This is a genomic window from Rhizobium sp. SL42 (assembly GCF_021729845.1).
GTDB lineage: Bacteria > Pseudomonadota > Alphaproteobacteria > Rhizobiales > Rhizobiaceae > Allorhizobium.
Genome location: NZ_CP063397.1, coordinates 3,956,436 through 4,013,089, shown reverse-complemented (window position 1 = coordinate 4,013,089; position 56,654 = coordinate 3,956,436). Strand labels below are relative to the sequence as shown.

53 protein-coding genes and 1 riboswitch (2 of these 54 cut by a window edge) are annotated in these 56,654 nt (G+C 61.1%); of the genes, 38 read left to right on the top strand and 15 right to left on the bottom strand.

What is annotated here, in order from left to right:
* The 4 genes in view from IM739_RS18950 to IM739_RS18935 are tightly spaced (at most 1 nt apart) and all read left to right on the top strand, a layout consistent with a single transcriptional unit that may run on beyond the window.
* On the top strand, positions 1–503 hold the 3' portion of the coding sequence (locus IM739_RS18950) for an ABC transporter permease (protein WP_009109987.1). The gene continues 277 nt to the left of window position 1, outside the view; 503 of the gene's 780 nt are visible here — the last part of the coding sequence; its start codon lies off the left edge, out of view; it ends in the stop codon at positions 501–503.
* Complete coding sequence (locus tag IM739_RS18945; RefSeq protein WP_237369209.1) at positions 496–1,521, top strand: ABC transporter ATP-binding protein; 1,026 nt, start codon at positions 496–498, stop codon at positions 1,519–1,521. Before IM739_RS18950 ends, IM739_RS18945 begins: the two co-directional genes overlap by 8 nt.
* A gap of 1 nt (position 1,522) precedes the next feature.
* On the top strand, positions 1,523–2,446 hold the full coding sequence (locus IM739_RS18940; protein ID WP_237369208.1) for a nucleoside hydrolase: 924 nt from the start codon (positions 1,523–1,525) through the stop codon (positions 2,444–2,446).
* On the top strand, positions 2,443–4,227 hold the full coding sequence (locus tag IM739_RS18935; protein WP_237369207.1) for an adenine deaminase: 1,785 nt from the start codon (positions 2,443–2,445) through the stop codon (positions 4,225–4,227). Before IM739_RS18940 ends, IM739_RS18935 begins: the two co-directional genes overlap by 4 nt.
* Here IM739_RS18935 and IM739_RS18930 read toward each other — a convergent pair.
* Positions 4,224–5,396 (bottom strand): M20 aminoacylase family protein, encoded by a 1,173-nt coding sequence (locus IM739_RS18930; protein ID WP_237369206.1) that lies wholly within the window; start codon positions 5,394–5,396, stop codon positions 4,224–4,226. The two genes, IM739_RS18935 and IM739_RS18930, sit on opposite strands and share 4 nt — an antisense overlap.
* A 170-nt stretch (positions 5,397–5,566) precedes the next feature.
* Between IM739_RS18930 and IM739_RS18925 the strand changes: the two genes are divergently transcribed.
* From IM739_RS18925 to IM739_RS18900, 6 genes are all read left to right on the top strand, one after another.
* Positions 5,567–6,250 carry a phosphoribosyltransferase gene (locus IM739_RS18925; protein ID WP_237369205.1) on the top strand — a complete coding sequence of 228 codons (684 nt, stop codon included), beginning with the start codon at positions 5,567–5,569 and terminating at the stop codon, positions 6,248–6,250.
* Positions 6,251–6,491: 241 nt separating this feature from the next.
* Entirely contained in the window at positions 6,492–7,448 is a 957-nt protein-coding gene (gene ytfQ / locus IM739_RS18920) for a galactofuranose ABC transporter, galactofuranose-binding protein YtfQ (protein WP_442981152.1), read from the top strand.
* A 108-nt stretch (positions 7,449–7,556) separates the two neighbouring features.
* A complete protein-coding gene (locus IM739_RS18915; RefSeq protein ID WP_237369203.1) occupies positions 7,557–9,077 on the top strand; it encodes a sugar ABC transporter ATP-binding protein in 1,521 nt (506 codons plus the stop codon).
* Positions 9,074–10,081, top strand: a complete 1,008-nt coding sequence (locus tag IM739_RS18910; RefSeq protein WP_237369202.1) for an ABC transporter permease — start codon at positions 9,074–9,076, stop codon at positions 10,079–10,081. The genes IM739_RS18915 and IM739_RS18910 overlap by 4 nt, the downstream gene beginning before the upstream one ends.
* A complete protein-coding gene (gene yjfF / locus IM739_RS18905) occupies positions 10,078–11,058 on the top strand; it encodes a galactofuranose ABC transporter, permease protein YjfF (protein ID WP_237369201.1) in 981 nt (326 codons plus the stop codon). The genes IM739_RS18910 and yjfF overlap by 4 nt, the downstream gene beginning before the upstream one ends.
* Entirely contained in the window at positions 11,055–11,789 is a 735-nt protein-coding gene (locus IM739_RS18900; protein ID WP_237369200.1) for a FadR/GntR family transcriptional regulator, read from the top strand. The genes yjfF and IM739_RS18900 overlap by 4 nt, the downstream gene beginning before the upstream one ends.
* A 23-nt stretch (positions 11,790–11,812) precedes the next feature.
* Here IM739_RS18900 and IM739_RS18895 read toward each other — a convergent pair whose 3' ends face one another.
* A complete protein-coding gene (locus IM739_RS18895) occupies positions 11,813–12,961 on the bottom strand; it encodes a MalY/PatB family protein (RefSeq protein WP_237369199.1) in 1,149 nt (382 codons plus the stop codon).
* A gap of 290 nt (positions 12,962–13,251) precedes the next feature.
* Positions 13,252–13,359: riboswitch (guanidine-I (ykkC/yxkD leader) on the top strand.
* A gap of 72 nt (positions 13,360–13,431) precedes the next feature.
* Between IM739_RS18895 and IM739_RS18890 the strand changes: the two genes are divergently transcribed.
* The 8 genes from IM739_RS18890 (at position 13,432) to IM739_RS18855 (ending at position 24,085) form a co-directional block, all read left to right on the top strand.
* Positions 13,432–14,505: a putative urea ABC transporter substrate-binding protein gene (locus tag IM739_RS18890; RefSeq protein WP_237369198.1), complete on the top strand. Its 1,074-nt coding sequence runs from the start codon at positions 13,432–13,434 to the stop codon at positions 14,503–14,505.
* Positions 14,506–14,568: 63 nt separating this feature from the next.
* Positions 14,569–15,387 carry an ABC transporter permease gene (locus IM739_RS18885; protein WP_237369197.1) on the top strand — a complete coding sequence of 273 codons (819 nt, stop codon included), beginning with the start codon at positions 14,569–14,571 and terminating at the stop codon, positions 15,385–15,387.
* Complete coding sequence (locus IM739_RS18880; RefSeq protein WP_237369196.1) at positions 15,384–16,172, top strand: ABC transporter ATP-binding protein; 789 nt, start codon at positions 15,384–15,386, stop codon at positions 16,170–16,172. The genes IM739_RS18885 and IM739_RS18880 overlap by 4 nt, the downstream gene beginning before the upstream one ends.
* A 38-nt stretch (positions 16,173–16,210) precedes the next feature.
* Entirely contained in the window at positions 16,211–17,038 is an 828-nt protein-coding gene (locus IM739_RS18875) for an urea amidolyase associated protein UAAP1 (protein ID WP_237369195.1), read from the top strand.
* A 14-nt stretch (positions 17,039–17,052) separates the two neighbouring features.
* A complete protein-coding gene (locus tag IM739_RS18870; RefSeq protein WP_237369194.1) occupies positions 17,053–17,706 on the top strand; it encodes an urea amidolyase associated protein UAAP2 in 654 nt (217 codons plus the stop codon).
* Positions 17,706–21,266 (top strand): urea carboxylase, encoded by a 3,561-nt coding sequence (uca, locus tag IM739_RS18865; protein WP_237369193.1) that lies wholly within the window; start codon positions 17,706–17,708, stop codon positions 21,264–21,266. Before IM739_RS18870 ends, uca begins: the two co-directional genes overlap by 1 nt.
* Entirely contained in the window at positions 21,263–23,071 is a 1,809-nt protein-coding gene (gene atzF, locus IM739_RS18860) for an allophanate hydrolase (RefSeq protein ID WP_237369192.1), read from the top strand. The genes uca and atzF overlap by 4 nt, the downstream gene beginning before the upstream one ends.
* 168 nt (positions 23,072–23,239) lie before the next feature.
* Positions 23,240–24,085: an asparaginase gene (locus IM739_RS18855; RefSeq protein ID WP_237369191.1), complete on the top strand. Its 846-nt coding sequence runs from the start codon at positions 23,240–23,242 to the stop codon at positions 24,083–24,085.
* Between the two features lie 14 nt (positions 24,086–24,099).
* Here IM739_RS18855 and IM739_RS18850 read toward each other — a convergent pair whose 3' ends face one another.
* A complete protein-coding gene (locus tag IM739_RS18850; RefSeq protein WP_237369190.1) occupies positions 24,100–24,813 on the bottom strand; it encodes a GntR family transcriptional regulator in 714 nt (237 codons plus the stop codon).
* A gap of 259 nt (positions 24,814–25,072) precedes the next feature.
* Between IM739_RS18850 and IM739_RS18845 the strand changes: the two genes are divergently transcribed.
* The 6 genes from IM739_RS18845 to IM739_RS18820 all read left to right on the top strand — a co-directional run bounded on the left by IM739_RS18845 (position 25,073) and on the right by IM739_RS18820 (position 31,011).
* The gene (locus IM739_RS18845; RefSeq protein ID WP_237369189.1) at positions 25,073–26,161 is read left to right on the top strand and encodes an ABC transporter ATP-binding protein; all 1,089 of its coding nucleotides are present in this window, start codon (positions 25,073–25,075) and stop codon (positions 26,159–26,161) included.
* 30 nt (positions 26,162–26,191) lie between these two features.
* Entirely contained in the window at positions 26,192–27,481 is a 1,290-nt protein-coding gene (locus tag IM739_RS18840) for an ABC transporter substrate-binding protein (protein ID WP_237369188.1), read from the top strand.
* Positions 27,482–27,688: 207 nt separating this feature from the next.
* Positions 27,689–28,594 carry an ABC transporter permease gene (locus IM739_RS18835; protein ID WP_237369187.1) on the top strand — a complete coding sequence of 302 codons (906 nt, stop codon included), beginning with the start codon at positions 27,689–27,691 and terminating at the stop codon, positions 28,592–28,594.
* 2 nt (positions 28,595–28,596) lie between these two features.
* Complete coding sequence (locus IM739_RS18830; RefSeq protein ID WP_237369186.1) at positions 28,597–29,415, top strand: ABC transporter permease; 819 nt, start codon at positions 28,597–28,599, stop codon at positions 29,413–29,415.
* Between the two features lie 4 nt (positions 29,416–29,419).
* A complete protein-coding gene (locus tag IM739_RS18825) occupies positions 29,420–30,163 on the top strand; it encodes an aspartate/glutamate racemase family protein (protein ID WP_237369185.1) in 744 nt (247 codons plus the stop codon).
* An 8-nt stretch (positions 30,164–30,171) separates the two neighbouring features.
* A complete protein-coding gene (locus IM739_RS18820; protein ID WP_237369184.1) occupies positions 30,172–31,011 on the top strand; it encodes a GNAT family N-acetyltransferase in 840 nt (279 codons plus the stop codon).
* Positions 31,012–31,014: 3 nt separating this feature from the next.
* Here IM739_RS18820 and IM739_RS18815 read toward each other — a convergent pair whose 3' ends face one another.
* From IM739_RS18815 to IM739_RS18795, 5 genes are read right to left on the bottom strand one after another with little or no spacing between them, the layout of a single operon-like run.
* Entirely contained in the window at positions 31,015–31,509 is a 495-nt protein-coding gene (locus IM739_RS18815; RefSeq protein ID WP_237369183.1) for a GNAT family N-acetyltransferase, read from the bottom strand.
* A complete protein-coding gene (locus tag IM739_RS18810; protein ID WP_237369182.1) occupies positions 31,509–32,444 on the bottom strand; it encodes an ROK family protein in 936 nt (311 codons plus the stop codon). The genes IM739_RS18815 and IM739_RS18810 overlap by 1 nt, the downstream gene beginning before the upstream one ends.
* The gene (nagA, locus tag IM739_RS18805; RefSeq protein WP_237369181.1) at positions 32,441–33,625 is read right to left on the bottom strand and encodes an N-acetylglucosamine-6-phosphate deacetylase; all 1,185 of its coding nucleotides are present in this window, start codon (positions 33,623–33,625) and stop codon (positions 32,441–32,443) included. Before nagA ends, IM739_RS18810 begins: the two co-directional genes overlap by 4 nt.
* Positions 33,622–34,644 carry an SIS domain-containing protein gene (locus IM739_RS18800; protein ID WP_237369180.1) on the bottom strand — a complete coding sequence of 341 codons (1,023 nt, stop codon included), beginning with the start codon at positions 34,642–34,644 and terminating at the stop codon, positions 33,622–33,624. The genes nagA and IM739_RS18800 overlap by 4 nt, the downstream gene beginning before the upstream one ends.
* A 23-nt stretch (positions 34,645–34,667) precedes the next feature.
* Positions 34,668–35,420, bottom strand: coding sequence for a GntR family transcriptional regulator (locus IM739_RS18795; RefSeq protein WP_237369179.1), 753 nt, complete (start codon positions 35,418–35,420; stop codon positions 34,668–34,670).
* Between the two features lie 506 nt (positions 35,421–35,926).
* Between IM739_RS18795 and IM739_RS18790 the strand changes: the two genes are divergently transcribed.
* The 5 genes from IM739_RS18790 (at position 35,927) to IM739_RS18770 (ending at position 41,378) form a co-directional block, all read left to right on the top strand.
* A complete protein-coding gene (locus tag IM739_RS18790) occupies positions 35,927–37,108 on the top strand; it encodes a Gfo/Idh/MocA family protein (RefSeq protein WP_237369178.1) in 1,182 nt (393 codons plus the stop codon).
* A gap of 12 nt (positions 37,109–37,120) precedes the next feature.
* Positions 37,121–38,005: a carbohydrate ABC transporter permease gene (locus IM739_RS18785; protein WP_237369177.1), complete on the top strand. Its 885-nt coding sequence runs from the start codon at positions 37,121–37,123 to the stop codon at positions 38,003–38,005.
* Positions 38,002–38,862, top strand: coding sequence for a carbohydrate ABC transporter permease (locus IM739_RS18780; protein ID WP_237369176.1), 861 nt, complete (start codon positions 38,002–38,004; stop codon positions 38,860–38,862). Before IM739_RS18785 ends, IM739_RS18780 begins: the two co-directional genes overlap by 4 nt.
* A gap of 61 nt (positions 38,863–38,923) precedes the next feature.
* A complete protein-coding gene (locus IM739_RS18775) occupies positions 38,924–40,144 on the top strand; it encodes an extracellular solute-binding protein (protein WP_237369175.1) in 1,221 nt (406 codons plus the stop codon).
* A 103-nt stretch (positions 40,145–40,247) separates the two neighbouring features.
* Entirely contained in the window at positions 40,248–41,378 is a 1,131-nt protein-coding gene (locus tag IM739_RS18770) for an ABC transporter ATP-binding protein (protein ID WP_237369174.1), read from the top strand.
* 77 nt (positions 41,379–41,455) lie between these two features.
* Here the strand turns inward: IM739_RS18770 and IM739_RS18765 are convergent, their stop codons facing one another.
* From IM739_RS18765 to IM739_RS18750, 4 genes are read right to left on the bottom strand one after another with little or no spacing between them, the layout of a single operon-like run.
* A complete protein-coding gene (locus IM739_RS18765) occupies positions 41,456–41,884 on the bottom strand; it encodes a GFA family protein (protein WP_237369173.1) in 429 nt (142 codons plus the stop codon).
* Between the two features lie 60 nt (positions 41,885–41,944).
* Positions 41,945–43,033 carry a D-TA family PLP-dependent enzyme gene (locus IM739_RS18760; RefSeq protein WP_237369172.1) on the bottom strand — a complete coding sequence of 363 codons (1,089 nt, stop codon included), beginning with the start codon at positions 43,031–43,033 and terminating at the stop codon, positions 41,945–41,947.
* Positions 43,033–44,514, bottom strand: a complete 1,482-nt coding sequence (locus IM739_RS18755) for a M81 family metallopeptidase (protein WP_237369171.1) — start codon at positions 44,512–44,514, stop codon at positions 43,033–43,035. The genes IM739_RS18760 and IM739_RS18755 overlap by 1 nt, the downstream gene beginning before the upstream one ends.
* A gap of 42 nt (positions 44,515–44,556) precedes the next feature.
* On the bottom strand, positions 44,557–45,045 hold the full coding sequence (locus IM739_RS18750) for a hypothetical protein (protein ID WP_237369170.1): 489 nt from the start codon (positions 45,043–45,045) through the stop codon (positions 44,557–44,559).
* A 112-nt stretch (positions 45,046–45,157) separates the two neighbouring features.
* On the opposite strand from IM739_RS18750, the gene IM739_RS18745 reads away from it, so the two are divergent.
* The 8 genes from IM739_RS18745 to IM739_RS18710 all read left to right on the top strand — a co-directional run bounded on the left by IM739_RS18745 (position 45,158) and on the right by IM739_RS18710 (position 53,335).
* A complete protein-coding gene (locus IM739_RS18745) occupies positions 45,158–45,544 on the top strand; it encodes a RidA family protein (RefSeq protein ID WP_237369169.1) in 387 nt (128 codons plus the stop codon).
* Between the two features lie 16 nt (positions 45,545–45,560).
* The gene (locus tag IM739_RS18740) at positions 45,561–46,424 is read left to right on the top strand and encodes a MurR/RpiR family transcriptional regulator (protein ID WP_007602683.1); all 864 of its coding nucleotides are present in this window, start codon (positions 45,561–45,563) and stop codon (positions 46,422–46,424) included.
* Between the two features lie 47 nt (positions 46,425–46,471).
* Positions 46,472–47,245, top strand: a complete 774-nt coding sequence (locus IM739_RS18735; protein ID WP_237369168.1) for an SDR family oxidoreductase — start codon at positions 46,472–46,474, stop codon at positions 47,243–47,245.
* A 26-nt stretch (positions 47,246–47,271) separates the two neighbouring features.
* Positions 47,272–49,194, top strand: a complete 1,923-nt coding sequence (locus IM739_RS18730) for a beta-N-acetylhexosaminidase (RefSeq protein WP_237369167.1) — start codon at positions 47,272–47,274, stop codon at positions 49,192–49,194.
* 18 nt (positions 49,195–49,212) lie between these two features.
* Entirely contained in the window at positions 49,213–50,652 is a 1,440-nt protein-coding gene (locus IM739_RS18725) for a M81 family metallopeptidase (RefSeq protein WP_237371118.1), read from the top strand.
* A 62-nt stretch (positions 50,653–50,714) separates the two neighbouring features.
* A complete protein-coding gene (locus IM739_RS18720) occupies positions 50,715–51,926 on the top strand; it encodes an MFS transporter (protein ID WP_237369166.1) in 1,212 nt (403 codons plus the stop codon).
* A gap of 9 nt (positions 51,927–51,935) precedes the next feature.
* Positions 51,936–52,661: a copper homeostasis protein CutC gene (locus tag IM739_RS18715; protein ID WP_237369165.1), complete on the top strand. Its 726-nt coding sequence runs from the start codon at positions 51,936–51,938 to the stop codon at positions 52,659–52,661.
* Between the two features lie 77 nt (positions 52,662–52,738).
* On the top strand, positions 52,739–53,335 hold the full coding sequence (locus IM739_RS18710; protein WP_237369164.1) for a DUF922 domain-containing Zn-dependent protease: 597 nt from the start codon (positions 52,739–52,741) through the stop codon (positions 53,333–53,335).
* A 47-nt stretch (positions 53,336–53,382) separates the two neighbouring features.
* On the opposite strand, the gene pcaF is transcribed toward IM739_RS18710, so the two are convergent.
* From pcaF to IM739_RS18695, 3 genes are read right to left on the bottom strand one after another with little or no spacing between them, the layout of a single operon-like run.
* Positions 53,383–54,588, bottom strand: coding sequence for a 3-oxoadipyl-CoA thiolase (gene pcaF / locus IM739_RS18705; protein WP_237369163.1), 1,206 nt, complete (start codon positions 54,586–54,588; stop codon positions 53,383–53,385).
* A gap of 12 nt (positions 54,589–54,600) precedes the next feature.
* On the bottom strand, positions 54,601–55,305 hold the full coding sequence (locus IM739_RS18700) for a CoA transferase subunit B (protein WP_237369162.1): 705 nt from the start codon (positions 55,303–55,305) through the stop codon (positions 54,601–54,603).
* A complete protein-coding gene (locus IM739_RS18695) occupies positions 55,302–56,009 on the bottom strand; it encodes a 3-oxoacid CoA-transferase subunit A (RefSeq protein ID WP_237369161.1) in 708 nt (235 codons plus the stop codon). Before IM739_RS18695 ends, IM739_RS18700 begins: the two co-directional genes overlap by 4 nt.
* A 151-nt stretch (positions 56,010–56,160) precedes the next feature.
* On the opposite strand from IM739_RS18695, the gene IM739_RS18690 reads away from it, so the two are divergent.
* A protein-coding gene (locus tag IM739_RS18690) for an IclR family transcriptional regulator domain-containing protein (protein ID WP_237369160.1) crosses the window boundary here: on the top strand, positions 56,161–56,654 show its 5' portion. It continues 268 nt past the right edge of the window; the window shows 494 of its 762 coding nt (coding positions 1–494); it begins with the start codon at positions 56,161–56,163; its stop codon lies off the right edge, out of view.

The window sequence follows — 56,654 nt, the reverse complement described above, 5'->3', positions numbered from 1 at the left end:
TTTCCGAAACGGTGAAAACCGTGGTGTCCGCGCCGATCATCGTACCCGGCATCATCGTCGGGCTTGCACTGCTGCGCTACTTCGTCGTGCCGTTCCAGATCAACATCACACTGGCACTGTTTCTCGCGCACACGGCGCTGGTTCTCCCCTATGCCGTGCGTGTGGTCTCGGCCAGCCTGAACAATCTGCGCTCCGATATCGAGGAGGCGGCCGTCCTGCTTGGCTCGACACGGCTCGGCGCTTTCTTCCGCGTCGTCATGCCCAATATTCGTGGCGGCATTCTTTCGGCCTTCATCCTCGGTTTCGTCACCAGCTTCAATCAGGTGCCGGTCTCGCTGTTCCTGTCTGGACCCGGCGTGCGCACCCTGCCGATCGACATGCTCGGCTACATGGAAATCGTCTTCGACCCATCCATCGCAGCGCTCTCGTCGCTGCTTGCCTTCCTCTCCATCGGCATCGTTTTCCTCGCCGAGCGTTTTCTGGGGTTCTCCCGCTATGTCTGACCAAGATTTTCTGACACTCGACAAGCTGACACTGCGTTACGGCAAGACGCCTGCGGTCAAGGATCTCGACCTCACTATCCGCAAGGGTGAGCTGCTGGCGCTGCTGGGGCCATCCGGGTGCGGCAAGACGACGACGATGCGGTCCATCGCCGGGCTGCTCAACCCGAGTGGCGGGCGTATCGTGCTGGATGGCGTCGACATAACGCGGGTTGCGGCGAACAAGCGTGCCGTCGGGCTGGTGTTCCAATCCTATGCGCTGTTCCCTCATTTGACCGTGTTCGAGAATGTCGCCTTCGGTCTCAAATTGAAAGGCATGCGCGGTGTCGAGTTGGAAGACAAGGTGCGCGGCGGCCTGAAATCAGTGGGGCTGGCCGAATTCGCTGGCCGTAAACCGCCGGAACTCTCCGGTGGCCAGCAACAGCGCGTGGCATTGGCGCGTTCGATGGTCATGGAGCCGAAAGTTCTGCTGCTCGACGAACCGCTCTCCAACCTTGATGCGCGGCTTCGGCTCGAAATGCGTACCGAATTGCAGCGCGTGCAGCGCGAGACCGGTGTGACGATGATCTTCGTCACTCATGACCAGGTCGAGGCGCTGGCTCTGGCTGACCGGATCGTGGTTATGAAGAACGGCGCGATCGAGCAGATCGGCACGCCGGAGGAGATCTACAATGCGCCGGTTTCGCGGTTCGTCGCGGACTTTGTCGGCTTCGAGAATATTTTCGAACTTCGCGACGGCAAGCTGATGGTGGGCGACAAGGAAATTTCCCTTGGCGCCGGGGTTCCGGATGCTGCCGGTCTCGCCTGGCGACCGGGGGCGGTCCCGCTTGGCGGAGGACCGTTCACGGGGACAATCCGGGGAACCTCCTTTGCCGGCAGCAGCCGGGAATATGTGCTCGAAACGGCGATCGGATGGATCAAGGCGGAGACCGATGCCGAACGCCAGGCTATCCTGCCGGGACAGGACATCGCCTTCGATCTGCCGGTCGACAAGGCTGCCCGGCTCGAGCGGTTTGCCTGACATGGGAATCTGGATCGATACCGATATGGGCTTCGACGACATCGCCGCCATCTTGACGGTGGCGCGGTCGGGGCTGGAAATCGACGGGACTTCGCTGGTATTCGGCAACACGCCGATGGATCAGGTTCGTCGAAATGCAGCGGCTGCACGTGCGGTGTTCGGCTGGCAGTATCCGGTTTCGATCGGTCGCGACCGCCCGGTAATCGGCCCCATCGAGACCGCGCAGGCGATCCTTGGCGATACCGGCATCCCGACTCTTGGGCTGGCGCTGCCGGTGATGGAGCCGGTGCAGGGAGAACGGGCATTCGATGCTCTGGTGCGCTGGCTTGAGGCGAGAGACGAACCGCGCCGGATCCTGGCGCTTGGACCGCTGAGCAACATCGCGGCGCTCGTTCTTGCCCGGCCCGATCTTGTCGAGAAGATTGGCGACCTGACCTGGATGGGCGGCGGTGCCACCCGTGGCAACCACACGGCGTCCGCTGAATTCAATGCCCTTGCCGATCCCGAGGCGGTGGCCATCGTTCTTGCACACGGTGTGTCGCTGAACGTGATTGATCTCGATTTTTGTCGTCAGATCCTGAGCTTGCCCGAAGAGGCTGATCATCTTCGTGGGTTCGGGGGTCGCAATGCGCCGCTGCTGGCGGACCTGTTCGGTGGCTTTGTCGCCATCGCAACAAGCAGAGGCCGAAAGGCCATGGCGCTTTACGACCCTGCGGCAGCGGCCGCGTTTGTCCACCCGGATCTTGTGACATGGCAGCCTGTCGGCTTGCAGATGGAGCTTGCCGGGACGGTGACGCGCGGCCGCACAGTCGTCGAACACCGGGCCAGCCACGCGACCTTCAATGCACGGCTGGCGATTGACAGCGACCGTGACCGGTTGAAGTCTGTCATTCTCGACGCCCTTGCCTTCGAGGCTTCCCGATGACCGCTTCCCGGCTTGAACCGGCTGATCTCGCCAGTTCCGCGTTGCGCAGCCGTGGTGTTGCTGCTGCGCGGGGCGATACTGCATTCGATCGCCTGATCACCGGCGGCACCGTCGTTGATATGGTCACCGGCGAACGGCGCTTGGCCGATGTCGGACTGGTCGGTCCCCTGATCGCCAGCGTGCACGCGCCGGGCACGCGCACCGATGCCGCCGAGGTTATCGATGCATCCGGGCTCTATCTTTCGCCCGGCCTGATCGACATGCACATGCATATCGAAAGTTCGATGGTGACGCCTGCTGTCTATGCGGATGCCGTGGTGCCGCGGGGCGTCACGACCATCGTCTGGGATCCGCATGAGTTCGGCAACGTCCTGGGGATGAAAGGCGTCGAATGGGCACTCGACGCCGCGGTGGATTTGCCACTTCGGGTCGTCATGCTGGCGCCGTCCTGCGTGCCATCGGCGCCTGGACTGGAACTGGGTGGTGCGGACTTCGACGACAAAATCATCGCCGATCTCCTTGCAAATCCGGCTGTCGGTGGCATTGCGGAAATGATGAACATGCGCGGCGTGATCGAAGGCGATGCCCGCATGCATGCCATCGTCCAGGCAGGTCTTGCATCAGGGAAGCCGGTCTTTGGCCATGCCCGCGGTCTGGTCGGGCGCGACCTCAATGCGTTCATGACGGCTGGTGTCAGCTCGGACCATGAACTGACATCGGCCGAGGATCTGCTGGCGAAGCTGCGGGCCGGGCTGGCGATCGAGATGCGGGGGTCGCATGACCATCTGCTGCCGGAATTCGTCCAGGCGTTGAATGCGCTTGGCCATTTGCCACAAACGGTAACGCTTTGCACGGACGACGTCTTTCCTGACGATCTGTCAGCGGGCGGTGGTCTCGATGATGTGGTGCGCCGGTTGGTACGCTACGGTTTGCCGGCGGAATGGGCATTAAGGGCAGCTACGCTCAATGCGGCGCAAAGGCTCGGACGCAGCGATCTTGGTTTGATCGCCGCCGGGCGCCGGGCCGATATCGTGATGTTCGAAGACCTGAAGCAGTTTCAAGCACGACACGTCATCGTCAACGGCGAGCCGGTGGCCCTTGAAGGGCGCTTGATCAAGCAGGCAACAGCGCTGCCGGTTGCGGCGCTGACCAGCACCATGAAGATTGCGCCGCTGGCAGCCGACGACTTCCGGATTGCGTCCACTGCCGGGAAGGTCAAGGTCGCAACCATCGACAGACCCCGGTTTACGCAATGGGGCGAACGCGAAACGGAGGTGCGCGATGGTTTCGTCGTGCCGCCAGACGATGCGACGCTGATTGCCGTTGCCCATCGGCATGGGCTCGCCGACAGCCGGCCGCGCGTCGGTTTTCTCACCGGCTGGGGGCAGTGGCGCGGTGCCTTTGCCACGACCGTTTCGCATGACAGCCACAATCTGACTGTCTTCGGATCCAATCCCGAGGATATGGCAATCGCCGCCAATGCCCTGATCGAGGCTGGCGGCGGCATGGTCGTGGTGTCGCAAAGCGCGATCGATGCGTTGCTGCCGTTACCCTTGGCCGGGCTCGTCTCAGATGCGCCGCTCTCGGACGTGGCACATGAATTCCAGGCCGTGCGGGCCGCCATGGACCGCATTGTCACATGGCAGCCGCCCTATCTCGTCTTCAAGGCCTGTTTTGGGGCGACGCTTGCCTGCAATGTCGGTCCGCACCAGACAGATCGCGGCATTGCCGACGTGCTGACTGGAAGGCTGCTGGAAAGCCCGGTTGTCGAAGAACTCTAGGCGGTGCTCAGCTCCTGCTCGACCAGTGTCGACCAATAGGCGATGCCATAGGGAATGGCATCGTCGTTGAAGTCATAAGCCGTATTGTGGTGCAGGGCGCCATCGACGGCCGGGCCGTTGCCGAGCCAGACATAGCAACCCGGAACTGCCGCACCGAAGAAGGCAAAATCGTCACCCGCGGTCGATGGCGGGAAGGCCGTGCAGGTCTTCTTGCCGAAGACGGATTTTGCAGCATTGAGCGCCCTGACGGTCGCGCCGGCATTGTTGACGACCGGTGGTATGCGGCGCTCGAACTGGTAGTCGGCGGCAATTCCGTACATTTCCGCCGTGCCGCGGGCGAGCCGGCCGATTTCTGTCTCGAGCTGGTCGCGCACCTCGGGCGTGTAGGCGCGGGCGGTGCCGCCAATATCGACCATATCAGGGATGACATTCAATGCTTTCGGATCGCCTGCGCGGATCGAGCAGGCGCTGACAACCGATGGCTGCAGTGGGTCCACCACGCGGCCGGGAATGGTCTGCAGGGCGCTCAGGAACGTGCCCATGGCCGTGATCGGATCACGCCCCAGATGCGGTTTGGCGCCGTGGGTTCCGGTACCGCGAAAGGTGACGCGCCAGCTGTCGGAGGATGCAAGCTGCGGACCTTCAACCACGGCCATCTCGTCGACCGCGAGGCCGGGCATGTTGTGCAGGCCATAGACGGCATCGCAGGGGAAAAGATCGAAAAGACCGTCTTCGACCATGCGTTTCGCGCCGCCGCGGCCCTCTTCGGCCGGCTGGAAGATGAAATGGACGGTACCCGAAAATGTGCGGCTGCGGGCCAGGTAAAGCGCCGCTCCGAGCAACATGGCCGTGTGTCCGTCATGGCCGCATGCATGCATCTTGCCGGGCACTGTCGATTTGTAGGACCGCTCCGCCGTTTCCGGCATGGCGAGCGCATCCATGTCGGCGCGCAGGCCGATACGTCTTGTGCCGTTGCCGATCTGCAGCGAGCCGACCACGCCGGTTTTGCCGAGGCCGCGATGGACGCTGATGCCTGCGCCTTCCAGAGTGCGCGCGACGATGTCGCTGGTGCGATCTTCTTCAAAGCCCAGTTCCGGATGGGCATGCAGATCACGCCTCAGTTCGGTCAGTTGGGCGAGGTCGGCGGTAAATTTCTGATCGAACGACATGAAGCTGGGCATATCCCTTTGAAATGGCGTGGGACGGATGGTTGTGCATCGCTCCAACCTGCATAAAGGAAATGTCCGGAAAGTTGAACGAAAACCGCTCGGCTGACAGGCCAGGTTCACCGTCTTCGACTGATTTTTCGACCGGTGCCAAAAAAAAACGGAGACGATAGATGCAGCCTCATGACTTCTGGCAGGAGATCCTGCCGGCGGGTAGTTTTCCGAGCCACGGTCCCTTCACCGATTTCTTCCCGGCATCGCTCGACGACGGCCGGCAGCTTCGTCTTCCGATCCGAGCGCTGGCCGATGGACGGAATGGGCTTGCGTCACTGATCGTCAATCAGGCGGGGTTTGTCGTTCAGGATATCCTGGCTGCGGCACTGGCGGAGAAGCTGAAGCATCTCAATCCGGACGTGATCGTCGGACTTCCAACCCTGGGTCTGACGCTTGCGGCCGCGGTGGCGCGCGCGCTCGGCCATTCCCGCTATGTGCCGCTCGGTACCTCGCGCAAGTTCTGGTATGTCGATGACCTGTCGGTTTCGCTCACGTCGATCACCACACCCGATCAGGTCAAGCGCCTCTATGTGGACCCTCGCATGCTGCCGCTGATCGACGGCAAACGTGTCGTGCTCGTTGATGACGTCGTCTCAAGCGGCAGCTCGATGCGTGCCGGCATTGAACTCCTGACCGCGTGCGGAGTGCAGCCGGTTGCACTTGGCGTCGCGATGGCCCAGACCTCGCGCTGGCGTGACCAGCTAGCCCTTGCCGGGCGGGATTGGTCGGATGCGGTGGTCAGCGTGTTTCAGACGCCGCGGCTGGTGAGGGGCGATCAGGGCACATGGTTGCTTGATGGCTGACGCTACGTCTTATACGAGAAAATATTGCGCATCGGATGGTCTCGTGTAGACTAACGGCTTGTTGCAGCACAATATTATGCTGCGATGCGGTCTTTGGTTCATCATGTTGCGCTGCAGCGTATTATGCTGCAATGCATATCATATAATAGTACTTTTTCACTTTACAGATGCTTTTGTCTTGCCTAAGCATAATGACAGACACCGTGGAGGCGGTGTCTTTCTCAGGGAGGACATCATGAACATTCTTCGTAAGCTTGCGCTCAGCGCAAGCGTGATTGCACTCGGCTGCACATCAGCCATGGCTGCCGATCTGACCGTCGGTTTTTCCCAGATCGGTTCGGAATCCGGCTGGCGTGCGGCGGAAACGTCGGTAACCAAGCAGGAAGCCGAAAAGCGCGGCATCACGCTGAAATTCGCTGACGCACAGCAGAAGCAGGAAAACCAGATCAAGGCGCTGCGCGGCTTCATTGCCCAGGGTGTTGACGCGATCCTCGTTGCTCCGGTTGTTGCCACCGGCTGGGAAGACGTGCTGACCGAAGCCAAGGAAGCCGAAATTCCGGTCATCCTGCTCGACCGTGGCGTCGATGCGCCGCAGGATCTCTACCTGACATCGGTCGCGTCCGATCAGGTCAAGGAAGGCCGCGTTGCCGGCGAATGGCTGGTCAAGACCGTCGGCGACAAGCCGTGCAAGGTTGTCGAACTTCAGGGCACCGTCGGCTCGACACCGGCGATCAACCGCAAGAAGGGCTTCGAAGAAGCGCTTGCCGGTCATGCCAACATCACCATCGCTCGCAGCCAGACCGGCGACTTTACCCGCGCAAAGGGCAAGGAAGTCATGGAGGGCTTCATCAAGGCTGAAAATGGCGGCAAGGACATCTGCGCCATGTATGCCCACAACGATGACATGGCCGTCGGTGGCATCCAGGCGATCAAGGATGCAGGTCTGAAGCCGGGCACCGATATCCTCGTTGTCTCGATCGATGCCGTTCCGGATATCTTCGCTGCCATGGTTGCCGGCGAAGCCAATGCGACGGTTGAACTGACCCCGAACATGGCCGGTCCCGCCTTCGACGCGCTGGATGCCTTCCTCAAGGATGGCAAGCAGCCTGAGAAGTTCATCATCACGGAATCGAAGCTCTACACGCCTGCAGACAATCCGCAGGGCGAGTACGACAGCCGCAAGGGTCTGGGCTACTAAGCTCCTCCTGGAACGGCCCTGTCTGCCCGAACGGCAGCAGGGCCGTCTCCGCTTTCGCCCGAGTGCAATCGGGGTTAGCCTGCATGCATTCGGGGGTGACGGAATCACATGACAGCAATATCGGGGGTCGTGCTCGAAGCCCAGGGCATCACCAAGACGTTCGGCAATCACACAGCCTTGAGCGGCGTGGATATAGCATTCCACAAAGGCGAAGTTCACGCATTGCTCGGCGAAAACGGCGCAGGCAAGTCCACGCTGATCAAGATTTTGACAGGGGCCTATATCCCGGATTCCGGCATCATCAGCGTGGATGACGAAACCGTGAGTTTTTCGACGCCGCAGCAGGCGCAGGTGCTGGGCATCGGCACGGTTTACCAGGAGGTCAACCTGCTGCCGAACATGACGGTGGTCGACAATCTCTTCATCGGTCGCCAGCCGCGGCGGTTCGGCATGGTGGATCGACGCCGGATGGAGCGTGATGCGCGCGAGATTCTGGCGACCTATGGCCTCGATATCGACGTGCGGGCAGAACTTTCGACCTTCTCGGTCGCCATCCAGCAGATCATCGCGATTGCCCGTGCCGTTGAACTTTCCGGCAAGGTGCTGATCCTCGATGAGCCCACGGCGAGCCTTGACCGGTCCGAGGTGGAAAAGCTCTTCAGCATCATCCGGCAACTGCGCGATCGCGGGCTCGCCATCGTTTTCATCACTCACTTTCTCGATCAGGTCTTCGAGCTTTCCGACCGCGTGACTGTCTTGCGCAACGGTCGCCTGATTGGCACGGAATCGATCAAGTCGCTCGACCGCGCCAGCCTGGTGCGGATGATGCTGGGCAAGGATCTCGCCTTCCATCATGCCGAGCTTCTCGGCGAAGAGGCGGCAGCCGGCGAAACGCTGATGACCTTCGAAAACTTCGGTCTCGCCGGCAAGGTGCAGCCATTCGATCTCAAGATCCACCGGGGCGAAGTCGTCGGTGTCGCGGGGCTGCTCGGTTCCGGTCGAACCGAAATGGCGCGGCTCATGTTCGGTATCGACCATGCCGATAGCGGCGTGCTGCATATCGACGGCAAGTCGCGGCAGGTGAGAAATCCGCGTGAAGCAGTCGAACTCGGCTTTGGCTTCTGCCCGGAGGATCGCAAGATCGACGGTATCTTCGGTGAACTGTCGGTGCGCGAAAACATCGTCATCGCCATGCAGGCCCGTCTCGGCTGGTTCCGCGCACTGAACCATGACGAGCAGATCGAGATCGCCGGAAACTTCATCGAAGCGCTCGATATCCGGACAGCCTCTGCCGAACTGCCGGTCAAACTCCTGTCGGGCGGCAACCAGCAGAAGGTGATCCTTGCCCGCTGGCTGGCGACCGATCCGCGTTTCCTGATCCTCGACGAGCCGACGCGTGGCATCGATGTCGGTGCCCATGCCGAAATCGTCCGCATGATCACCCGCCTGCGAGAGGACGGTCTGGCGCTCGTCGTCATCTCGTCCGAGCTCGACGAAATCGTCAGCTATTCCTCGCGCGTGGTTGTGATGCGCGACCGCAAGATGGTCGCCGAGCTGCATGGCGCCGACATTACTCCTGGCGTGATCGTCCAGACAATTGCCGCCCAGCCGGCGGAGGCCGAGGCATGAAAAGACTGCAATTTTCCCGTATCATTTCGCCACAGCTGCTGGCGCTTGCCGGTGTGCTGCTGTTCAACTGGATCGTCTTTCCGGGTTTCTTCGACATCACCTGGAAGGATGGCCGCCTGTTCGGCAGCATGATCGACGTGATCAATCGCGGGGCTCCGGTCGCGATCCTTGCGATCGGCATGACGGCGATCATCGCAACGAAGGGTGTCGATCTTTCCGTCGGCGCGGTCATGGCCGTGGCCGGTGCGGTGGCCGCGACCTTTGCTGTTGCCGGGCAACCGCTTATCGTCATCCTCGCGGCGGCACTTGCCTGCGGCATTGTCTGCGGCTTGTGGAACGGCGCGCTCGTCGCCTATCTCGGTATCCAGCCCTTTGTCGCGACGCTGGTGCTGATGGTCGCCGGTCGCGGGGTCGCCCAGCTGATCACCGAGGGTTCGATCGTCACCTTCTCCGATCCGGCTCTGATCTTTGTCGGCACGGGATCGGTGCTCGGGCTGCCGATGCCGGCGGTCATTGCGATCCTCCTTATGATCACCGCGCATATTGTCATGCGCCGCACGGCGATCGGACTCTTCATCGAGGCGATCGGCACCAATCTGTCTGCCGCCAACTATACCGGCCTGCGCAGCCAGATGCTGATTCTTTCTATCTACGCCTTCGGCGGCTTCTGCGCGGCGATCGCCGGCGTGATCGCGGCTGCCGACATCCGCGGCGCCGATGCCAACAATGCCGGGCTCTGGCTTGAGCTCGACGCGATCCTCGCTGTGGTCATCGGCGGCACCTCGCTGCTCGGCGGACGCTTCTCGATCCCCATGTCGGTGCTCGGGGCAGTGATCATCCAGGCCATGAATACCGGGGTTCTCGTCTCCGGCTTCCCGCCCGAGTTCAACCTCATCGTCAAGGCCGGCATGATCATCATCATTCTCGTCCTGCAGTCGGCGCGCATCGCCCAGGCCCTCGGTCGCAAGTTCGGCCCCAGACAGACTTCGGAACAGACACGATGAACCCGCGCTATCGCCCGCTCGCCGCCACCACCCTGATCTTCATCATCGCCTATGCGCTGTGCATCTTCCAGTATCCGGGCATGTGGTCGACCCGGGTATTCGGCAATTTCCTCACCGACAATGCCTTTCTCGGCATTGCTGCCGTCGGCGCCACTTTCGTCATCCTTTCGGGTGGTATCGACCTGTCGGTCGGCGCGATCATTGGCTTGACCGGTGTGGTTACGGCCATCCTGATTTCCTGGCTCGGCCTGCATCCGCTGCTGGTCTTTGCGATCGTACTCGGCCTGGCAGCGTCGTTCGGTGCGGGTATGGGAGCCGTCATCCATTTTCTGCAGGTGCCGCCGTTTATCGTGACGCTCGCCGGCATGTTCCTGGCGCGTGGCCTTGCCTCGGTGTTGACCCAGGACTCGATCCCGATCGACCATGAGTTCTACCGGACAATCTCGACGCTCTACCTCAAGCTTCCGGGCGGCGGACGGCTGAGTTTCATCGGCATGTTGATGCTGGCGACATTCGTGATCTGCGGCCTGATCGCGCACAAGACACGCTTCGGCTCCTATGTCTATGCGATCGGGGGCAATGCAACGTCTGCATCGCTGATGGGTGTTCCGACCGGGCGCGTGACTATCGGTATCTATGCACTGTCGTCATTCCTCGGTGGCCTTGCGGGCATCGTCTATTCACTCTACACCTCGGCAGGCTATCCCCTGGCTGCTGTCGGTATCGAACTTGACTCGATCGCGGCCGTGGTGATAGGCGGAACCCTGTTGACGGGCGGTTACGGGTTCATTTTCGGAACCCTGATCGGGGTCATGCTGCAGGGCCTTGTCCAGACCTATATCGTCTTTGACGGCACGCTCTCCAGTTGGTGGACCAAAATTGCCATCGGGTTCCTGCTGTTCATGTTCATCCTGCTTCAAAAGCTTGTCTTCAACGCGCAATCTGGACGTTCGCGATTGAAGAAAGGCCCCGCATGAGTGAGCCGGGGAGCCTTCTTCGCTCCCTGTCCGGGCGGTCGACGGCACGAAATTTCCATTCACATGTGATCAATGAAATCGGCGCCGGCGTCATCTCCGGTCGCTATCCGATCGGCTCCGTGCTGCCCAATGATGCCGAACTGATGGCTGATTTCGAGGTTTCCCGCACCGTCCTGCGCGAGGCCTTGAAAACGCTCGAGGCCAAGGGGCTCCTGGAGGCGCGCCCCAAGGTCGGGACCAAGGTTTCCCAGAGGAACCGGTGGAACCTGTACGATCCCCAGGTACTGGCCTGGCATCTCGATGCACCGGCGGACGAGGAATTTCTGACCGGCATGCAGGAGGTTCGCCGGGCGCTGGAGCCCCTGGCCGCGGGGCAGGCCGCAAAGCGCCGTTCAGCCGACCAGATCCGCCTGATGCTCTACTGGATTCGGCAGATGGAGACCTCGCTTTCCTCCGCGCAGAATTTTGTCCTGGCCGATTTCGAGCTCCACCGGATCATCGCGGACGCCGCCCATAATCCTTTTTTGCGAGCGCTCTACGGCGTGATCGAACTGTCGCACGCCTTCGCTTATCAGCGGCTGGTGCTGCAGCCGGATGAAGAGGCGCTTCTGCCGTTTCTCGACAAGCACCGCGCACTGGTCACGCGCATCGAGTATGGCGACGAGGCGGGTGCCCGTGAGGCCATGCTCGATACGATCGCGCATGATTGCGCCAAGGCGCTGCTCCGGTAAAGACGCGGCAGAAAGGCTGCGGTTCAGCCCTTCAGTGCCGTTTCCATTCGGTCAAGTCCCTCGGTGATCAGCGAACGCGGGCAGCCGAAATTGATGCGCAGATGGTGGGCGTAGTCCGCTCCGAAATCCGAGCCGGCGCTGAACGCCACCTTGCCCCTGTCGAGGAAGAAGCGCTGCGGTGCGTCCGGCAGATTGAGGGCTGAGCAGTCGAGCCAGGCGAGATAGGTGCTTTCGGCAGCAATCATGCGGATCTTGGGAAAACGGCGAGCGATCTCGACCTGCAGATAGTCGCGGTTGCCTTCGAGATAGGTGAGCAGTTGCCGGCGCCATTCGCCAGCGCTCTCGTAAGCTGACAATGTTGCTTGCAGACCGAAAACGTTGACGCTGTCGACTAGGCCGCTGCGGGCAGCGTTGACCCGCTGACGAAGAGCGGGGTTCTGGATGATGGCGAAGGACGTCTTGAGGCCGGCAATGTTGTAGGTCTTGCTGGCCGACATCAGGGTCACCGTCCGCTGGGCAATCTCCGGTGACAAGGACGCGATCGGAATGTGCTTGCGGCCGTCGAAGACAAGCTCGCAGTGGATCTCGTCTGAAATCAGCAGCAGGTCGTGGCGAATGCAGGCATCGGCGATCAGGTCCAGTTCCATTGCGGTGAAGACCTTGCCGGTGGGATTGTGCGGATTGCAGAACAGGAAGGCTTTCGAACGGGCAAAGTCCGCTTCAAGCGCTTCTTCATCGATGACATAACCCGCCTGGCTCGGCATCAGAGGAGCCTCGACGGGTGTCAGGCCCCAGTGCTTGTGCGCGGTCAGGATCGGATTGTAGATCGGCGTCTGGATCAGCAGCCCGTCGCCGGCGTGAAGCTCCGAATTCAGGGCCATGTTGAAGCCCGCTTCGACGCCGGGTAGAAAGATGATGTCGTCGGCCGAAATCTGCCAGCCGTATTTTTCGGCCATATCGGTGACGATCCGGGAACGAACCTCGTCCTGCGGCAAGCAGTAGCCAAAGAACGGATGGTCCATCCGCTTTTTCATCGCATCGATCACCGGTGCCGGCGCGGCGAAGTCCATGTCGGCAATCCACATCGGCAGGATGTCGTCGCCGTAGAGAGCCCACTTCTTGCTGCCTGTGTTCTTGCGGTCGTGGACGGTGTCAAAGTCGAAGCTGGTCATGCGCGCGGAAATCCCGGGTGTCGATTGTGAGAAGGGCCGGGCAATCGCTAGCACAAGTCATTTTCGCGCGGGCAGGAAAATTGTCCCCATGACAGGCCGGGACTGGTAATGAGCCGCCATGACGGGCTCTGCCATGATGCAGCCCATACATGTGAGCCTAAAAATTGGGCGCAGTTTGCCGAGTTCATCCAAAATGTATGCACATTGAAATTTGCAAAGCATTGAAGGCTCGTGGTCTGCTTGTTTTCATGTGGTTTTTTAAGATGGCACGCGCCTTGCTTCGTTATGCGTGAGTTGGTGGCTAGGGTTCCGGTGCGGGTGCGCATGCTGGTCCGAGAGCTGCCACCGGCAGGGGAGACATCCTGCCGGATGCACGGCGGGACAAAAGCCCGGGAGACCTCGTTAGCCAAGGGATTGGCGGCGCTGGTCTATGCCGATCCCATTTTGGACAAAGCAAAAGGGGAATTTCAATGCAGACTTTTTCGAAGCTTCTTTCCATCACCGCGTTGACAGCAGCGATTACGCTGTCCGGTCTTGGTCCGGCCCATGCCGAAGCGAAGAAGGATTTCAAGGTTGCCTGGTCGATCTATGTCGGCTGGATGCCGTGGGGCTATGCCAACGACAAGGGCATCGTGAAGAAATGGGCCGACAAATACGGCATCAATATCGAGGTGACGCAGTTCAACGACTATGTCGAGTCGATGAACCAGTATACCGCCGGTGCCTTCGATGCCGTGACGCTGACCAATATGGACGGACTGTCCATCCCGGCGGCGGGTGGCGTCGATACGACCGCCGTGATCGTCGGAGACTTTTCCAGCGGCAATGACGCGGTCATTCTAAAGGGCAAGGACAAGCTCGAGGATATCAAGGGCTCGAACGTCAATCTGGTCGAATTCTCCGTATCGCATTACCTGCTGGCGCGTGCCCTTGAAAGCATCGGTTCTTCGGAACGAGACGTGAAAGTGGTCAATACGTCCGACGCGGACATGGTCGGCGCCTACAAGGCCGATGATGTCACCGCTGTCGTGACCTGGAACCCGCTGGTCGCCAGCATCATGGAAGAACCCTCGGCCAAGAAGGTCTTCGACAGCTCGCAGATTCCTGGCGAAATCATCGACCTGATGGTCGCCAATTCCGATGTGCTCAAGGACAATCCCGATTTCGGCAAGGCGCTGGCCGGTATCTGGTATGACACGATGGCGGTGATGACGGCCGATACCGCCGAGGGCAAGGCTGCGCGCGAGGCGATGGGCGTAGCGTCCGGTACGGACCTTGCGGGTTTCGAAGCCCAGATGGCAGCGACCAAACTGTTCGACAAGGCATCCGATGCCGTTGCCTTCACCGCATCGCCGGACCTGCCGAAGACCATGGATCTCGTGCGCGCCTTCCTGTTCGAAAAGGGGCTTCTCGGCAGCGGCGCGGCTTCGGCCGACGTGATCGGCATCGAGATGCCGGACGGCTCCGTCCTCGGCGACAAGGGCAACGTCAAGTTCCGCTTCACCACCAGCTACATGGATGCCGTGGCCAAGGGAACGCTCTGAGCCGGAGCGTGCCGGGTCCCATGGGCCCGGCTCCCCCTGCTGTCATCGACGGAGGATGTCCCGATGCGCTGGATCAATGCACGGCCGAGCAATGGCGCCCGCCTGGCGCTGGCGCTCTCGCCTTTCGCCCTGGTGCTGGTCGCCTATGCGATGGGCTCGGCGGCGCGACTGACCGAGAATGCCAATGACAAGCTTCTGCCGGGTTTTGCCGGCTTTGCCGAGGCGATCAACCGGCTGGCCTTCGTCGCTGATGGTCGTACCGGCGAGTATATCCTGTGGGCCGATACGCTCGCCAGTTTGACCCGTCTCTTCGCCGGTCTTGGGATCTCGACCGCGATCGCGCTCGCGGCCGGCATGCTGATCGGCATGCTGCCCTATGTTCGCTCGTTGCTGGCGCCTTTCGTTGCGGCCATTTCCATGGTTCCGCCGCTGGCGCTTCTGCCGATCCTTTTCATCATCGCAGGTCTCGGCGAGACCTCGAAGATTGCGCTCATCGTCATCGGCGTGGCACCGATCATGATCCGTGACCTTGCGCTGAAGGCCATGGAACTGCCGCGCGAGCAGATCATCAAGGCCGAGACGCTGGGCGGCAATTCCTGGCAGATCGGCTTGCGGGTCGTGCTGCCGCAGGTCCTGCCGCGGCTGATCACCTGCCTCAGGCTGCAGTTGGGTCCGGCCTGGCTGTTCCTGATCGCGGCCGAGGCGATTTCGTCCGACAGTGGTCTTGGTTATCGCATCTTTCTGGTGCGGCGCTACCTCGCGATGGATGTGATCTTTCCCTATGTGCTTTGGATCACGCTGCTTGCTGTCCTGACCGACTACCTGCTCGACCGGCTGCGGATCGCCGTCTTCCCCTGGTCGGAATTGGAGAAGCAGGCATGAGCGCGCTCAGCATCAAGGATGTCTGGAAGGAATATGGCGACCAGATCGTGCTGGAAAACGTGTCGATCGACATCGCATCCCGGGCCTTCGTGGCGCTGGTCGGTCCTTCCGGCTGTGGCAAGACCACGTTTCTGCGCATGCTGCTCGGCCAGGAGCGGCCTACCCGCGGCACAATCCTTCTCGACGGCGAACCCCTGCCGGCGGAGCCGGGGCCGGATCGCGGTGTCGTCTTCCAGCGCTATTCGGTGTTTCCGCATCTGACCGTGCTCGGCAATGTATTGCTCGGCAAGGAGCTTCGGGCGGCGCGCCTGAGCGCCAGGCTGTTCGGCGCGGCGCGGCGGCAGGCGGTCGACGAGGCGCGAACGATGATTGCCGCAGTCGGTCTTTCTGGATCCGAGGACAAGTATCCGGCCCAGCTGTCCGGCGGCATGCAGCAAAGGCTCGCCCTTGCCCAGGCGCTGGTCATGCAGCCCAAGGTCCTGCTGCTCGACGAGCCCTTCGGTGCGCTGGATCCGGGCATCCGGGCCGAGATCCATGTGCTGATGAAGCGCCTCTGGCATGAGGCGCCGATGACGGTGGTCATGGTCACCCATGACATGCGCGAGGCCTTCACGCTGGCGACCCGCGTGGTTGCCTTCGAACGGCCGCGCGACCGGCCGGAGGAAAAGCTGCGTTACGGCGCCACCATCACCAAGGACATTGCCATCTGGCCACCCCGCAAGGCGGGCGAGGCCTCCCTCATTCGACCCGACCGGGACGGCCCGGTTCCTAGCCAAGGTCACTAGCCGGGACGACCCGGCCTTCCGCTGACAGGAGATGAACCGTGCATATCAGACGTTCTCCCGAGGAAATCGCCGCCAACCGGGCGCGCTACGAAGAGCATCAGAAAAAGGGACTGGAATTCGCCCCCAAGGCATTGCCCGGCAGGAGCAAGCTTCCGGCGCCGGCAATTGCCGCAGACCGGATCATGCAGCGTGAAGTCATTCCCGGTGGTTGGTACTGGTCGACCCGAGTCAGGGCCAACGAGGTGCTGCGCATTGCGCTCGATCAGGGGCACTCGACCGTCTCGGTCGTCGCCTGGAACGCTGCCGACACGAGCGAGCGCATGAACCTGCCGGATACGGTCAAGGTGCAGTGGACGACCGGGCTCGGCAAGGGCCGTGTGATCTTTTCCGACATGGGCAGGGTGATGTTCTCGATCATCGAGGATTCGTCCGGTGCGCATGACTGCTTGATGGGTGGTTCGACGGCTTCCTCGAACGCGAAGAAATATGCTGGCGCCAATGGTGCCGCTATGCGCAACACGCGGGACAATCTCGTGCTGCTCGCCACCAAGGCAGGCCTCGACAAACGCGATATTCCGGCGGCGCTTGCCTTGTTCGCACCGGTTTGTGTTGATGCCGAAGGCCGGTTTCAGTGGCAGCCGGAGCTGGTCCACGAGGGAGACTATGTCGAGTTGCGCGCCGAGATGGATATGCTTGTCGGCTTTTCCAACTGCCCGCATCCGCTCGATCCCAATCCGGTTTATGCGCCCAATCCGATCACAGTCAGCCGCATCGCAGCCGTCGAACCGGCAGTCGACGACCTTTGCCGTACGGCCACGGCAGAGGCTGTTCGCGGCTTTGAAAACAACGCCTTTGCAGCGATCTGAGCGGGAGCGGAACCATGAACAACTTTATCCAGACGTCCGCCGATCGCACGCTCTCCAACGCGGTGCAGGACCACTACATTCCGGCCGAGGCGCCGTTTTCCACCGTCATCCGGGCGGGGCAGACCGTGCGCATCGAGGACAGCTACGGCCAGCAGGCGATCGATACGCTGTTCTACAATGCCGGTGATTTTTCCGAGCGATATTCCAGCCAGGACACGATGCGCGAGCAGGGGGCTGCCTATATCTCGACCGGCACGAGGATCATCTCCAATGAGGGCCGCGTGATGCTGACGATGACGGCGGACAGCTGCGGCCGTCACGATACGTCTGCAGGCGCCTGCTCCTGCGAGAGCAATACCGTACGTTTCGGCCATGGCGTGAAATATCTGCATGCCTGCCGGGACAATTTTGTCATCGAAGTCTCCAGACATGGCATGAGCAAGCGCGATATCGTGCCGAACATCAATTTCTTCATGAATGTGCCGATTGAGCCGACCGGCGAGATGACCATTGTCGACGGCATCTCCGCGCCCGGCGACTATGTCGAGTTGAAGGCCGAGATGGATGTGTTGCTGGTGATCTCGAATTGCCCGCAGATCAACAATCCCTGCAACGGCTTTGATCCGACGCCGGTGCGCGTGCTGGTCTGGGATGGTGAGGCCAGCTGATGTTCAAGAAGGTACTCATTGCCAATCGCGGCGAGATCGCGGTGCGCGTCATTCGCACGCTGCAGAAAATGGGGATCGCCTCCGTGGCGGTCTATTCCGATGCCGATCGTTTCTCCAAGGCCGTGCTGATGGCCGATGAAGCGGTGCGGCTCGGTCCGGCACCGGCATCGGAAAGCTATCTGAATGTCGATGCGGTGATTGCCGCCTGCAAGCAGACGGGCGCCGAGGCCGTTCATCCCGGCTACGGCTTCCTGTCGGAAAACATCGGCTTTGCCGAGCGGCTGAAGACCGAAGGCATCGCCTTCATCGGTCCGAGCCCGGCCAATATTGCCGATTTCGGCCTGAAGCACACGGCGCGTGAATTGGCGCGGGACAGCGGTGTTCCGCTGTTGCCGGGGTCCGGGCTGCTCGACAGCGACGAAGCGGCCCTGTCGGCGGCAGAGGCGATCGGCTATCCGGTGATGCTGAAGTCGACTGCCGGCGGCGGAGGAATCGGCATGTCGCTCTGCCACGATTCCGAGAGCCTGAAGGCATCGTTCGACAGCGTGCAGCGCACGGCGAAATCGAGCTTTGGCGATGCTCGCGTCTATCTGGAGCGTTTCGTTGCCAAGGCGCGGCATGTCGAGGTGCAGATCTTCGGTGACGGCAATGGGCGGGTGATCGCGCTCGGCGAGCGCGACTGCTCTCTGCAGCGGCGAAACCAGAAGGTGATCGAGGAAACACCGGCGCCGGGACTGTCCGAGATCGTGCGCTCGAGGCTGCATGCGGCGGCTGTCGCTCTAGGCCGCAAGGTCAATTATGCTTCGGCAGGCACGGTGGAGTTCATCTACGACCCGGCTCGGGAGGAATTCTACTTCCTCGAGGTCAATACGCGCTTGCAGGTCGAGCATCCGGTGACAGAAGCGGTCTTCGGTGTCGATCTAGTGGAATGGATGATCCGCCAGGCTGCCGGTGAGGATGTGCTTTCCGGCAACGATGAACTTGTGCCCAAAGGGGCCGCGATCGAGGCGCGCATCTATGCCGAAATGCCGCATGCTGGCTTTCGGCCGAGTGCTGGCCTGCTGACCGAGGTAGTGTTTCCGGATGATGTGCGTGTCGATGACTGGATCGAAACCGGCACCGAGGTGACGCCTTACTACGATCCGATGTTGGCCAAGGTGATCGTGTCTGCCGACGACCGGGCCTCGGCCATTGCGACACTCTCGCAAGCGCTCGCCGCTACGGCTTTGTCAGGCATCGAGACCAATCTCGAATATTTGAAGGCCATTGCGTCCTCCGAGCTGTTCACCAGCGGCGATGTCGCGACAACGGCCTTGAAGGATTTCGACTTCGTGCCGGATGTGATCGAGGTGATCGCACCGGGAGCCCAGTCCAGCCTGCAGGAATTGCCGGGGCGGCTCGGTCTCTGGCATGTCGGTGTGCCGCCAAGCGGCCCGATGGATGAGCGCTCGTTCCGTCATGCCAATCGGCTGGTCGGCAATGGCGACGAGACGGCGGCGCTTGAGCTGACGGTCTCCGGGCCGGTGCTCAAATTCTTCTCCGATGTGGTGATCGCGCTTGCCGGCGCCGTCATGCCGATGATGCTCGATGGGGAGCCGGTTCCACATGGCGTACCTGTGGCCGTCAAGGCCGGCCAGACACTGACCGTCGGCCCGATCCAGGGGGCGGGGCAACGCGCCTATCTGGCCGTTGCGGGCGGGTTCGCGGCTCCCGTGGTACTTGGTTCGCGGGCGACTTTCGGGCTTGGTCAGTTTGGCGGCAATGCCACCGGTACGCTTCGGGCCGGTCATGTGCTGAGGCTCGCCCGTGCTCCACAGCCGGAGGCGAGGGCCGCGAGCGAGCCTGCGATGCTGTCGCGCGAATGGTCCGTCGGCGTGGTCTATGGACCGCATGGTGCACCGGACTTCTTCCTTGAAGAGGATATCGAAACGCTGTTTGCGACCGAATACGAGGTGCATTTCAACTCGGCCCGTACCGGTGTGCGCCTGATCGGGCCTGCGCCGAAATGGGCGCGCACCGATGGCGGCGAGGCGGGGCTTCATCCGTCGAACCTGCATGACAATGCCTATGCGATCGGTGCGATCGACTTCACCGGTGACATGCCGATCATTCTTGGTCCGGACGGCCCAAGTCTCGGAGGTTTCGTCTGCCCGGCGGTGATTGCCCGCGACGAGCAGTGGAAGATGGGCCAGTTCAAGCCGGGTGACAGGATCCGGTTTCATCCGCTGACAAGGGATGAGGACGTGGGTATCGAGGGTTTGTGCGCCGTTCCGGCTGTGCCGCCTTCTCGCCTTCCGCCTGAAGCCGGTTCCCCGATCCTGGCAACCAGCATGATCGGTCCGGTGCCGGTCGTCTATCGCCGTCAGGGCGACGACAATCTGCTGGTCGAATATGGCGAGATGCAGCTCGACATCGCGCTTCGCCTGCGCGTGCATCTCCTGATGGAGGCAGTCAAAGCGGCCAAGCTGCCGGGCCTGATCGATCTGACGCCCGGCATCCGCTCGCTGCAGATCCATTATGACGGCACGGCTCTGACCCGCATGCGGCTTCTGGGGCTGCTTCAGGACATCGAGATCGGCCTGCCGCCCGCGCAGGCGGTGACGGTTCCAAGTCGCACCGTCTATCTGCCGCTTTCGTGGAACGATCCCCAGGCGGAACTTGCGATGCGCAAGTATCAGGAACTGGTGCGTCCCAATGCGCCCTGGTGCCCATCGAACATCGAGTTCATCCGCCGGATCAACGGTCTTGCCGACGAGCAGGCAGTGAAGGACACGATCTTTGACGCGTCCTATCTGGTGATGGGGCTGGGGGACGTCTATCTCGGCGCGCCTGTCGCAACACCGCTTGATCCCCGCCATCGGCTGGTGACGACGAAATACAATCCGGCACGCACCTGGACGCCGGAAAATGCGGTCGGGATCGGCGGGGCCTATATGTGTATCTACGGGATGGAGGGGCCTGGTGGATATCAGCTGTTCGGCCGAACCATCCAGGTGTGGAACACCTGGCGCCAGACGCCGGTCTTCCACAAGGACAAGCCGTGGCTCCTCGATTTCTTCGACCAGATCCGCTTCTTTCCCGTGAGCCATGAGGAACTGATGGAGGCACGGGCCGCATTCCCGCATGGGGGCTATCCGGTCCGGATAGAAGAGGGCGAGTTCTCTTATGCGGCCTACGAGGCCGAGCTGGCCGCCAATGCCGCCAGCATCGGGGCTTTCAAGCAGAAGCAGCAGACCGCTTTCGAGGTCGAGCGTCTGCGTTGGAAGGAACAGGGGCTCGACAGCTTTATCGTCGATGAGGGTGCCGGACCCGGCCTCGGCGGCGATATTCCCGCGGGATGCTTCGGGGTCGAAAGCGCCGTGCCGGGAAATATCTGGAAGATTTTGGTCGAGCAGGGCCAGGCGGTCCAGCCCGGCGATACACTTGCCATCATCGAATCGATGAAAATGGAAATCAATGTCACCGCCCATGCCGCTGGCACCGTGCGCGATCTGCGCGCCGGCCCGGGCCGAAACGTCAAGGCCGGCGATGTGCTGGTCGTGCTGGAGGAAGCCGTATGATACCCACCATTCTCGACATGGCCTCGCTGAGGGCTGCCTTTGCCGCCGGATTGACGCCGCTTGCTCTCGTCGAAGAAGTGATCGCCCGCCGGCATGCATCCGATGATCCTGCGGTTTTCATCACCGCGACGCCGGATGACGATCTTCGCGCCGCCGCAAACGCCTTGATGGCGCATTCACCGCAACCGAACAGCCTGCCGCTTTGGGGCATACCCTTTGCCGTCAAGGACAATATCGATGTTGCGGGCCTGCCGACGACCGCAGCCTGCCCGGCCTTCGCCTATGCGCCGGACAGGGATGCAACCGTCGTCGCAAGGCTGAAGGCCGCCGGTGGCCTTGTGATCGGCAAAACCAATCTCGATCAGTTCGCGACCGGTCTCAACGGCACGCGTTCGCCTTATGGCGCACCGCGTTCGGTTTTCGACAAGGCCTATGTGTCCGGTGGCTCATCCTCAGGCTCGGCCGTTGCCGTCGCTTCGGGACTGGCGAGCTTTGCGCTCGGAACCGACACGGCTGGCTCCGGCCGTGTACCGGCAGCCTTCAACAACCTCGTCGGCATCAAGCCGACGCCGGGGTTGGTGCCGAATGTCGGCGTCGTGCCGGCCTGCCGCAGCGTCGACGTGGTCACGGTCTTTGCCGCGACCGTGGGGGACGGCGTGGCGATCCGCAAGGTGATGGACGGCTATGATGCCGGCGATCCGTATTCCCGCAAGGCAACGCCTGCCGGCCTGCCGGCATCGGGTCTCAGGATCGGTGTATTGGATGGCACAGAGCGCGAATTTTTCGGCAACAGAGAGGTCGAAGCGCTTTACGATGCCGCAATTGAAAGGGCGAAGTCGTTGGGGGCTGCGATCATGCCCTTCGATTATGCACCGTTCCGGCAGGCGGCGGAATTGCTCTACAATGGACCCTGGGTGGCCGAGCGGCTGGCGGCGGTGAAGGATTTCATCGCAACCAATGCCGGCGATTTCGATCCGACGGTGCGAACCATCATCGAGGGGGCGAGGGGATATGACGCCGTTGCCGCCTTCGAAGGGCAGTACCGGCTCGGTGCGCTTCGCCAGAAGGCCATCGCCGAATGGGAAGCGGTCGATATCCTGATGCTGCCGACGGCGCCAACAACCTATACGGTCGAGGACATGCTGGCCGATCCGATCGTGCGCAACGGCCATTTTGGCCGCTACACCAATTTCGCCAACCTGTTCGGTTATGCGGCGATCGCCATTCCCGCCGGCTTCGATGCTGACGATCACCTGCCGGCCGGCGTGACGTTGTTTGGCCCGTCCTTCTCCGACGATGCGCTGGCGCCGTTTGCCGATGCGATGCATCGTGCCCTTGCCGCTGGCATGGGCAAGGACAAAACGGCGGAGATACCCGAGGCAAGCCGGGTCGGCGCAGTGGATGACGGCCTGGTGACGATCATGGTGGTCGGTGCGCATCTGACCGGCATGCCCCTCAACCATGAACTGACGGGCCCCGGTGGCAAGCTGCTGAAGACCTGCCGCACGGCGGGCGACTACCGTCTCTATGTATTGCCGAACACGGTGCCGCCGAAGCCGGGCCTGATCCGCGAGCCGAGTTTTGCCGGCAAGGGGCTGGAGGTTGAGGTGTGGAAGGTGACGCCGGAAGCCTTCGGGCATTTCGTCCAGAATATTCCGGCACCGCTTGGGATCGGCAAGGTCACGCTCGATGACGGCAGCCAGGTATCCGGTTTCCTCTGCGAACCCTACGCGATCGAGGGTGCCCGGGAGGTGACCGAACTCGGGGGCTGGCGGGCCTATATCGCGTCGCGAAACAAGGGGTGAGCCCTCTCCATCATCGATGCATGATCCTCAAGCCCGGGCGCTCCAGCGGAGCGCTCGCCGGTGCTTGTGTCCTTCCACATTGATATTGGGCAGGGGCTCGCCTAAGAGGGCGCGTCACGAGCCGGACAAAGAGGCCGCAAGGATGCGGAAAAGGGCAGGGAGAGGTCGATGAAGCTGTTGCTTATCCATACGGGAGGCACGATCGGCATGGTGCCGACACCGGATGGCCTTGCGCCTCAGGCGGGCATGGTGGAAACAGCGCTTGAGGCAATGCTGCCGGCGGGGATCACGCTCGTTCGCCATATCTTCGACCCGTTGCTCGACAGTGCCGATGTCGGTCCAAGTCAATGGAACATCATCCTGAACGTCATCCGTTCGCATCCGCACACGCCGGTCATCGTCACGCATGGCTCCGACACCATGTCTTTCACAGGTGCTGCCCTTTCACAGGCTTTGGCGGGAGAAGAGCGGCGTGTTGTGCTTTGCGGCTCGATGAAACCGCTCGGCCAGAATGCTGATGCCGAGGACAATCTGGCCCTTGCCATCGGAACGGCGCTGGCGCCGGGTGCCGGCGTTTTCCTTGCCTTTGCCGGCAAGCTACTGCCGGCGGCGGGTCTCGTGAAGCACGATAGCCAGGGCGAGGACGCGTTCTGTTCGCAGCCTCAGCTTCCGCTGGAGCCGGCCAAGTCAAAGCTCTTTTCCGAGAAGCGCCTGGCTGTTCTTTCCCTGTCGCCGGGCATGGATGCTGCCTTCCTGGTTGCCGCGCTGAACATGCTCGACGGCGCGGTTCTCAGGGTTTTCGGTTCGGGAACGGCCATGGCCAATCCGGCCGTTCTCGATGCACTGGCAAAGGCGGTGTCGAGCGGCAAGCGCGTCCGTGCGGTCAGCCAGTGCGAGGCTGGTGGCTTGCAGCCAGGGGCCTATGCCGCTGGTGCGGGCCTATGGGCGGCCGGCGTGGAAAACGGCGGAGCCGAAACGCCGGAGGCGGCACTTGTCCATCTTTGGCTGAACTGAGGTTCCCGGAGGCATTATAGCGCCAGGGCATCCTTCAGTGTCCGGGTCTCGCTGAGCGCGAGATCGAGGTCGGCCTCGATATGGTCGATATGGTGCATCATCAGATGCGTGGCGCGGGTGACGTCGCCTTTTTCCAGGGCATCGAGAATGTCGCCATGTTCGTCGTGCCCGCAGCTTGAAACGCCCGTGCGGCCGTAGAGCGCGATCACCAGCGAGGACCGGGCAACGAGTTCGTCCATGAACTTTTCCAGCACCGCATTGCCGGCAACCTTGGCCAGCAGGAGATGGAAGTCGCCGGAAGCCTTGATTTCGGCGCGGCGGGCGCTGGCGCCTCGCTCATTGCGATGGCGTTCCTCTTCGCGCAGTTGCTCGCGAAACAGCGCGATATCTGCCGGCGTCAGTCGTTCGGCGGCGGCGGCTATGATGCCTGCTTCGATCAGGCGGCGCGAGGCAAAGACCTGACGGGCCTCCTCGGTGCTCGGATTGGAGACGAAGGCGCCGCGGTTGCGTTCCGTGCGCACCAGGCCCTCAAAGGCAAGCATCTGCAAAGCATCGCGTACCACCGTGCGGCTGACATCGAACAATGTGCCGACTTCGGCTTCCGACAGTTTGGTACCGGGCGCCAGGCGCCGATCGACGATGGCGTCGCGCAACGCATCACGGATTGCGCGGGCGCGGTCTTCCTGGTTCTGGTCGAGTTGTCGGTGCGACGTGGCTTTGAGGTTCATGGGGATGTTCCGATGTCCTCTCTGTTTAGCCAAAGCGGAGATAAATTGAAACCCGCATTGTCGTCGTATTGAATTTCATATTGTCTACAATATTGATGATACATCGAACACAATAGTCTATTTTTTGTGCATACAGGTTTGCGGCATGCTCATGTCTTTTGCGCAGTGCACAATGGCATTCGAGAATCCAAGCACTTAGCCGGGTCGGCTGAAACTGGCACGGCATATGCATTCCCTTATCGCAGATGAGGGAGCTATCATGAGCAAAGCCGCAGAGATCGATATCGCCGCTGTCTCCAAGGTTTATGGCAACACCACCGCGGTGCATGCCATCAGCCTGAAAATACCGGCGGGCACCTATTGCTGCCTGCTTGGGCCGTCGGGTTGCGGCAAGACATCGACGCTCCGGATGATTGCCGGTCACGAAAGCATCTCCTCCGGCGACGTGCGGCTCGGCAATGCTGTTGTTACCGACCTGCCGCCGGCCAAGCGCGGCACGGCGATGATGTTTCAGTCCTACGCGCTGTTTCCGCATCTCGATCTTGTCGACAATGTTGCCTTCAGCTTGAAGATGAAAGGCGTCGAAAAGGAAGAGCGCCGGCGCAAGGCGCTGGACATGCTGAAGCTGATGCAGCTCGAACCTTATGCGAACCGCCGGCCGGCGCAGCTTTCGGGCGGCCAGCAGCAGCGCGTGGCGCTTGCACGGGCGTTGATCACCAACCCAGAGGCCCTGCTGCTCGACGAGCCGTTGTCGGCGCTCGATCCCTTCCTGAAGATCCGTATGCGGGCGGAACTGAAAAAGCTGCAGACTTCACTCGGCATCACCTTCGTGCATGTGACGCATAGCCAGGAAGAGGCGATGGCGCTCGCCGACATCATCGTCATCATGAACGAGGGCCGCATCGAGCAGGCTGCCCATCCGCGCGTGGTGTTCGAGGCGCCGGCGACGGCCTTCGTTGCCCGGTTCATGGGGGATCACAATGTGCTGTCCGGCCGCATCGTCGAGCGGACCGAGGCCGGCCTTTTCATCGAGGTGATTGGCGGCGGCCGCTTCTTCGCCAAGGGGCAGGCGCCGGTTGAGGATGATACGGCCGATATCGCGATCCGCACGGATCACGTTCGTCTTGGGGCTGCGTCATCGGCCGGTCTCGGCTTCGACGGCATCATCTCCAATGTCGAATATCTCGGCGCCAAGGTGAAGCTGACCGTCACCACAGCCTTTACAGACGAGTTTACCGCAGTCCTGACCGACGCCGCGTTTTTTGCCGCGCCGGTGAAGGTCGGCGAGGGGGTCACCCTGTCATGGGATGACACGGATTCGATCGTCCTCGGGCGCATCGGCAATTGAAGTAAAACATCATAACCAGGAGAACAGCGCATGTCAGAGACCAGCAAGACACCCAAGGGAATTTCCCGCCGCTCGCTTCTGAAGACGGCGTCAGCCGCCGCCGGCCTTGCTGCCGGTTCCGGCGTCATCACCGGCTTCCCGACCATCTGGGCGCAGAACCCGATCACGCTGCGCCAGTTCGGCACCGGCGTGTCGAACCTCAATGCGATAGCCGAAAAGTGCAAGGCGGACCTCGGCATCACGCTTGAAATGACGGCAACGGATTCGGACGCGGCCGCCCAGCGCGCCGTCACGCAGCCGAATTCCTATGACATCGCCGATATCGAATACTGGATCCTGAAGAAGGTCTTCCCCGCCGGCGTGATCCAGCCGATGGATGTGAAGAAGCTCAAGTATTACGAAAAGATCGTGCCGCTGTTCAAAACCGGCAAGCTGACGCCGGACAGCGTCATCGCCCAGGGTACGGCGCCGCACACCGTCGGTTACGTCGAGAAGGCCGGCGACAAGACCTTTGCCAAGAGCGAGACGGAACTCTTCACCATGGTTCCGACGATCTACAATGCCGATACGCTCGGCATTCGCCCGGATCTCGTCGGCCGAGAAATCACCACCTGGGCTGACATCATGGATCCGGCCTTCAAGGGCAAGACCTCGATCCTCAATATCCCGTCGATCGGCATCATGGATGCCGCGATGATCATGGAAGCCATGGGCAACATCAAGTATGCCGACAAGGGCAACATGACCAAGGCGGAAATCGACGCGACGATCGAATTCCTGATCAAGGCAAAGCAGGACGGCCAGTTCCGCGCCTTCTGGAAGTCGTTCGACGAGTCGGTCAACCTGATGGCATCGGGCGAAGTCGTGATCCAGTCGATGTGGTCGCCGGCGGTTGCCGCCGTCCGCGGCAAGGGCATCGCCTGCAAATATCAGCCACTCAAGGAAGGCTATCGTTCGTGGGGCGGTGGTCTCGGTCTCGCCTCGCATCTGCAGGGCGCTCAACTCGACGCGGCCTACGAATATATCAACTGGTACACATCCGGTTGGGTCGGCGCCTATCTCAATCGTCAGGGCTACTATTCGGCTGCCATGGAAACCGCCAAGGAACATATGTCGGCTGACGAATGGGGCTACTGGATCGAAGGCAAGGCTGCCCAGGGCGATATCGTTGCTCCGGACGGCAAGGTCATGGAAAAGGCCGGCGCCGTGCGCGACGGCGGCTCCTTCGAAGAGCGCATGGGCAAGGTCGCGTGCTGGAACTCCGTCATGGATGAAGACCGCTACATGGTTCGCCGCTGGAACGAGTTCATCGCGGCTTGAGGTTAAGACCCCGCCCGGCCTGCCGGCCACCCTCCCCACAAGGGGAGGGAGACCCGCGGGCGTGTCCAAGTCCCATTCTGGCATGTTCCAGAATTTAGGACGCGGATGGGAAGGGCAGGGTGAGAACAACACGGCTTCTCCCCCCTTGTGGGGGAGATGGCCGGCGGGCCAGAGGGGGTAGTCCCCGACAAGCAGGAGACGGAAACCATGGCGACAGTGCGGTTCATCGGCGTCGGCGAGCCAAAGCCGAAACGCGGCATCAAGCTGCCGTCTTGGTTGCCTGCCTATCTTCAGGCGCTGCCGTTGACGCTGATCCTCGGTGGCTTCCTGCTGCTGCCGATCCTGATGATCAGTGTCGTCAGTTTCTGGGACTATGACTTTGCCCAGATGTATCCCGATTTCGTCACTTTCAATTATACCGAGACGCTCGGTTCCTGGGTCACCTGGAAGACCTATCTGAACACGCTGAAATTCGCCTTCATCGTCTGGGCGATCACCTTGTTCATCGGCTTCTGGGTCGCCTATTTCCTCGCTTTCCACATTCGCACCTCGTCGATGCAGATGGTACTGTTTCTCGTCTGCACGGTGCCGTTCCTGACCTCGAACATTATCCGGATGATCTCCTGGATTCCGGTTCTCGGACGCAACGGGCTGATCAACAATGCCCTCGTTGGCGCGGGCATCATTCCGCAGCCGATCGAATGGCTGCTTTATTCCGACTTCGCCGTGGTTCTGGCGATGGTGCATCTCTACACGCTGTTCATGGTCACGCCGATCTTCAACACGATGATGCGCATCGATCGCTCGCTGATGGAGGCGGCGCGCGACGCCGGCGCTTCCGGCTGGCAGACGCTCATCAATGTCATCATTCCGCTGGCCAAGCCCGGCATGGCGATCGGCACGATCTTCGTCGTGACGCTTGTCATGGCCGATTTCTCCACCGTGCAGGTGATGTCGGGCGGCCAGAGTGCCTCGGTCGCCCTGATGATGAAGAACCAGATGTCGCTGCTGCAATATCCGGCCGCCGCCGCCAATGCGGTCGTGCTCCTGATCCTCGTCCTGATGATGGTCGCGGCGATCCTGCGCGTCGTCGATATCCGCAAGGAACTCTGAGCATGAACAGCGACAAACGCCCCCGCGAATTCTACGTGCTAGCCGCCTTCTTTGCCGTCTTCGTCCTCTTTCTCTACGGTCCGCTGTCGGCGATCCTGATCCTGTCCTTCCAAGGGCCGAATGGCGGCCTGACATTCCCATTGAACGGTGTTTCGGTGCACTGGTTTGCCAATCTGTTCCAGACACAGGCGGTCGGTGATTTCGGCGGTTCCTTCCGGCGCTCGCTGATGCTCGGGCTGATGGTCATGGTGGTGACGGTGGTGGTGTCGCTGCTGGCCGGCCTTGCCTTCCGTCGCAAGTTTATCGGAGGCACGGCACTGTTCTATCTGTCCGTCGCTTCGCTCGTCGTGCCATCGATCGTTATCTCGCTCGGCATCGGTGTGCTGTTCCAGCAGATCGGCCTGCAGCCGGCCTGGTATTCCTCGGGTTTCGGCGCGCATCTCACCTGGACGCTGCCGTTTGGCGTGTTGATCATGTTTGCGATCTTCAACCGCTTCTCCCCGGCTTATGAAGAGGCGGCACGCGATTTGGGCGCCACGCCGTGGCAAACCTTCGCCCACGTCGTGCTGCCGATGATCGCGCCAAGCCTGATCGGTGTCGGCCTGTTCGGCTTCACGCTGTCCTATGACGAGTTTGCTCGCACCTTGATGACGGCCGGGACCTACAACACGCTGCCGCTCGAAATCTACGGCATGACGACCAATGTGACGACGCCCGTGCTCTATGCGCTCGGCACCGTGACGACGGTCTTCTCTTTCCTCGTAATTGCGGGAACACTCGGCCTGATCGTTGGTATGAGCCGGCGCAGGAACCAGGGCTGAGCGCATGAAAATCGCAGTGATCAACCCGAATACGACCGTGAGCATGACGGCGACGATTGCAGACGCCGCGCGGCGCGTGGCGAATGCCGGGACCGAGATCGAGGCCATCACGTCATCAATGGGGCCGGTGTCGATCGAAGGTTATTACGACGAGGTTTTTGCCATACCCGGGCTCCTGGTCGAAATTTCCAGAGCGCAACGGGAGGGCGCGCAGGCAATCGTGATCGCCTGTTTCGACGATACGGGGCTCGATGCGGCGCGCGCGCTTGCCTCGATCCCGGTGATCGGCATCTGCGAGGCGGCGGTTGCTGCGACATCCTTCATCGCGCAGCGGTTTTCCATCGTGACGACGATGGAGCGCTCGCGGTTGCCGGTCGAGCATCTGGTGCATCGCTATGGCATGAGCGGACGTTGCAAGGTGCGGGCTGCCGACGTGCCGGTGCTGTCTCTGGAAGATCCGAATTCGAACGCGCGAGAGAAGTTGCGTCGCGAGATCGTGGCGGCGCTTCGAGACGATCGCGCGGAGGCCATCGTTCTCGGCTGTGCGGGCATGGCGGACCTCACGCTGGAACTGCGCCGCGAATTCGGTGTGCCGGTGGTCGACGGCGTGGCTGCGGCTGTGAAACAGGCCGAAGCGCTGGTTGCGCTCGGACTTTCGACCGCAAAAGGCGGCGCCTATGCGACACCGATCGACAAGCCCTATCTGGGCGCGCTTGAGCGCTTCTCGCCTTCTGCCATGATGCTGTGAGAGTTGACATGGTGTCTGCCGAAATCCGCGTGCTGACCTTCGAGGAAGTCGAGCAACTGGTCGGCTGGGCGGCTGACGAGGGCTGGAATCCGGGATCGGCGGATGCGGCCGCATTTCAGGCTGCTGATCCGCAAGGTTTTATCGGCTGTCTGGTTGATGGTCGACTGGCTGCCGGCATTTCAGCCGTCTCCTATGGCGGCTTCGGCTTCATCGGGCTGTATATCTGCCATCCCGATTTTCGCGGACGGGGCCTCGGTCGCAAGGTCTGGGATGCGGGTATGGCACATCTCGGCGATGCGGTGATCGGGCTCGACGGCGTTTTCGAGCAACAGGATAACTACCGCCGGATGGGCTTCATTCCTCACTATCGGACATTCCGCTGGTCGGCGGCAAATGCTTGCGCCAGTCGAGCGGTCCAACACACTGTCAGTCGTGCGGGGCCGGATCATGCGGCCGAGATCACCGCATTTGATCGCCGGTTCTTTCCGGTTGAACGGGCGCCATTTTTGCAGACATGGCTCGCTCCGCCACGTCAGGTGATGGTCAGCCGCAACGGTGGGCAGGTCGATGGCTATGCAGTTCTCCGGCACTGTCTGGATGGCTGCAAGATCGGACCGCTGTTTGCCACCAGCGAGGCTGTTGCGCTTGGCCTGCTCAATGCCTGCCTTGAACAGCTGGCGGGCACGGCGGTGCATGTCGATGTGCCGGAATACCAGCGGGCTTTCAGCACACACCTGGCGGCGTCCGGTTTCGAGCGCGGCTTCATGACGGCGCGCATGTATCGCGGAGCGCCACCTGCGATGGAAGCGGATGGCGTGTTTGCGATCACGACGCTTGAGCTTGGCTGAGGATCAGCCCGAGACGCCGTTCGGGGCTGCGGCGGGGATCATGCCGCGATAGATGCCGGGCTTAGAGCCTTCGATCGGCACGGCGCCGACGCTCTTCTGATAGAAGTCCATCGGCCCGGCCCCGCCGATGATCGCGTAGGCATAGCCTTGGGCACGCATGTCGATCAGGGTGGTGATCAGAAGTGCATGGCCGACGCCCTTGCCGCGTGCTGCCTGATCCACACCCGTCGGGCCAAAGAAGCCCTTCATCGTCGCGTCATGGCAGGCAAAGCCGAGCAATGTCGCGCCTTGATGGGCAATAAAGCAGGTGACTGGTTGGCGCATAATGGCGGCAGTCGCTTCTGCCGCCCAACTTGAACCGAAACGCGGTTCGATCCAGTCGCAGATCGCCTTCAGTTCTGGAACCAGCGCGCGGCGCAGGGTGATGTCCTGGTCGGCCATGCGTCGATCGAGCCCGGTATCGCAGTGCAAATCGTAGAGCTTGACCAACATATCCATCACACTGTCCTCGCCCGTTTATCCATGTCCTTTGCCGCCGTCAGGCCAAGCACGGCAGCCCCGATCAGGCCGGGTTCAACCCGGCATTCGGCTGGAATGACGATCGGCTTTTCGAAACGTCGCAGGATGCGTGTGCGAACCGCGGTGTCTATGGCGGCAATCAGCGCCGGTACGTTGGACAAGCCGCCACCGACCGGCAGGATGGTCGTCCCGGTCAGATTGATGACCAGCGCCAGCGGATCGGCGATGATATCGACATAGACATCGATGGTGCGTGCAGCCAGCGGATCACCCTTTTGCCAATCCGACAGGATTTCCTCGCTGGTCAGTGCCTCGCCATGAAGATGCTGGTGCAATTTCTCCAGCCCGCGCGCGCTGCAGATCGCATCGATGCAACCCTTCTGGCCGCAACCGCACTGAAAGCGTGGAACGCGTGCCGGCGGATCACCGGCCTCTGTTGCGGAAATGGGACCATGGCCCCACTCACCGGCAAAGCCACCGTCGCTGTTGATGAGCTTGCCGTCGATGACCAGGCCGCCACCGACGCCGGTGCCGAGAATGATGCCAAAAACCACTCGATGACCCTTGGCAGCACCGATGCTGGCCTCGGCCAGGACGAAACAGTCGGCGTCATTGGCAATGATCACGGGTAGTCCGAGGCGCTGCTCAAGGTCGGCCTGCAGCGGTCGCCCATGGATGCAGGGGATATTGGCAACGACGGCATTCGACGTGTCGGGATCGATGACGCCGGCAATCGAGATCGCCACGCAATCAGGACGCTCGCCGGCCTCCGCAATCACGGAGGCGAGGGTCGCGACAAAGGCGTCGAAGTCATGGATCGGTGTCGGATGCCGTGGAAATGGGCGGATGTCGTCGGCGCTGAAAGCCACGGCACCCTTGATGGCGGTGCCGCCGATGTCGAAACAGACGATCATGCGCGGGCTTCCCGACGTTCGGCCTTGGCCTCATGGACGCAAGCGCCGCCGATCCAGGTTGAGAGAAGGTCGATTTTATCGCTGAGCACGATGAAATCGGCGTCGCTTCCGGCCGTCAGGCTGCCTTTGCAAGCCGCACCGATTGCTTGCGCCGGGTAGAGGCTGGCCATGCGCAATGCCTCCTCGAGCGGCTGGTCGAGGCGTTCATGCACGAAGCGCACGCATGACAGCATGTCGATGTCGGCGCCTGCAAGCGTACCATCCGCCAGCGTCAGGCGGCCGTCACGGCGATAGACCGCACGACCGTTGAGGTCGAATCCGGTGCTGTCCGTGCCGATGGTCGACATGGCGTCGGTGACGAGGAAGATATGTGCGGGTCCTTGTTTGGCGGCGAGTGCTACCCGCATCGTCACCGGATCGACGTGGAAACCGTCGGCGATCAGGCCACAATGCAGTGCCGGCGAAGAGAGGCCGGCGCCGACTAGGCCAGGCTCGCGATTGCCGAGCTGGCTCATGGCGTTGAACAGATGGGTGACCATCGTCGCGCCGGCATCGACATAATCTGCGATTACCGCGCATGCTGAATCGGTGTGGCCGAGGCTGATGTGGTAGCCGGCCGCGACGAGGCGGCGCATCTGGTCGGGCGTGACGCTTTCCGGGGCCACGGTCATCATCGCCAGGCCGAAGGTGCCAGCCTTGGTCTCCAGATAGGCCAGGTCATCTTCGGTCATCGGCCGGATCAGGGATGGATCGTGGGTTCCCTTGCGGGCGACAGAGAGATGCGGCCCTTCCAGATGTAGGCCGAGGAAACCCGGCACAGCATCTTGAGCCGCCTGGCAACCGGCCTCGACAGCGGTGTCGCGGATGTCGGGAACATCGGTGATCAGGGTGACCATCAGGGCCGTCGTGCCGAAACGGGCATGGGCCGCGCAGATCGTCTCGATACCGGTGACATCCGGCTGGTTGTTGAAAAGCACGTCGCCGCCACCGTTGACCTGAAGATCGATGAAGCCCGGTGCGATCAGGCCGTTGCCGACCGGAAGCGTCTTGATGCCGGCCGGCAGTTTCGATTGAGGCATGACGGCGCCGATTTTGCTGCCGTCGATGACAAGAGCTGCGTCCTGGTGAAAATTCTGACCATCGAAGATGCGGCTGGCGGTTATGGCAAAAACGGCAGTCATTGGGTCTGGGTGACCTTCTTGAGGGCGACGGGTTTATCGGGATTGAAGCCCCTTGCGCGCGAAAGCGATTCGACCATGCCATAATATGGTACGATCAGCATCAGTGCATCGGTCAACGGATGGCCTGTTGCGATGAACGGCAGGCGGTTTGCACCTTCCAACTTGTCGGAGGTGATGAAGCAGGCGGCATTGTTGGACGCCAGTTTCGATACCGTCTGGACAATCGAGGCTTCCGCCTTGTCACGGGCAGCAAAGCCGACGACCGGGAAATTTCTGCCGACGATCGAGACCGGGCCGTGCAGGACCTCTGCCGAGGAATAGGCTTCTGCGTGCAGTTCGCAGGTTTCCTTGCATTTGAGCGCGGCTTCGGCCGCAATCGCCAGCGCCGGGCCACGGCCGAGCATATAAAGGGAATCCGCATTGGCCAGCGGCTCGACAAGCGTGCTCCAGTCGAGCTTCAGCGCCTGCGAGAAATGCTCCGGCAGGCGCGCCACTGCGTCTCCCAGTTCCCGGTCCTTGCTCCAGCCCGCGATGATTGCCAGACCTGCGACAATCGAATTGACGAAGGATTTGGTCGCCGCGACCGCTATTTCCGGACCGGCCTTGATGTCGACGGCAATGGTCGCCGCGTCGCCAAGCGGCGAGGGCAGCGTGTTGACGAGGCTGATCGTGGTTGCACCGCCGAGCCTTGCGCCGCGCATCATTGCGACGATATCGGGGCTGGCACCGGACTGCGATACGGCAAAGGCCGCGGCGTTGGTCAGCTTCATCGGCGCTTCGTAGATGGACGCCAGCGACGGGCCGAGGGAAGCGACAGGCAGGCCGAGTTGCAGTTCGATGGCATATTTGAGGAAATAGGCCGCGTGGTCGGACGATCCGCGTGCGATCGTCACGACAACGCTCGGGTCCTTTTTCTGCAGGGCCGTGGCGCATTCTTCAATGGCGTCAGCCGATTCTTTCAGCAGGCGTGCCGCCGCGGCCGGGATCTCGTCGATTTCTTCACGCATTTTGGTCAGCATTGCGGGTCTTTCAAGGTTCGGCGTCACGGAGATCCGATGGTCAGTTCGGCGACCAGGTCATAGGCGTCGCTGCGGTAGAGCGCGCGCGACATTTCCATCACGCGGCCGGTTTCAAGATAGGCGATACGTTGCACGGACAGCGCGGCGGACCCCGGCGGGACGCCAAGCAGCTTGGTTTCGTCATCCCTCAGGATAACGGCTGAGATGCGTTGGTTGGCGCGCACCGGCGAGATGCCGCCCTGGCGCAGGTGGAGATAGAGGGAATCGTCCACCGCATCCGGATCGGGCAGGATATCGTCGGGAAGGCTCGTGCGTTCCAGTGCTATGGGCATGTCATTGGCTGTGCGAATGCGCTCTATGCGCGCCACCCTGGCGCCGCCCACGAGACCCAGCATCATGGTTTCTTCGGCGGTCGGAAAATACAATCCGCGGTCGATCCAGCGCGATCCCGCCGTCATGCCACGCCGGCGCATGTCCTCGGTGAACGAAGTGAGCTGGCTGAGGGGCTGTTGCATGCGCGGGACAGGCTTGACGACGAATGTGCCGGAGCCGCGCCGACGAACCAGCAGTCCGTCGTTGACCAGATCGTCGATCGCTTTGCGCACGGTCACCCGGCTGATCGCGGCCGCGTCGGCGATATCGCGTTCGGCAGGCAAGGCGTCGCCGTGCTTCAGGCGACCGGAGGACACGGCGTCCTCGATCATCTTGCGAAGCTTGACATAAAGAGGGCCGCCACGAACGGCCTGAAGCTGATCCAGGGGGAGGGTCGCGCTCATGGTTTGCTCTTGCGTTCGCGATCAAGGTCGGCGCAACGGCCACAGAAGGCGCAATCCAGGCTTTTCGCTATCCGCATTCCTTGAGCCTCCGGTGTCCGTTGCTTAAAAAGATACCAACCAAGGACCTATTTCGCAAATGGTTTCATCAGTTGAGTACCAAAAACCTGCTTACATCAGAAATATCATCGATAAATCATCCGTTTATCAACAATTCAGGCTTTTGAGGCGAATCTGGCTGGACGATTGGCATTTATTTGGTATCGTTCGTTAACTTTTGAAAGGCCGAGCCAAGTCCGCCCGCAGTTCGAAGGTGTGTGGCTGATCGTCAAGTTTTGCATCGGCGACGATGTCTTCCTGATCGGTTGGGATGAAGCCCAACATTTACAGAGGCACACAGTGGATGAAAAGGATTTTCATAAGTTGATGAAAATTTCCACTGGATGTTGACGATGGACGGTTTCTGAAGCAGTCTAAGAAAAATAATTGCGAAAGCAGGGGAATTAAACATGAAGGTTGCCGTTATCGGGCTCGGATTCCGCCTCGGCTACTTGGCTCGGGTGTTCAAGGAGCTCGATCCAGATTTCCAGATCGTCGGTTATGTGGATCCGGCGCCCGCGGGAATGCCGACTTTGGCGGAAAACGGCATTTTGCCGGGCAAGTCCTACGACACGCCCGAAGCGCTGATCGCCGGTGAGACTTTCGATCTCCTGATGATCGGTTCGCCCAATCATCTTCATCTGGATCATATCCGTCTTGGTCTCGAGGCCGGGCTGACGGTCTTTACCGAAAAGCCGATCGTCACGACCATCGAGGAGAGCTACGCGCTGGCCTCATTGTTGCGCACCCATGGCCATGACCGCCTGCTGGTCGGGCTGGTGCTGCGCTATTCCCCGCTGTACCGCGACCTGCGCAAGGCGCAGGCGGAAGGCAAGCTTGGCGACGTCGTGTCGATCGAGGCATCCGAGCATATCCAGCCCTATCATGGTGCCTTCTTCATGCGCGACTGGCGCCGTTACGGCCAGTATGCCGGCGGCTTCATGCTGGAAAAGTGCTGCCACGACCTCGACCTTTACAATGGTGTGGTCGGCGCACGCCCGCGCTTCGTCGCCAGCTTCGGCGGCCGCAAGAGCTTCGTGCCTTCGAATGCGCCGGAAATCCATGGCGTCAACGACATGGACGTCTACCATCGCAAGCCGAGCGGCTGGATGGGTTCGGACAAGGTGTTTGACAGCGATGGCGACATCATCGATTTCCAGACAGCCATCGTCGAATACGAGAATGGCGCGTCGATGACCTTCCATACCAATCTCAATGTTCCGGACGAGTTCCGCCGCTTCTGCGTCATGGGCTCGAAAGGCATGGCGGAAGGCGATTTCGTTCGCGGCTTCATGAATGTGCATGATGCACGCACCAACGAGAAGCTGATTGCCAATACCTATTCCGCTCCTTCGGCTAAATCGCATCACTACGGCGCCGACGAACAGATGGCAGAAGATGTTCTTGCCTTCGTTCGCACGGGTGCCAAGCAGCCGGTTTCGGCGATCGATGCACTTGAGGCCGGCATGCTGGCTCTTGCGATGGATGAGGCGCGCCTTGGTCGCAAGGTTGTCGATTTGAAGTCCGTCTGGGAGACGTTCGATGCTTGCCTGCATGGCACGCCCGACGCTGTCCACGCGCGGTCGGCTTGAGGGAGCGGTCGGATGCAAGCTCGCCGTAGCGCTATCCTGTTTGCCTGGCTGCTGATTGCGCCGGCACTTCTCTATATCACCGTGATCGTCGCCTATCCGCTGGTCGACACCTTCATTCTGTCCTTCACCGATGCCTCGTTGAAGAAAACGAGCAATTGGGTCGGATGGGTCAATTACGAGAAGATCTTCAATGATACGTTCGGCACGGTCATCGTCCGAACCTTCATCTGGACCTTCTTTTCGGTGTCGATCAAAATGATCATCGGCACCTTCGGGGCCGCGATGTTGAACTCTGCGGTACCCGGCCGGACGCTGTTTCGGATCTTGACTATGCCCCCATGGATCGTGCCAATGGCCATCGGTATCTTCATGTGGGGCTGGATGTATAACGGCCAGTTTGGCATGATTTCCGGCGTCCTCCAGCGAATGGGCGTGGTTGATGGCCCAGTCGCCTTCCTTGCCTACGGATCGACCGCCTTCTGGGCAACGGTGTTTACCGACGTGTGGATCGGCGTGCCGATGGTGACGCTCTACATGATGGCGGCGATGCAGGCGATCCCCCAGGACCTCTATGAGGCCGCCTGGACCGATGGTGCCGGTCGCTCCTATCGCTTCCGTCGCATCACCCTGCCGATGATCCTGCCCGCCATGATCACCATGTCGATGATTTCTCTTATTTCGACCTTCAACTCGTTCGACATCATCTGGATCCTGACGCGCGGTGGCCCGAGCGGCGAGACGACGACGATGATCATCGACACCTATCACACGGCGATCGGGTCGAAGAAATACGGCGAGGGTGCTGCCCGCGCGGTGTTGATCTGCATCTTCCTGTCGATCTTCTGCTTTGCCTATTTCCGCGTCACGAGCCGGCTTTCTCAGGAGCACGCCCGATGAGCTACGACAAGACAGCCCTCATCAATCGCTACAAGTGGTATGAACTCGTCGGTATCTATGCAGGCATCGCGGTGTTTCTCACTTTCGTGCTCGCGCCCTTCGTAGAAGGCTTCCTGGTCTCGCTGAAGCCGCTCAGCCAGCTGTTTTCTTCGCCCTATCGCTTCTGGCCGGAGAACGGCTCGTTCGAGGCCTATCGAACGATGTGGGTGAGCGTTCCCGGCTTTGCCCGCTACATTTTCAACTCGTTCTTCATCTCAACGGTTGCCACCGTCATCGTGCTCATTCTGGTGGTGCCGGCGGCCTATGCTTTTGCCCGTTTCGAGTTCAAGGGCAGCGGCCAGCTGCTCGGGGCCTTTCTCGCCGTCAACATGTTCTCAGGCGCTGTCTTGCTCATTCCGCTCTTCCGCCTGATGCGATCGATGGGGGTGCTCAACACATATTTCGCCATGATCGTGCCGGGTGTCGCCTTCCTCATCCCGACTGCCATCTGGTTGTTACGCACCTATATGCTGCGCATCCCGCGCGAGCTGGAGGAGGCGGCCTATGTCGACGGTGCAGGCTATTTCTACACCTTCCGCCGAGTCGTCCTGCCGCTTGCCACACCGGGTATCGCCGTGGTTGCGATCACGACTTTCATTGGCGCCTATGCACAGCAGTTCATCTTTGCGCTCACCTTCAATTCGAAGACCGAATTCATGCCACTGCCGATCGGGCTGTTCGCCTATTTTGGCCGCCAGGAAGTGGTGTGGAACGAATTGATGGCCGCCAGCTTCGTCGGCATCGCACCTGCGATGATCGTCATCTTCTTCCTGCAGCGCTATCTCGTCAGCGGTCTGACCGCCGGGGCGATCAAGTAAGGCTGCCAATAAAATTCGGGCTAACCGGACGCTTCAACCTGTCAACAAAGGGGAACTATCGATGACAAGAAAACTGACCATGCTTGCAGGCTCTTTTGCCCTGCTGGCCAGCTCGGCACTGACCACGCTGGCTGCCGACCAGGAAATCTCCTGGATCTACTGCGGCGACAAGATCGACCCGATCCATGAGAAGTATATCAAGGAATGGGAAGGCAAGAACGAAGGCTGGAAAGTCACGCCGGAAGTTGTTGGCTGGGAACAGTGCCAGGACAAGGCAACGACGCTCGCCGTCGCCGGCACGCCGGTCGGCATGGCCTATGTCGGCTCGCGCACGCTGAAGGAATTCGCCCAGAACGACCTGATCGTTCCGGTTCCGATGACCGACGAGGAAAAGGCCAGCTACTATCCGAACATCGTCGATACCGTCACCTTCGAAGACACGCAGTGGGGCGTGCCGGTCGCCTTCTCGACCAAGGCACTCTACTGGAACAAGGACCTGTTCAAGGCTGCCGGCCTTGACCCGGAAACCCCGCCGAAGACCTGGGCCGAAGAAATCGCTTTTGCCAAGCAGATCAAGGAAAAGACCGGTACTGCCGGTTACGGCCTGCCGGCCAAGACCTTCGACAACACCATGCACCAGTTCATGCACTGGGTTTACACCAACAACGGCAAGGTCATCGACGGCGACAAGGTCGTCATCGACAGCCCTGAAGTTCTCGCAGCCCTCCAGGCTTACAAGGACATCACGCCTTATTCCGTCGAAGGCGCGACCGCCTATGAGCAGAACGAAATCCGCGCCATCTTCCTCGACGGCAAGGTCGGCATGATCCAGGCCGGCTCGGGTGCTGCTGCCCGCCTCAAGGAAACCAAGGTCAACTGGGGCGTTGCCGCTCTGCCGCTAGGCCCCGCCGCCAAGGGCGAAGGCACGCTGCTGATCACCGACAGCCTGGCCGTGTTCAAGGGTTCCGGCGTTGAAGAAAAGGCGATCGAGTTCGCCAAGTTCATCACTTCCCCGGGTCCGCAGGGCGAATACGAACTGCAGGGCGGTGCTGGCCTCACGCCGTTGCGTCCGTCGCCTAAGGTTGACGAGTTCGTCAAGGCCGATCCGTCCTGGAAGCCGTTCATCGACGGTATCGCTTTCGGTGGTCCTGAGCCGCTCTTCACCGACTACAAGGGCTTCCAGAACGTCATCATCGAACTGGTCCAGTCCGTCGTCACCGGCAAGGCCGAACCGGCCGATGCTTTGAAGAAGGCTGCTGGCGAGCTCGAGCAGTATAAATAATCTCGGGCAACCGAGGCTCCGCAGGCCGGTTTCGGCCTGCGGTTTTCGATTGATGGTGAATTGGCCGGTCCAGTCATTTGGTCGGCACACGGGGACAGAAGTCGTGGGACAGCTATTTCTCAACAAGGTGCGAAAGTCGTTCGGACATTTCGACGTGATCAAGGGTGTCAGCCTCGAGGTCAAGGACGGCGAGTTCGTTGTCTTCGTCGGCCCGTCCGGCTGCGGCAAGTCCACGCTTCTCAGGATGATCGCGGGTCTTGATGACACGTCCGATGGCGACATTGTCATTGCCGGGGAGCGGGTTAACGACAAGCCGCCGGTCGAACGTGGCATTGCCATGGTGTTCCAGTCCTATGCACTCTACCCGCATATGTCCGTCTTCGAGAACATTGCTTTCCCGCTCAGAGTCGAGAAACTGCCCGAAGAGACGATCCGCGAGAAGGTTGGCGCGGTGGCGAAAATCCTTCAGCTGGACCAGCGCCTTCAGCAGCGGCCCGGGCAACTGTCCGGCGGCCAGCGCCAGCGTGTCGCCATCGGCCGCGCGATCGTGCGCGAACCGAAGATCTTCCTGTTCGACGAGCCGCTTTCCAATCTCGATGCGGCGCTGCGTGCCGACATGCGTATCGAGCTGACAAAGCTGCACCGGGATCTGCAGGCGACGATGATTTACGTCACTCATGACCAGGTCGAGGCCATGACCATGGCTGACCGCATCGTGGTGCTGAATGCAGGTGATATCGCCCAGGTCGGCGCGCCGCTCGAACTCTATCACAAGCCGCGGAACCTGTTCGTGGCAGGCTTCATAGGCAATCCGAAGATGAACTTCGTGCCGGTTACCTGCACCGCCATCGATCCGGTCGGCGTCACTGTTTCCTATGAAGGCCAGAGCGTTATCCTGCCGGTCGAACCGCGAGCCGATCTTGTTGGCCAGACGCTGACACTCGGCATTCGGCCGGAACACACGACCCTTGCCCGGGGCGACATCAACATCACAGTCACCCCATCGGTCATCGAACGGCTAGGTATCAACACGATTGCCTATGCTGCCCTGCCGTCTGGCGAGCCGTATTGCGCGCTGCTGCCGGGATCGGCACCCGTTCGTGCCGAAGAGCCGTTGGTCACCGGCATCATGGCGGCGGACTGCCATCTGTTCGATGGCAACGGCCAGGCGCTGGAGCGTCAGGTTGATTGGCGTACCCTGGAACTTCCAGCTGCCGTGACCGCAGCGGAGTAAGACTTTGCTTCAGGTCCCCCGACCTTAACTCTGGTCCGCCTTCGGGCGGGCCATTTTTTGTTGGTGTCGGATCGGTTTCACGGAAACTCCTGATACTGCGGCAGATCGTCGGTGATGTCATACCACGGTGCCTTCGATCCGACGAAGATGTGCATTGTGGCACGCACCGATGGCGTATCGATCAGCGTTCCCATCGGGATATGGATCTTCACACTGCCGTTTTCGGCAATCCATGAATAAACCAGCGAACCGCATAGGCTGCAGTGCCGATCATGGATGCCGTCCGGATCGCCGTAGGTGAACAGATCTTGCTTGCCACGGACAATCCTGAAATCATCCGGATGCAGTCCTGCAAGGGGCTTGAACGCCGAGCCCGTGGTGCGGCGGCATTTCGAGCAATGGCAGTTGAGCGCATAGAGGAACCGATCCTTGGCCTGGTATTCCACAGCGCCACACATGCAGCCGCCGCGCAGCATGGCGCCGGTTCTTCGTTGTTGCTTCGACATCACTGATCCTCCCGCCGCCAGGCTAGCGGAAGGTTGATCTATGCCGCAACCTGAACCTTGCTACCAGACGAGGCCGCGCGCGGCGATGGTTTCGACCCTGGAAACCAGGCCATTGCGATGGAAGGTCATGCTGTCGAACAGGTTGGAAACCACGCAGGTATGGTTTGGCACGATGCGCACTTTCTCGCCGATTTCTGGGCGTTTGCCTTCGACCTTGGAGAGATCGACCGTGCCATGTTCTTCCGAAAGGCCGATGATCGACGCCTGCGGATATTCGACGATCAGTCCGTAATCGGAAAAACCGAGAAGATCGGAGGTCAGTGCCTTCGAGCCTGCGTCGAGAACGGCGCGGTCTGCCGTTGGGCGCGACACGACTGTCGCCAGAATGTGCATGGCGCAGTCATCGAGCGTGCAATGTCCCGCCCGGACCATCGAACGGTCGTTGTAGACATAGGTTCCCGCCCGGTGCTCTGTGGCCGACGGCACGAGATGAGCCGAAAACAGGCTTGGTGAGCCACCGTTGGAAACGATGGGGCAGGCGATGCCGAGCGTGGCAAGCGTGGCTAGGGTTTCGGCAAAAAAAGCCTCGACCTCGGTCTCGGTATTCGCTTTGGGATAGGTCAGCAGGCCGCCGAAGATCAGCGGTTTTGCAGACTCCACCAATTGCGCAAGGGCTACGGCCTCCGCCGGATTCTGGACGCCGCAGCGCCCGCCACCGGTATCGCATTCGACCAGGACGGTCAGCGGTCGGCGGCCGGTGAAATAGGCAGCCAGTCCCTGTGCCGTGATGATGCTGTCGGCGACGACCTTGAGACCCGAAATGCGATCGTTCAATGCGGCAAGGCGTTCGAGCTTTTCATTGCCGAGAATGTTGAAGGTGATCAGCAGGTCTTCGAAACCGGCATCGGCAAACACTTCCGCCTCGGTGATTTTCTGGCAATTGATGCCTCTCGCTCCGGCCTCGACCTGGGCCTTGGCGATCGAGGGGATCTTGTGGGTCTTGATATGCGGGCGAAAGGCGATGCCGCTGGCGTCCATGTAGGACTGGACGCGGGCGATATTGGCCTCCAGGCGAACCTCGTCGATCAGGGGCAGGGGCGTCGACAACGAATGCAGCGGTGCACCGAGTTTTGGGCGTAGATCAAGCATCAGGCGGCCTCGTTGCCTTCGGGTGTACCATGTGGATCGGCCATGATCGGCCAGATGTCATGGCGCACATGGCGATAGGCGGTCTTGGCCGGATTGTTCGGATAAGGTGTGCCGGCCGAGCAGTACAATATCTCCGAGGCGATCTTTGAAAAGGCCGCATAGAAGTGATTGGTCGATTTGATCACAAGGATATGCTTTTGCGTCGGATCGATGCCGAGTGCTGTAAACAGCGACGGATCGTAGCTCTGGACGCGCACGCTGCTCAGGATGATGTCGATGCCGTCGAGATGGATATGGGCAGCGTCGCCGAACGGAGCGACGCTTTCGCCGAAGCGCATCTCGGCATTCGGCACTACCTTGACCACTTTCACCAAGCCGTCGATCGGATTGCCGGTGCCGGGCGCGGATTTCGCGCCGAACCGCAGCGGAATTTCTGCGCCTTCGCCGGCCGCCATGCATATCTGCACGGCAACCGGGTCCCAGATCATGCCGACCGCGACGTTGGTGATGCCTTGCGCCAGTATTTCTGCGAGCACAACGGTTGCGTCGCCTGCCGTTCCGCCACCGGGATTGTCCCACATGTCGGCGAGCACCACCGGGCCACGGGGGTAGGCTGCCGCGCGGGCAACGGCCTCCCGCTCGTCGATCTGCGGCATCATGAAGGTGCCACGCTTGGAGAACAGGTCGAGGCCGAGCTCACGGGCAAGCGCTGCTCCCTTCTCCGGCCTTGCATTGGTCACGGCGATGGTCTTGGTGCCCATTTCCGGCACGTCACCGGCCATGAAACCATGGATGACCGATAGCGAGAGCACATCGGCATCTTCGTTTTCGATAGCCAAAAGTCTATCAACAAAGCTGCGCATCGGTTCGCGCGATGTCGGGAAGACGTCAATCATCCGGCAGTCGAAGACCGACATGGTGGGTTTCACGCGGCCCTCCAGAGTGTCGACGGCGATGGCCCACAGATCTTCGGCGCGATCGACGAAGTCGGTATGGGGAAATTCCTTGAAGACGACGAAGAAATCGGCGGCGGCAACACGCTTGGCGGTCAGATGGCTGTGCGGATCCAGCTCGGCACAGAGAAGAATGTCCGGACCGACGATCTCGCGGATACGGGTGAGCAGATCGCCCTCCGGGTCGATGTAGCCGTCGGCGACCATGGCGCCGTGCAGTCCGAGCACGACCGCGTCGATCGGCATGGCGGCCTTCAACTGGTCAAGAATCTCGTCGCGCAGGCCTTCATAGGTCTGTTTGTTGATAAGACCCGCCGGATCAGCCCAGGTCGCAGTACCTTCGATCAGCGTCCAGCCTTTCTGCGCACACACCTTGCGACCCACTGTGATCGGCGCAGTGCACAGCGTCGGTGTTTCCGGATGCTGGCCCGGCGCGGCGTAGAGCGACTCTTCGAAGGCGCGCCGGTCGATGCAGATCGGAGAGAAGGTGTTGGTTTCCGTCGCGAGAGCGGCTGTGAATATGCGCACGGGCTGGCTTTCTGATCTGTTGCGCTACGGGAAACTGGGTTGTTACATTCCCATCGGATTGGGCAGGTAGCCTGTGAAGCCGGAGATCTTCCAGCGACCCTCGTGCAGTCGGCAGTAATATAGTGTCTGCCACTTCATCACGTCGACGTTGCCGTCGGCCTTCTTGATGCCGCCGTCGAACTTCTTGCGTACGAGCGCCGTTTCGCCTTCGACTTCAATCACTTCGAGCGTCGTGGTGGTGAAGATCGCGGTGCGGGTGTCTTCGCTGTAACTTTCGCCGGCAAACTCCTTCGCCTGTTTCAGCCATTCGTCGCGATAGGCTGCGAGATTGGGGAAGGCAAGACGCCAGTTGTCGGGATTGGCGTCGCGATTGCCGCTGATGCCGAGAAAGCCTTCCTCCACAAAGTCGCCTGCGACCATGTCCCAGTCGGCTGCGAGAAAGGCGTCGATATCGCGTGTGACCAGCATCTCCCAGATGCTGTGGCGCGCTGTGTCGCTTTCAGGAAAGGGATTTTTGAACGGATCGCGCATTCTGGGTCTCACCTTTAAAATCTTTTCATAAACGCTGTTTTTCTCTGGTCAAATTCGGTTTTTTATGGTCGTTTGTCAACGATCGAAGAAAATAATTTGCATGGAGAGCCCAATGACGATCAAACGTTACGGCGCTGAAAAAGCCGGTGCGGGTGGCCAGCGCCTACCCTTCGCGCGTGCTGTCGAAGCAGATGGCTGGCTGCACGTGTCCGGGCAGGTCGCCATGGAAAACGGCGAAATCATTTCCGGCGGCATCATCGAACAGACACACAAGACGATCGCGAATGTGATCGAGATCCTGCATGAGGCCGGCTACGGCGTCGAGCATGTCGTGCGCTGCGGGGTCTGGCTGGATGATCCGCGCGATTTCTGGACCTTCAACAAGATCTACCAGCAATATTTCGGCGAGCATCCGCCGGCGCGTGCCTGCGTGCAGGCGTCGATGATGGTCGATTGCAAGGTCGAGATTGACTGCATAGCCTATAAATCTCCGAAATAGGGTAGAGGGCAGGCTGTTGGATATCTTTGCGACGATTCAGGAAGAGGGGCCGCAGTTTTCGGCCTCCGAGCAACGCATCGCGGATATCCTGCTGACCCAGTTCGATTTTGCCGTCAATGCCTCGATCATCGAGCTTGCCGAGCGGGCTGAAGTCTCGCCGCCGACGGTGACGCGTTTCTGCCGGCGTCTGGGTTGCCAGAGCTTCGCCGATTTCAAGGTTAATCTCGCCCGTACGGCCTATGTCGGCGTCCGCTACCTCAACCCGGAGGCCGAGAGCACCGAGCCGGCCGATGTCGCGACCGATGTGATCACCAAGGCGCAGAATGCGCTGTTCATGGTGCATCGTGCTCTCGATGCGGCGGTGCTGGAAAAGGTGGCCGATCGCGTATCGCGGGCCGAAATGGTCTATGCCTTCGGGTCGGGCGGCAATTCCTCGCTGATCGCCGGAGAGTTTCAGAATCGGCTGTTCCGGCTGGGGTCGCGCGTCAGCGTCAGTACCGACCATGGCCTGCAGCTGATGCTGACGGCCGCGGCGCGCTCCAATGATGTGATCATTGGCTCGTCGTTTTCCGGCCGCAACGCCGAACTGATCAAGTGCTTCAACCTGGCGCGCGAAAACGGCATCACCACGATCGCATTGACCCAGAGCGACAGCCCTGTGGCCAAGGCGGCCGAACTGGTGATCGGCATCGATCTGCCGGAAGGCGACAATATCTTCCGGCCGACTTCCACGCGGTTTGCCTATCTCGCAGTGGTCGACGTGATCGCGAGCCTGGTCGCCTATCGCAATCGCAAGCTTTCGCAGGTGACCCTGCGCCATATCAAGCAACAACTGGTCGAGCACCGCGACGGTGACGACCGCCAGCTTCTGGGAGACTGACCCTTGTCCAGCCTGTTCCTGCCGCTCTGCCCGAAGGCGGTCCGCTGATGTCCTCTATTGCTGCTGTAACCGGAGCCGCCGGCGATATCGGACGGGCGATTGCACTTCGACTTGCCGACAGTCACGACATCGTGGTCCTGGTCGACATCGATGTTGCTGCCGCGGAAAAGGCTGCGCGTGATCTCGGCTCGGTTGAGCGTTTCGTGGCGCTCGGCTGCGACGTGACCAGCGAGGCTGAGCTTGCCGCGCTGGCTTCGAAGATCGCCGGGTTCGGGCTGGTGCACACGCTGGTCAACAATGCAGGCGCCGCTCGTGCTGTCAGCCTGCATGACACGGACGGCGACATCTGGCGCAAGGACAATGCGTTGAATCTCGAGGCGCCGTTCCTGTGCTTCAGAGCTTTCGCCGAAGCCTTGAAACAGTCCCAGGGGTCGGTGGTGAACATATCCTCGGTCAATGGCATGGCCGTGTTCGGCCACCCGGCATATAGCGCGGCCAAGGCCGGTCTCATTCACCTGACCAAGCTGATTGCTGTCGAATACGGCAAGTTCGGTATCCGCGCGAATGCCGTGGCGCCCGGTACTGTGCGCACTCAGGCCTGGGAAGTGCGGGCTGCGGCCAATCCGCAGGTCTTCGAGGAGGCCAAGCGCTGGTATGCGCTGCGGCGAATCGCAACCGCCGAGGACATTGCCAATGCGGTATTCTTCCTGTCGGGTGATCAGGCCGCGGCGATCACCGGCGTTTGCCTTCCGGTGGATTGCGGCCTGACCGCAGGCCAGGCGGAGCTCGCGCGCACCTTCTCGCAATCCGAACATTACTGACCCAACGATAAGCCAGGGGAACCATCATGGCACCAGTTCTTTTCCGTCTTGAAAACGCGTGGCACCCGACAGAGGGAGGCGTGAATGGGCGCTTCACCTTCACGCTGGTCAATCTGTCCGACGAGCCGATCAGCGGTTTCAAGCTCGCCTATACGTCGCTCACGCGTGTCATCGACCGGATGGCCTGCACCAATGCCGTTTTTGTTGATCGCAATGCCAATTTCCATCAGTTTGCGCCGCCGCAGGGACTTACCCTCGAGCCCGGTGCCTCGTGGCAATTCACCGTTGCCGGTCTGCACCGACCGGCCGTGCATCGGACTGATGGGGCAAAATCTGCCTATCTGACCACGGCCGAAGGAAAACATATGGCGGTGGCGGTGGCCGATCTGATGCTGGAAGGCAAACATAGCGAGCCAGCGCCGGCACTTCTGCCGGAAGGCAGGGTGTCCGAGCCTTTCGCGATGCTGCCCTGGCCGGCCGAGGCACAGCTCGTTCCCGGTGATGCCTTCCCGGTTGCATTGTATCCGGCCGAGGGTGCCTCACTTGCCGAATTGCGCACCGTTGAAAATGTGCTGCGGCTGTTTTGCCGGCTGTTTTCCGTGGGTCACGCGCCGCTTTCGCTTGCGCCGGTGCATGAAGGGCGTGCGCTGCGGTTTGAAGAAAAGGCAAGCCTCGGCGGTTCCGCGTATCAGGTCACGTTCGCAGCCAATCAGGTCAGCATAGCCTATGGCGACGTGGCCGGCCTGCAATACGGCCTGACCATCCTTGCCCAGATGTTGCACGGCGCACGCATCAAGCCGGATCTTTTCCGCTTCCCGGTATCGGGGACGATCTCCGACAAGCCGCGTTATGACTGGCGCGGGTGCCATCTCGATGTGTCGCGCCAGTTCTACCCGACCGATGACGTCAAGCGGCTGATCGACATCCTCGCATGGTTGCGCATGAACATCTTCCACTGGCATCTGAGTGATGACGAGGCGTGGCGGCTGGAGATCAAGGCCTATCCGGAACTCACCACGCTCGGCGTGTTGCGCGGGCCGGACGAGCCACTGCTGCCGCAGCTCGGTAACGGTGCCGAGCCTGTCGGCGGCTTCTACAGCCAGGACGAGGTCCGGGATATCGTCGCCCATGCCGGTGCGATGCATGTCGAGGTCATTCCCGAAATCGACATCCCCGGTCACAGCACCGCGACGCTCGTTGCCCTGCCGAACCTGGTGGACGGGCAGGAGGCACCGGACAGCTATCGATCGGTGCAGGGCTATCCGAACAATGCACTGAACCCGGCGATCGAATACACCTACGAAGTGCTCGGCAAGGTGTTCGACGAGATGGTCGAGCTGTTTCCCTCCCATCTCATCCATATCGGCGGCGACGAGGTGGCGTCCAATACCTGGATGGCGTCGCCGCTGGCGAAAAAGCTCATGGAAGACGAAGGCATTGAAGGCACGTTTGGCCTGCAGAGCTATTTCATGAAGCGCATCCAGCAGATGCTGGCCGATCGCGGCAAGAAGCTGGCGGGTTGGGACGAAGTCAGCCATGGTGGCGGAGTCGATCCGGAAGGCACGTTGCTGATGGCCTGGCAGAAGCCGGAAGTCGGCCTGGAACTGGCAAAGCAGGGCTATGATGTCGTCATGACGCCCGGCCAGGCCTATTATCTCGACATGGTACAGGCGACAGAGTGGCAGGAGCCCGGGGCGAGCTGGGCCGGGACGGTACCGCCGCATCATACCTATACCTACGAAGCCGTTGCCGAATTCCCGGCGGAACTGGCGGCGCGCATGCGCGGCGTACAGGCCTGCATCTGGTCGGAGCATTTCCTCAATCGCGACTATTTCAACCATCTCGTCTTCCCACGCCTGCCGGCCATTGCCGAGGCAGCGTGGACGCCGAAGGAGCGGAAGGACTGGTTGCGATTTGCTGCGATCGTGCCGCTCAGCCCGCGCTACTGAGGAGATCACAAGATGACCTTGCGTATCGCCGTTGGCGGCATTCACACCGAATGCAGCACTTCCTCGCCAGTCCTGATGCAGCCGGATGATTTCCGGGTTCTGCGGGGTGAGGAACTGCTAGGCGCCGAATATTTCAATTTCCTTGACGCCGAGGATATCGAACATCTGCCTCTGATCCATGCGCGGGCCGTTCCGGGCGGTCCGGTGTCCCGTGCCACCTATGACGGCTTCAAGGCTCAGTTCCTCGAGCTTCTCCGCGATGCCTTGCCGGTTGATGGTGTCTATCTCGCCATGCATGGCGCGATGAATGTCGAAGGCATGGACGATGCCGAAGGCGACTGGATTTCAGCTGCGCGTGCCGTGGTCGGACATGACGTTCCGATCGCCGCGAGCTATGACCTTCATGGCAATGTGACCCAGAAGATCGTCGATCAGCTCGACATCTTCGCTGGCTATCGCACGGCGCCGCATATCGATGTGCGCGAAACCATGGTGCGAGCCTGGTCGATGCTGGTCAGGGCGCTGACGACCGGGGAAAAGCCCGGCGTCGCCTGGGCACCCGTGCCGGTGCTGTTGCCGGGCGAGCGCACCTCGACGGAGGATGAGCCAGCCAAGGGCCTCTATCTCAAGCTTCCGGAACACGACAAGGTCGCCGGCATCTGGGATGCCAATCTGATGGTCGGCTATGTGTGGGCGGACGAGCCACGCGGCACCGCCTGTGCCGTCGTGACAGCGATCGACAAGGCGGCTGCTGAAACAGCGGCAGCCGCGATTGCCCAGTCATACTGGGATGCACGCGCCGACTTCCAGTTCGGACCGGTTACCGGTGCACTGGAGCACATGCTCGATATTGCCGAAACGGCGTCAACCCGTCCCGTGATCCTTGCCGATTCCGGTGATAACCCGACCGGCGGCGGTGTCGGCGATCGCGGCGACGTTCTGAAGGCATTGATTGCCCGCAATTTCGACGGCGCGCTGGTTGGCGGCATCACCGACAGACCCGCCGTCGAGGCCTGTTTTGCGGCCGGCGAGGGGGCGGCGATCAGCTTGAAAATCGGCGGGTCGCTCGATCCGGCCAGCCCGTTCGTCGAGACGAAGGCAACGGTGCTGAGGCTCGATGATATCGGAGTGCCGGCCGAACGTCAGGCTGTGGTGGCGATCGGTGGCGTCACGGTGATCCTGGCGGCGAAACGCCGTCCGTATCACAACATCGCCGACTTCACCCGCCACGGGCTCGATCCACAGGCCGTCAGGCTTCTGGTGGTGAAATCAGGCTATCTTTCCCCGGAGCTCAGCCCCATCGCCAATCCCAATCTGATGGCGTTGACTGATGGTGTCATCAATCAGGATATCGAGGCCCTGCCAAGCAAACGTCGCCAGCAACCGACCTATCCGTTCGTCAAGGATTTCGCGTATACACCGCTGGTTCGCCTGTCCGCGCGATTCCCGGGCGCCTAGCGAAATCTCTCTTGCGGTGCCGCTTCCGGCGGCCCGCTTCCTCCATCTGAACGTATTGCCCGATGCTGTCGACCCTGACGCTTGTCTATCGCCATCCACCCATCCGGGTGAGTGCGCTTGCGATCTTCTTCTTCGGTTTCTCCGGAGCGGCGACGTCGCCCTATATGTCACTGGTCGGTATTCGTGAGTTGGGACTTTCTGACGTCGTCTACTCTGCTTTGATGTTTGCGGCCGCCGTGGTCAATGTCAGTGCCAGCGTGATCGCCGGCATCCTCGCCGATCGGCTTGGGCATTTTCGGTCGCCGATGCTGTTTGCCGGCATGTTCGGCGTGCTCGGATATGGCATCGTCTATCTGCTGCCGTCCCAGCTTGTTTTCATCGTCGCCGCGTTGATCTTCATTCCGGTGTTCAATTCGGTGAATTCCCTGATCTTCGCCAATGTGCGGGCGGTCTCGGCCGGAATGCCGGTTCGGGAACTGATCGCGGTCAATTCGGCGATCCGTGCCGTTCTTTCTCTATCCTGGGTTCTCGTTCCGGGTGTCGTCGGTGCCGTCCTTGCCGGTGGACCGAGCATGCTGCCGGCCTATTTTCTGGCCGCCCTTGCCTGCCTGATCTGTCTGGCGCTGTTCTTCTTCGGCATGCCGAAGGAGCCGCCGCCCGTTGCGGAGAACCGGCCGCACTACTCCTTTTTTGCCTCGATCCGCCAGATCGGCTCGCGCTCCGTCGTTTCCCGGCTGCTTGCGATCGCGCTGATCTCGTCCATGCTGCATGTCAACGGCGCGGTGCTTCCACTCGTCGTCACCGGCAAGGCGGGTGGCTCGACGGCGGATGTCGGTGTGATCGTGGGCATCGTCGCCTTCCTCGAGATCATCTTCATCCTGTTCTGGGGCTGGGTGGAAGTGCGTACATCGACCGTTGTCGCCATGTCGGCCGGGGCTGCTGTCTACTGCGCCTACCTGATCTTCCTCGGCCTCGCCGACCAGCCTCGCGATGTCTATGTCCTGACACTGGTGAGCGGCCTCGGGGCCGCCGGTATCATCGCCATTCCGATTACCTATCTGCAGAACCTGATTGCAGACCGTGCCGGCCTCGGCAGTTCGCTGATCGCGGTGAACATCTTTGTCAGTGGCGGACTGAGTTCCTTGCTGTTTGCGGTCGGTACCGCCATCAGCGACTATGCGGGAACGGCGATATTGGGGGCCGTCGCGGGCTTGACCGGTATTTTCCTTCTCTGGTTCCTGGACAAGCCCTTCGCAACCGTGACGGACAGGTAGGAGGGCAGGATGCAAGCGAGGATCCTGGAAGTATGCGTCGACGATGCCGATGGCCTTGCGGCAGCAATTGCCGGTGGCGCGGATCGCATCGAACTGTGTTCCGCACTTGGCGTTGGCGGCCTGACCCCGACACGTGGTTTCATGCAGTTGGCTGCCAGGAGCCCGATTCCGGTCAACGCCATCATTCGCCCGCGCATCGGCGGCTTCGTCTATTCGGACGATGAGATTGCGATCATGCTCGACGATATCGAAGCTGCATGCGAGGCCGGACTTGTCGGCGTCGTCATTGGCGCTTCCAGCCCGGATGGCTCTCTGGATCGTGCGACTTTACAGCGGTTGATCAGGGCAGCTGCGAAACTCGACGTGACGCTGCACCGCGCCTTCGACCTGGTGCCGGATTTCCATGCTGCGGTGGAAACCGCAATCGATCTCGGTTTTTCGCGCATTCTCACCTCGGGCGGGGCAAGGCATGCGGAGGCCGGCCTGCCGGTGCTGCAGCGTGCTGCCGAGGTGGGGGCAGGGCGCATATCGATCATGCCGGGCGGTGGCGTGCGGCCAGGCAATGCGGCTGCGTTCCTCGCTATCCCAAGTGTTTTCGAACTGCATGCATCCTGCAGCCAGCCTGTTGAACCGAATGCCGATCTTGTCGATTTCGGTTTTTCGCCCCTCAATGCCCGCCGGACCGATGCCGATACGGTGCGGCATATGAAGGCGATCCTGGCGCAAGGCCGCTGACTGCGCCGGTAGAATGGCTTCCAATCAAGGATGAATGGCACTAAGTCTGGCTGGTGTATTCAATGATAGGATGTTGCGTGATCCAGCTATCTAGAGCCGTGCCCATTCTTGCCCTGGCCATTGTGTCCTGCACCAGCGCTGCGCGCGCGGACTGGGTCGCAACCGAGAAAATCGAGACCTACAAGATCAGTGGTACCGCGCCCATGGAGCTTTACGCCTCGATCGGCGAGCGAGGTCCCAAACTTGGCGGCGGCCGGGCAATTGCACACACGAATTTCAAGCTGACCTGGCAGCGAGATTATCAACCTGAGGGCACTGCCTGTGTGCTGGTTTCGGCAAAGCCGAAGCTGATCATCACCTATACGCTGCCGAAGCCCAGCCAGAAACTGCCAGCGGAAACCAAGGCCAGGTGGGATCGGTTCTACGAGGGTATCGTCAAGCACGAGAAGCTGCATGGGGAGTTCATTCGTGACCTCGTGCGGCAAATCGAGCAGATTTCGGTCGGGCTGCGGGCTGAGAATGACCCGCAATGCCAGAAGGTTCGCCAGGCACTGCAGGCGCAACTGAAGCCGATTTCGGACACGCATGTGGCGCGCCACGGCGACTACGACCGGGTCGAAATGTCACCGGGCGGCGCGGTTCACCAGCTGATCCTGACATTCCTTAATCCCTGAAGGGGGCTCGATCTGTGAGCATGGACGCGCCGACATGCGTTCGGTGGTCAGACCCGTTCGATGACGATGGAAATGCCCTGGCCAACCCCGATACACATGGTCGAGAGAGCGTAGCGACCGCCGGTCTCCAGCAGTTCCAGCGCCGCCGTGCCGGTGATCCGTGCGCCGGACATGCCCAGCGGGTGGCCAAGCGCGATGGCTCCGCCATTGCGGTTCACGCGGGGATCGTCGTCGGCAATGCCAAGATCGCGCAGCGTCGCCAGGCCCTGCGAGGCGAACGCCTCGTTCAGTTCGATGACGTCGATCTGTTGCTGCGTGAGGCCCAGACGGGCGAGCAGTTTCTTCGATGCCGGAGCCGGACCAAAGCCCATGATGCGCGGCGGTACGCCTGCGGTTGCGCCGCCGGCGATACGGGCGATCGGCGTCAGGCCATGTTTCTTTGCGGCTGCTTCCGAGGCAATGATCAGGGAGGCCGCGCCATCGTTGACGCCGGAGGCGTTGCCGGCGGTCACGGTGCCGCCTTCCTTCTTGAACGGCGTGCCAAGCTTGGCCAATGTCTCGATCGTGGTGGCGCGGGGGTGCTCGTCCCTGGAGACAATCAATGGGTCGCCCTTGCGCTGCGGGATCGTGACCGCGACGATCTCCTTCGCCAGTCGGCCGTTCTCCTGCGCCGCTGCCGCCTTGTTCTGGCTGCGCACGGCAAAGGCGTCCTGATCCTCGCGACTGACATGAAAGTCCGCGGCGACGTTTTCGCCGGTTTCCGGCATGCTGTCGACGCCGTATTGCTTCTTCATCAGCGGATTGACAAAACGCCAGCCGATCGTCGTGTCATAGATCTCGGCGTTGCGGGAAAAGGCCGTTTCGGCTTTCGGCATCACAAACGGCGCGCGGCTCATGCTCTCGACGCCGCCGGCAATCATCAATTTGGCCTCGCCAGCCTTGATGGCGCGGGCGGCCGTAATGACGGCATCCATGCCCGAACCGCAGAGGCGGTTGATTGTGGTGCCGGTCACGGAGACCGGAAGTCCGGCGAGCAGCAGCGACATGCGGGCAACGTTGCGGTTGTCCTCGCCGGCCTGGTTTGCGCAGCCAAAGATAACGTCGTCGACGGCTTCCCAGTCAACACCGGGATTGCGCTGCATCAACGCCTTCAGCGGGACGGCACCAAGATCATCGGCGCGAACGGTGGCAAGCGCGCCGCCGAACCGGCCGATGGGCGTGCGGATATAGTCACAGATATAGGCTTCGGTCATATCGAGAATCCTTCAGAGCGCCGGGACGACGAGGTCGGCCACCGGGCCGTCGGTGTGCAGCGGCGCGCCAGTCATGGCCTGCAGCTCGTCCATGGTCATGGCCGCCAGCTTTTCGCGGACAACGAATTTCCCGTCCTTGATGTCGATGACGGCGTGGCTCGTATAGATGCGGGTGATGCAGCCGACGCCGGTCAGCGGGAAGGTGCATTTGTCGACGAGTTTCGGTTTGCCGTCCTTGGTGCAATGCTCCGTGATGACGAAGACCTGCTTTGCCCCATGCACGAGGTCCATCGCGCCGCCGACGGCTGGCACGCCCCTGGATCCGACACGCCAGTTGGCGAGATCGCCATTCTGGGCGACCTGATAGGCGCCGAGGATGGCGACATCCAGATGGCCGCCACGGACCATGGCGAAGCTGTCGGCATGGTGGAAAAAGGATGCGCCGGGCTTCAGCGTCACGGCCTTCTTGCCGGCGTTGATCAGGTCCCAGTCCTCTTCGCCCTCGGCCGGGGGCTCGCCGAAATTGAGGATGCCGTTTTCGGTATGGAAGATCGCTTCGCGGCCGGGCGGCTGGTAGCGGGCGACCATTTCCGGAAAGCCAATGCCGAGGTTCACATAGGCGCCGTCCCGGATGTCCTGGGCTGCGCGCCAGGCGATCTGGGCGTTGGAAAGCTTGATGTCTTCGCGGCTGTCGATCGCGTGTGTGTCGATGGTCATGCGTATACCACTCCGGCCCGGATGAGCTCTTCTTCCTGCTGCGGATTGGCAACTTCGACGACGCCGTTGACGAAGATGCCGGGGGTGATCACCTGCTCGGGATCTATGTCGCCGGCGGCCACAATCCGCGACACCTGCGCGATGGTCCTGGCTGCCGCCATGCACATCAGCGGATTGAAGTTGCGGCCTGCCTTGTTGTAGGTGAGGTTGCCGTGCACGTCGCCGACATGCGCCTTGACGATGGCAAAATCCGCCTTCAGCCAGCGTTCCTGCACGTAGGGACGGCCATCGAACTCGGCGATCACCTTGCCATTGGCAAGTTCCGTTCCGTAGGCTGTCGGCGTGTAGAAAGCCGGAATTCCGGCGCCACCGGCGCGAATTCGCTCGGCAAGCGTGCCTTGCGGCACAAGTTCAAGCTCGATTTCACCGGCCAGATAGCGGTCAGTGAACGCGCGGGGATCAGACGATCGCGGGAAGGAGCAGATCATCTTCCTGACCATGCCGGCATCGATCATGGCAGCGATGCCGATGCGACCGTTGCCTGCGTTGTTGTTGATGACCGTCAGGTTCTTCGGACCCTTGTCGATCAGGGCGTGGATCAGTTCAATCGGCGCGCCGGAGCCACCAAATCCACCGATCATGACGGTCGCACCGTCACCGATCTCTGCGATGGCATCTGCCGTGCTCGCAATTGTCTTGTCCATGCGGGGTCTCCCGTTTCTCGCAGGGCAAGCGTCATGTCATTCACCGAGCAGACCTTGCCTCTGTCTTCAGAGATAGATCGGGACAGGGTCGACAGCAAGAATTTTGTGCGATATACGATATTTGTACGATTATCGCACAAATGAGGATGAGATGCAGACCAGAGAGCGGGATCTGATGGGCGGGCTTGCCAAGGGCCTGAGCATCATCGAGGCGTTCAGCGCAGAGCGGCAAAGGTTGAGCATTTCGGAGGCGGCGGAGATCGCGGGGCTCGACCGCGCCACGGCGCGACGCTGCCTATTGACGCTGTCGGAGCTTGGCTATGCGCGCTATGACGGCAAATATTTCGAGCTGACGCCGCGCATTCTGCGGCTGGGCAATGCCTATCTGTCCGGCACCTCGATGCCCGCCCTGCTGCAGCCCTATCTCGACCAGTTGTCGGAAAAGCTCGGTCACAGCGCTTCGGCGTCGGTACTGGATGGGAACGAGATCGTCTATATTGCTCGCGCCTCACAAAAGCGCGTCATGTCGATCAATCTCATGCCGGGTTCGCGCCTGCCCGCCTACAGTGCTTCAATGGGGCGGGTCCTGCTTGCCGCGCTAGGTGAGGCGGAAGTAGCAGCCATTCTGGCGACGTCCACGCTCAA

What these genes read in the sequence shown, in the direction of transcription:
- IM739_RS18885 (WP_237369197.1), top strand. Translation starts at nt 14,569, where the DNA reads ATGCGCTGGATCAATGCACGGCCGAGCAATGGCGCCCGCCTGGCGCTG.
- IM739_RS18835 (WP_237369187.1), top strand. Translation starts at nt 27,689, where the DNA reads ATGGCGACAGTGCGGTTCATCGGCGTCGGCGAGCCAAAGCCGAAACGC.
- IM739_RS18870 (WP_237369194.1), top strand. Translation starts at nt 17,053, where the DNA reads ATGAACAACTTTATCCAGACGTCCGCCGATCGCACGCTCTCCAACGCG.
- IM739_RS18775 (WP_237369175.1), top strand. Translation starts at nt 38,924, where the DNA reads ATGACAAGAAAACTGACCATGCTTGCAGGCTCTTTTGCCCTGCTGGCC.
- IM739_RS18880 (WP_237369196.1), top strand. Translation starts at nt 15,384, where the DNA reads ATGAGCGCGCTCAGCATCAAGGATGTCTGGAAGGAATATGGCGACCAG.
- IM739_RS18795 (WP_237369179.1), bottom strand. Translation starts at nt 35,420, where the DNA reads ATGAGCGCGACCCTCCCCCTGGATCAGCTTCAGGCCGTTCGTGGCGGC.
- IM739_RS18845 (WP_237369189.1), top strand. Translation starts at nt 25,073, where the DNA reads ATGAGCAAAGCCGCAGAGATCGATATCGCCGCTGTCTCCAAGGTTTAT.
- IM739_RS18925 (WP_237369205.1), top strand. Translation starts at nt 5,567, where the DNA reads ATGCAGCCTCATGACTTCTGGCAGGAGATCCTGCCGGCGGGTAGTTTT.
- IM739_RS18730 (WP_237369167.1), top strand. Translation starts at nt 47,272, where the DNA reads ATGGCACCAGTTCTTTTCCGTCTTGAAAACGCGTGGCACCCGACAGAG.
- IM739_RS18810 (WP_237369182.1), bottom strand. Translation starts at nt 32,444, where the DNA reads ATGATCGTCTGTTTCGACATCGGCGGCACCGCCATCAAGGGTGCCGTG.
- IM739_RS18765 (WP_237369173.1), bottom strand. Translation starts at nt 41,884, where the DNA reads ATGTCGAAGCAACAACGAAGAACCGGCGCCATGCTGCGCGGCGGCTGC.
- IM739_RS18935 (WP_237369207.1), top strand. Translation starts at nt 2,443, where the DNA reads ATGACCGCTTCCCGGCTTGAACCGGCTGATCTCGCCAGTTCCGCGTTG.
- pcaF (WP_237369163.1), bottom strand. Translation starts at nt 54,588, where the DNA reads ATGACCGAAGCCTATATCTGTGACTATATCCGCACGCCCATCGGCCGG.
- IM739_RS18790 (WP_237369178.1), top strand. Translation starts at nt 35,927, where the DNA reads ATGAAGGTTGCCGTTATCGGGCTCGGATTCCGCCTCGGCTACTTGGCT.
- IM739_RS18695 (WP_237369161.1), bottom strand. Translation starts at nt 56,009, where the DNA reads ATGGACAAGACAATTGCGAGCACGGCAGATGCCATCGCAGAGATCGGT.
- IM739_RS18715 (WP_237369165.1), top strand. Translation starts at nt 51,936, where the DNA reads ATGCAAGCGAGGATCCTGGAAGTATGCGTCGACGATGCCGATGGCCTT.
- IM739_RS18745 (WP_237369169.1), top strand. Translation starts at nt 45,158, where the DNA reads ATGACGATCAAACGTTACGGCGCTGAAAAAGCCGGTGCGGGTGGCCAG.
- uca (WP_237369193.1), top strand. Translation starts at nt 17,706, where the DNA reads ATGTTCAAGAAGGTACTCATTGCCAATCGCGGCGAGATCGCGGTGCGC.
- IM739_RS18760 (WP_237369172.1), bottom strand. Translation starts at nt 43,033, where the DNA reads ATGCTTGATCTACGCCCAAAACTCGGTGCACCGCTGCATTCGTTGTCG.
- IM739_RS18820 (WP_237369184.1), top strand. Translation starts at nt 30,172, where the DNA reads ATGGTGTCTGCCGAAATCCGCGTGCTGACCTTCGAGGAAGTCGAGCAA.
- IM739_RS18930 (WP_237369206.1), bottom strand. Translation starts at nt 5,396, where the DNA reads ATGTCGTTCGATCAGAAATTTACCGCCGACCTCGCCCAACTGACCGAA.
- IM739_RS18900 (WP_237369200.1), top strand. Translation starts at nt 11,055, where the DNA reads ATGAGTGAGCCGGGGAGCCTTCTTCGCTCCCTGTCCGGGCGGTCGACG.
- IM739_RS18825 (WP_237369185.1), top strand. Translation starts at nt 29,420, where the DNA reads ATGAAAATCGCAGTGATCAACCCGAATACGACCGTGAGCATGACGGCG.
- IM739_RS18750 (WP_237369170.1), bottom strand. Translation starts at nt 45,045, where the DNA reads ATGCGCGATCCGTTCAAAAATCCCTTTCCTGAAAGCGACACAGCGCGC.
- IM739_RS18785 (WP_237369177.1), top strand. Translation starts at nt 37,121, where the DNA reads ATGCAAGCTCGCCGTAGCGCTATCCTGTTTGCCTGGCTGCTGATTGCG.
- IM739_RS18940 (WP_237369208.1), top strand. Translation starts at nt 1,523, where the DNA reads ATGGGAATCTGGATCGATACCGATATGGGCTTCGACGACATCGCCGCC.
- IM739_RS18890 (WP_237369198.1), top strand. Translation starts at nt 13,432, where the DNA reads ATGCAGACTTTTTCGAAGCTTCTTTCCATCACCGCGTTGACAGCAGCG.
- IM739_RS18720 (WP_237369166.1), top strand. Translation starts at nt 50,715, where the DNA reads ATGCTGTCGACCCTGACGCTTGTCTATCGCCATCCACCCATCCGGGTG.
- atzF (WP_237369192.1), top strand. Translation starts at nt 21,263, where the DNA reads ATGATACCCACCATTCTCGACATGGCCTCGCTGAGGGCTGCCTTTGCC.
- IM739_RS18815 (WP_237369183.1), bottom strand. Translation starts at nt 31,509, where the DNA reads ATGGATATGTTGGTCAAGCTCTACGATTTGCACTGCGATACCGGGCTC.
- IM739_RS18800 (WP_237369180.1), bottom strand. Translation starts at nt 34,644, where the DNA reads ATGCTGACCAAAATGCGTGAAGAAATCGACGAGATCCCGGCCGCGGCG.
- IM739_RS18855 (WP_237369191.1), top strand. Translation starts at nt 23,240, where the DNA reads ATGAAGCTGTTGCTTATCCATACGGGAGGCACGATCGGCATGGTGCCG.
- IM739_RS18895 (WP_237369199.1), bottom strand. Translation starts at nt 12,961, where the DNA reads ATGACCAGCTTCGACTTTGACACCGTCCACGACCGCAAGAACACAGGC.
- IM739_RS18850 (WP_237369190.1), bottom strand. Translation starts at nt 24,813, where the DNA reads ATGAACCTCAAAGCCACGTCGCACCGACAACTCGACCAGAACCAGGAA.
- IM739_RS18700 (WP_237369162.1), bottom strand. Translation starts at nt 55,305, where the DNA reads ATGACCATCGACACACACGCGATCGACAGCCGCGAAGACATCAAGCTT.
- IM739_RS18735 (WP_237369168.1), top strand. Translation starts at nt 46,472, where the DNA reads ATGTCCTCTATTGCTGCTGTAACCGGAGCCGCCGGCGATATCGGACGG.
- IM739_RS18910 (WP_237369202.1), top strand. Translation starts at nt 9,074, where the DNA reads ATGAAAAGACTGCAATTTTCCCGTATCATTTCGCCACAGCTGCTGGCG.
- IM739_RS18830 (WP_237369186.1), top strand. Translation starts at nt 28,597, where the DNA reads ATGAACAGCGACAAACGCCCCCGCGAATTCTACGTGCTAGCCGCCTTC.
- nagA (WP_237369181.1), bottom strand. Translation starts at nt 33,625, where the DNA reads ATGACTGCCGTTTTTGCCATAACCGCCAGCCGCATCTTCGATGGTCAG.
- IM739_RS18840 (WP_237369188.1), top strand. Translation starts at nt 26,192, where the DNA reads ATGTCAGAGACCAGCAAGACACCCAAGGGAATTTCCCGCCGCTCGCTT.
- yjfF (WP_237369201.1), top strand. Translation starts at nt 10,078, where the DNA reads ATGAACCCGCGCTATCGCCCGCTCGCCGCCACCACCCTGATCTTCATC.
- IM739_RS18915 (WP_237369203.1), top strand. Translation starts at nt 7,557, where the DNA reads ATGACAGCAATATCGGGGGTCGTGCTCGAAGCCCAGGGCATCACCAAG.
- IM739_RS18945 (WP_237369209.1), top strand. Translation starts at nt 496, where the DNA reads ATGTCTGACCAAGATTTTCTGACACTCGACAAGCTGACACTGCGTTAC.
- IM739_RS18780 (WP_237369176.1), top strand. Translation starts at nt 38,002, where the DNA reads ATGAGCTACGACAAGACAGCCCTCATCAATCGCTACAAGTGGTATGAA.